This is a genomic window from Rhizobium beringeri, assembly GCF_004306515.1.
Lineage (GTDB): Bacteria > Pseudomonadota > Alphaproteobacteria > Rhizobiales > Rhizobiaceae > Rhizobium > Rhizobium beringeri.
Window position 1 is genome coordinate 4,206,820 of sequence record NZ_SILG01000001.1, and the last position, 57,671, is coordinate 4,264,490.

The 57,671-nt window shown below is 60.8% G+C and carries 48 protein-coding genes (2 of these 48 only partly in view); 14 read left to right on the forward strand and 34 right to left on the reverse strand.

The genetic code is table 11. The features are described 5' to 3' along the window. On the reverse strand, window positions 1-86 hold the beginning of the coding sequence (locus ELH03_RS20965) for a MarR family winged helix-turn-helix transcriptional regulator (protein WP_128402102.1). 442 nt of this gene lie to the left of the window's left edge; 86 of the gene's 528 nt are visible here — the first part of the coding sequence; the start codon lies at window positions 84-86; its stop codon lies off the left edge, out of view. A gap of 116 nt (window positions 87-202) precedes the next feature. Between ELH03_RS20965 and ELH03_RS20970 the strand changes: the two genes are divergently transcribed. After that, complete coding sequence (locus tag ELH03_RS20970; RefSeq protein ID WP_128402101.1) at window positions 203-1,741, forward strand: MDR family MFS transporter; 1,539 nt, start codon at window positions 203-205, stop codon at window positions 1,739-1,741. 387 nt (window positions 1,742-2,128) lie between these two features. Next, window positions 2,129-3,673, forward strand: coding sequence for a M48 family metalloprotease (locus tag ELH03_RS20975; RefSeq protein WP_128402100.1), 1,545 nt, complete (start codon window positions 2,129-2,131; stop codon window positions 3,671-3,673). Between the two features lie 152 nt (window positions 3,674-3,825). Here ELH03_RS20975 and ELH03_RS20980 read toward each other — a convergent pair whose 3' ends face one another. The 5 genes from ELH03_RS20980 to ELH03_RS21000 all read right to left on the reverse strand — a co-directional run bounded on the left by ELH03_RS20980 (window position 3,826) and on the right by ELH03_RS21000 (window position 10,244). After that, entirely contained in the window at window positions 3,826-4,689 is an 864-nt protein-coding gene (locus tag ELH03_RS20980) for an RNA polymerase factor sigma-32 (RefSeq protein ID WP_018244054.1), read from the reverse strand. A 376-nt stretch (window positions 4,690-5,065) separates the two neighbouring features. Next, window positions 5,066-5,638 carry a CarD family transcriptional regulator gene (locus ELH03_RS20985; RefSeq protein WP_003543775.1) on the reverse strand — a complete coding sequence of 191 codons (573 nt, stop codon included), beginning with the start codon at window positions 5,636-5,638 and terminating at the stop codon, window positions 5,066-5,068. A gap of 393 nt (window positions 5,639-6,031) precedes the next feature. Beyond that, window positions 6,032-6,370, reverse strand: a complete 339-nt coding sequence (fdxA, locus tag ELH03_RS20990) for a ferredoxin FdxA (protein WP_012759433.1) — start codon at window positions 6,368-6,370, stop codon at window positions 6,032-6,034. Between the two features lie 194 nt (window positions 6,371-6,564). After that, on the reverse strand, window positions 6,565-6,969 hold the full coding sequence (locus ELH03_RS20995; protein WP_128402099.1) for an RNA-binding S4 domain-containing protein: 405 nt from the start codon (window positions 6,967-6,969) through the stop codon (window positions 6,565-6,567). Between the two features lie 2 nt (window positions 6,970-6,971). Further along, on the reverse strand, window positions 6,972-10,244 hold the full coding sequence (locus ELH03_RS21000; RefSeq protein ID WP_128410288.1) for a helicase-related protein: 3,273 nt from the start codon (window positions 10,242-10,244) through the stop codon (window positions 6,972-6,974). Window positions 10,245-11,109: 865 nt separating this feature from the next. On the opposite strand from ELH03_RS21000, the gene ELH03_RS21005 reads away from it, so the two are divergent. From ELH03_RS21005 to ELH03_RS37495, 3 genes are all read left to right on the forward strand, one after another. Next, on the forward strand, window positions 11,110-11,265 hold the full coding sequence (locus ELH03_RS21005) for a DUF3309 family protein (RefSeq protein ID WP_071414346.1): 156 nt from the start codon (window positions 11,110-11,112) through the stop codon (window positions 11,263-11,265). A gap of 27 nt (window positions 11,266-11,292) precedes the next feature. Further along, window positions 11,293-11,550 (forward strand): YMGG-like glycine zipper-containing protein, encoded by a 258-nt coding sequence (locus ELH03_RS21010; protein WP_018244057.1) that lies wholly within the window; start codon window positions 11,293-11,295, stop codon window positions 11,548-11,550. Between the two features lie 194 nt (window positions 11,551-11,744). Continuing rightward, on the forward strand, window positions 11,745-11,918 hold the full coding sequence (locus ELH03_RS37495; RefSeq protein ID WP_164902029.1) for a hypothetical protein: 174 nt from the start codon (window positions 11,745-11,747) through the stop codon (window positions 11,916-11,918). A gap of 77 nt (window positions 11,919-11,995) precedes the next feature. Here ELH03_RS37495 and ELH03_RS21015 read toward each other — a convergent pair whose 3' ends face one another. Together ELH03_RS21015 and ELH03_RS21020 are read right to left on the reverse strand one after the other, a co-directional pair. After that, entirely contained in the window at window positions 11,996-12,721 is a 726-nt protein-coding gene (locus ELH03_RS21015) for a beta-ketoacyl-ACP reductase (protein ID WP_105007700.1), read from the reverse strand. Window positions 12,722-12,792: 71 nt separating this feature from the next. Then, window positions 12,793-13,974, reverse strand: coding sequence for an acetyl-CoA C-acetyltransferase (locus ELH03_RS21020; RefSeq protein WP_130766606.1), 1,182 nt, complete (start codon window positions 13,972-13,974; stop codon window positions 12,793-12,795). Between the two features lie 239 nt (window positions 13,975-14,213). Here ELH03_RS21020 and phaR point away from each other — a divergent pair, with 239 nt between their 5' ends. Continuing rightward, window positions 14,214-14,786: a polyhydroxyalkanoate synthesis repressor PhaR gene (gene phaR, locus ELH03_RS21025; protein ID WP_003543798.1), complete on the forward strand. Its 573-nt coding sequence runs from the start codon at window positions 14,214-14,216 to the stop codon at window positions 14,784-14,786. On the opposite strand, the gene ELH03_RS21030 is transcribed toward phaR, so the two are convergent. The 5 genes from ELH03_RS21030 to mtgA all read right to left on the reverse strand — a co-directional run bounded on the left by ELH03_RS21030 (window position 14,781) and on the right by mtgA (window position 18,113). Next, the gene (locus ELH03_RS21030; RefSeq protein ID WP_003543801.1) at window positions 14,781-15,188 is read right to left on the reverse strand and encodes a hypothetical protein; all 408 of its coding nucleotides are present in this window, start codon (window positions 15,186-15,188) and stop codon (window positions 14,781-14,783) included. The genes phaR and ELH03_RS21030 overlap by 6 nt on opposite strands. Before the next feature lie 251 nt (window positions 15,189-15,439). After that, window positions 15,440-15,625: a 50S ribosomal protein L32 gene (rpmF, locus tag ELH03_RS21035; protein WP_003543812.1), complete on the reverse strand. Its 186-nt coding sequence runs from the start codon at window positions 15,623-15,625 to the stop codon at window positions 15,440-15,442. A 155-nt stretch (window positions 15,626-15,780) separates the two neighbouring features. Continuing rightward, the gene (locus tag ELH03_RS21040) at window positions 15,781-16,428 is read right to left on the reverse strand and encodes a glutathione S-transferase family protein (protein ID WP_128400668.1); all 648 of its coding nucleotides are present in this window, start codon (window positions 16,426-16,428) and stop codon (window positions 15,781-15,783) included. A 13-nt stretch (window positions 16,429-16,441) separates the two neighbouring features. After that, window positions 16,442-17,164 (reverse strand): DUF1868 domain-containing protein, encoded by a 723-nt coding sequence (locus ELH03_RS21045; protein WP_128400667.1) that lies wholly within the window; start codon window positions 17,162-17,164, stop codon window positions 16,442-16,444. Between the two features lie 211 nt (window positions 17,165-17,375). Next, a complete protein-coding gene (gene mtgA, locus ELH03_RS21050) occupies window positions 17,376-18,113 on the reverse strand; it encodes a monofunctional biosynthetic peptidoglycan transglycosylase (RefSeq protein ID WP_128400666.1) in 738 nt (245 codons plus the stop codon). 135 nt (window positions 18,114-18,248) lie between these two features. Between mtgA and ELH03_RS21055 the strand changes: the two genes are divergently transcribed. Continuing rightward, window positions 18,249-19,163 (forward strand): polyprenyl synthetase family protein, encoded by a 915-nt coding sequence (locus tag ELH03_RS21055; RefSeq protein WP_128400665.1) that lies wholly within the window; start codon window positions 18,249-18,251, stop codon window positions 19,161-19,163. 12 nt (window positions 19,164-19,175) lie between these two features. On the opposite strand, the gene hisC is transcribed toward ELH03_RS21055, so the two are convergent. The 4 genes from hisC to ELH03_RS21075 form a co-directional block, all read right to left on the reverse strand. Beyond that, window positions 19,176-20,237, reverse strand: coding sequence for a histidinol-phosphate transaminase (gene hisC / locus ELH03_RS21060; RefSeq protein WP_128400664.1), 1,062 nt, complete (start codon window positions 20,235-20,237; stop codon window positions 19,176-19,178). 16 nt (window positions 20,238-20,253) lie between these two features. After that, window positions 20,254-21,504, reverse strand: a complete 1,251-nt coding sequence (gene ispG / locus ELH03_RS21065; RefSeq protein WP_128400663.1) for a flavodoxin-dependent (E)-4-hydroxy-3-methylbut-2-enyl-diphosphate synthase — start codon at window positions 21,502-21,504, stop codon at window positions 20,254-20,256. A gap of 199 nt (window positions 21,505-21,703) precedes the next feature. Next, a complete protein-coding gene (locus tag ELH03_RS21070) occupies window positions 21,704-22,894 on the reverse strand; it encodes an MFS transporter (protein WP_128400662.1) in 1,191 nt (396 codons plus the stop codon). A gap of 62 nt (window positions 22,895-22,956) precedes the next feature. Next, on the reverse strand, window positions 22,957-23,733 hold the full coding sequence (locus tag ELH03_RS21075) for a DeoR/GlpR family DNA-binding transcription regulator (RefSeq protein ID WP_128400661.1): 777 nt from the start codon (window positions 23,731-23,733) through the stop codon (window positions 22,957-22,959). Window positions 23,734-23,945: 212 nt separating this feature from the next. On the opposite strand from ELH03_RS21075, the gene ELH03_RS21080 reads away from it, so the two are divergent. From ELH03_RS21080 to ELH03_RS21095, 4 genes are all read left to right on the forward strand, one after another. After that, window positions 23,946-24,815 (forward strand): DMT family transporter, encoded by an 870-nt coding sequence (locus ELH03_RS21080; protein ID WP_128400660.1) that lies wholly within the window; start codon window positions 23,946-23,948, stop codon window positions 24,813-24,815. Window positions 24,816-24,965: 150 nt separating this feature from the next. Further along, on the forward strand, window positions 24,966-25,739 hold the full coding sequence (locus tag ELH03_RS21085; protein WP_027682415.1) for an amino acid ABC transporter substrate-binding protein: 774 nt from the start codon (window positions 24,966-24,968) through the stop codon (window positions 25,737-25,739). A gap of 202 nt (window positions 25,740-25,941) precedes the next feature. Next, complete coding sequence (locus ELH03_RS21090; RefSeq protein ID WP_128400659.1) at window positions 25,942-26,622, forward strand: amino acid ABC transporter permease; 681 nt, start codon at window positions 25,942-25,944, stop codon at window positions 26,620-26,622. Further along, complete coding sequence (locus ELH03_RS21095; RefSeq protein WP_128400658.1) at window positions 26,619-27,380, forward strand: amino acid ABC transporter ATP-binding protein; 762 nt, start codon at window positions 26,619-26,621, stop codon at window positions 27,378-27,380. The genes ELH03_RS21090 and ELH03_RS21095 overlap by 4 nt, the downstream gene beginning before the upstream one ends. Window positions 27,381-27,424: 44 nt before the next feature. Here ELH03_RS21095 and ELH03_RS21100 read toward each other — a convergent pair whose 3' ends face one another. From ELH03_RS21100 to ELH03_RS21110, 3 genes are all read right to left on the reverse strand, one after another. Beyond that, a complete protein-coding gene (locus tag ELH03_RS21100; RefSeq protein WP_128400657.1) occupies window positions 27,425-27,997 on the reverse strand; it encodes an NADPH-dependent FMN reductase in 573 nt (190 codons plus the stop codon). A gap of 198 nt (window positions 27,998-28,195) precedes the next feature. Next, window positions 28,196-31,660 (reverse strand): pyruvate carboxylase, encoded by a 3,465-nt coding sequence (pyc, locus tag ELH03_RS21105; RefSeq protein WP_128400656.1) that lies wholly within the window; start codon window positions 31,658-31,660, stop codon window positions 28,196-28,198. Window positions 31,661-31,877: 217 nt separating this feature from the next. Continuing rightward, on the reverse strand, window positions 31,878-32,633 hold the full coding sequence (locus tag ELH03_RS21110; RefSeq protein WP_128400655.1) for a helix-turn-helix transcriptional regulator: 756 nt from the start codon (window positions 32,631-32,633) through the stop codon (window positions 31,878-31,880). A 320-nt stretch (window positions 32,634-32,953) separates the two neighbouring features. Here ELH03_RS21110 and ELH03_RS21115 point away from each other — a divergent pair, with 320 nt between their 5' ends. After that, entirely contained in the window at window positions 32,954-34,717 is a 1,764-nt protein-coding gene (locus tag ELH03_RS21115; RefSeq protein WP_128400654.1) for a glucan ABC transporter ATP-binding protein/ permease, read from the forward strand. On the opposite strand, the gene ELH03_RS38780 is transcribed toward ELH03_RS21115, so the two are convergent. Further along, entirely contained in the window at window positions 34,620-35,075 is a 456-nt protein-coding gene (locus ELH03_RS38780) for a helix-turn-helix domain-containing protein (RefSeq protein WP_128400653.1), read from the reverse strand. The genes ELH03_RS21115 and ELH03_RS38780 overlap by 98 nt on opposite strands. 490 nt (window positions 35,076-35,565) lie before the next feature. On the opposite strand from ELH03_RS38780, the gene ELH03_RS21135 reads away from it, so the two are divergent. After that, window positions 35,566-35,919 carry a VOC family protein gene (locus tag ELH03_RS21135; protein WP_128400652.1) on the forward strand — a complete coding sequence of 118 codons (354 nt, stop codon included), beginning with the start codon at window positions 35,566-35,568 and terminating at the stop codon, window positions 35,917-35,919. Between the two features lie 49 nt (window positions 35,920-35,968). On the opposite strand, the gene ELH03_RS21140 is transcribed toward ELH03_RS21135, so the two are convergent. The 13 genes from ELH03_RS21140 to ELH03_RS21195 all read right to left on the reverse strand — a co-directional run bounded on the left by ELH03_RS21140 (window position 35,969) and on the right by ELH03_RS21195 (window position 57,117). Further along, complete coding sequence (locus ELH03_RS21140) at window positions 35,969-37,207, reverse strand: OpgC family protein (protein ID WP_128400651.1); 1,239 nt, start codon at window positions 37,205-37,207, stop codon at window positions 35,969-35,971. A 100-nt stretch (window positions 37,208-37,307) separates the two neighbouring features. After that, entirely contained in the window at window positions 37,308-45,827 is an 8,520-nt protein-coding gene (locus ELH03_RS21145) for a glycoside hydrolase family 94 protein (RefSeq protein WP_130806785.1), read from the reverse strand. Between the two features lie 567 nt (window positions 45,828-46,394). Continuing rightward, on the reverse strand, window positions 46,395-46,559 hold the full coding sequence (locus ELH03_RS37500; protein WP_018244083.1) for a hypothetical protein: 165 nt from the start codon (window positions 46,557-46,559) through the stop codon (window positions 46,395-46,397). Window positions 46,560-46,683: 124 nt separating this feature from the next. Continuing rightward, the gene (locus ELH03_RS21150) at window positions 46,684-46,872 is read right to left on the reverse strand and encodes a hypothetical protein (RefSeq protein ID WP_018071958.1); all 189 of its coding nucleotides are present in this window, start codon (window positions 46,870-46,872) and stop codon (window positions 46,684-46,686) included. A gap of 162 nt (window positions 46,873-47,034) precedes the next feature. Next, complete coding sequence (locus ELH03_RS21155) at window positions 47,035-47,784, reverse strand: ABC transporter ATP-binding protein (protein ID WP_026230975.1); 750 nt, start codon at window positions 47,782-47,784, stop codon at window positions 47,035-47,037. Beyond that, window positions 47,781-48,614, reverse strand: coding sequence for an ABC transporter ATP-binding protein (locus tag ELH03_RS21160; RefSeq protein ID WP_018448344.1), 834 nt, complete (start codon window positions 48,612-48,614; stop codon window positions 47,781-47,783). Before ELH03_RS21160 ends, ELH03_RS21155 begins: the two co-directional genes overlap by 4 nt. After that, the gene (locus tag ELH03_RS21165; protein WP_026230976.1) at window positions 48,611-49,546 is read right to left on the reverse strand and encodes an ABC transporter permease; all 936 of its coding nucleotides are present in this window, start codon (window positions 49,544-49,546) and stop codon (window positions 48,611-48,613) included. The genes ELH03_RS21160 and ELH03_RS21165 overlap by 4 nt, the downstream gene beginning before the upstream one ends. Further along, window positions 49,543-50,610, reverse strand: a complete 1,068-nt coding sequence (locus ELH03_RS21170; protein ID WP_018071954.1) for an ABC transporter permease — start codon at window positions 50,608-50,610, stop codon at window positions 49,543-49,545. The genes ELH03_RS21165 and ELH03_RS21170 overlap by 4 nt, the downstream gene beginning before the upstream one ends. Before the next feature lie 19 nt (window positions 50,611-50,629). Next, window positions 50,630-52,273, reverse strand: a complete 1,644-nt coding sequence (locus ELH03_RS21175; RefSeq protein ID WP_018448346.1) for an ABC transporter substrate-binding protein — start codon at window positions 52,271-52,273, stop codon at window positions 50,630-50,632. A gap of 37 nt (window positions 52,274-52,310) precedes the next feature. After that, a complete protein-coding gene (locus tag ELH03_RS21180; protein WP_018448347.1) occupies window positions 52,311-53,369 on the reverse strand; it encodes a dipeptidase in 1,059 nt (352 codons plus the stop codon). A gap of 147 nt (window positions 53,370-53,516) precedes the next feature. Further along, the gene (locus tag ELH03_RS21185; RefSeq protein WP_011653996.1) at window positions 53,517-54,542 is read right to left on the reverse strand and encodes an ABC transporter permease; all 1,026 of its coding nucleotides are present in this window, start codon (window positions 54,540-54,542) and stop codon (window positions 53,517-53,519) included. A 34-nt stretch (window positions 54,543-54,576) separates the two neighbouring features. Beyond that, window positions 54,577-56,118: a sugar ABC transporter ATP-binding protein gene (locus tag ELH03_RS21190; RefSeq protein WP_018448348.1), complete on the reverse strand. Its 1,542-nt coding sequence runs from the start codon at window positions 56,116-56,118 to the stop codon at window positions 54,577-54,579. A gap of 69 nt (window positions 56,119-56,187) precedes the next feature. Next, entirely contained in the window at window positions 56,188-57,117 is a 930-nt protein-coding gene (locus ELH03_RS21195; RefSeq protein WP_026230977.1) for a sugar ABC transporter substrate-binding protein, read from the reverse strand. A 373-nt stretch (window positions 57,118-57,490) separates the two neighbouring features. Here ELH03_RS21195 and ELH03_RS21200 point away from each other — a divergent pair, with 373 nt between their 5' ends. Next, a protein-coding gene (locus tag ELH03_RS21200) for a DUF1993 domain-containing protein (RefSeq protein WP_026230978.1) crosses the window boundary here: on the forward strand, window positions 57,491-57,671 show its 5' end (the start). It continues 317 nt past the right edge of the window; the window shows 181 of its 498 coding nt (coding positions 1-181); its start codon is at window positions 57,491-57,493; its stop codon lies off the right edge, out of view.

The window sequence follows — 57,671 nt, forward strand, 5'->3', positions numbered from 1 at the left end:
GCCATGCTCCGGCCGATACGTGGTACGTTTTCACGATCCGGCTCGGCCGGCTCCAAAGAAAGGGTCTTGGTCAGGACTTCGCTCATCGCAGGACCATAACAGAGCCGATACGAAATTTGAATATGCCGATGTCATTAATGTGCCATTGACAACTATATGCTGTTGGCACATAAAAGCACTTCAACCCGGAACGATGCCTCCCATGGACATGCAACTCGCGCCTGCGCCGCTCGTGACGGATCCTCGTCGCCGGCTTATCCTCTTCTTTTTCCTGATGACCGCCATGTTCATGGCGACGCTTGATAATCAGATCGTCTCCACGGCTCTGCCGACGATCGTCGGCGAATTCGGCCATCTCGAGCGCTTCGGCTGGATCGGCTCGGCTTATCTCCTGTCGCTGAGCGCCGTCATGCCGCTCTACGGCAAGCTCGGCGATTTGTTCGGCCGCAAATACGTGATGATGACGGCGATCATGATCTTCACCGTCGGCTCGGCGGTCTGCGGCCTTGCGGTCTCGATGAATACGCTGATCGCCGCCCGCGTCCTGCAGGGCCTTGGCGGCGGCGGCATTATGGTGTCGATCTTCGCCGTCAACGCCGATCTGTTCGAGCCGCGCGAGCGGGCTCGCTACCAAAGCTATTCCAGCCTCGTGCTGATGGCATCCGGCGCGATCGGCCCTGTGCTCGGCGGCACGATGAGCGATCTCTTCGGCTGGCGCTCGATCTTCCTCGTCAACGTGCCGATCGGCTTCATCGTGCTCACCGGCCTTGCCTTCATGCTGCCGTACCGCAAACCGCATCGCCGCCCCAAGATCGATTATGCCGGCGCGCTCCTTCTTGCCATGACGACGACAAGCATCGTGCTTGCCACCGACAGCAGCGAACTGTTCGGCGCATTGATCTCGCCGCAGAGCATCGGCATCGTCGCCTTCGGCGTCATCTGCGCCGTCACCTGGGTGTTCGTCGAGCGCCGCGCGCCGGAACCGATCGTTCCCCTGCAGCTGTTTCGCAATTCGACCTTCAGCCTGCTCCTGGTGATCTCGATCATGGGCGGCGCCATCGCCATCGGCATGGTCAATTATCTCGCCCTCTTCCTGCAGACCACGACCGGCCTTTCGCCGTCGGCCGCCGGCCTGCTCTTCATCCTCCTGACCGGCGGCCTCGTCTGCGGATCGCTGACAGCAGGCCGGATCATCTCGAAGACCGGGCGCTACAAGCCCTTCGCCATCGCAAGCCTCACCTGTAGCGCCACCGCCTTTGCCCTGATGTCGCAGATCCACGCCGGAACGCCAATCGTCTTCATCGGCGCGATCATGATGCTGCACGGCATCGGCATCGGCCTTGCCCAGCAGGTTCCCGTCATCGGCGTACAGAATGCAGCACCGGCCCGCGACGTCGGCGCCGCCACCGGCTCGGTGACGCTGTCGCGCATGGGCGGCGCCTCGATCGCTATCTCAATCTACGGCGCCATCATCGCCTCTGAGCTCGGCAAGGTCGGTGTCTCCATTCCCGGCGTCGCTGATATCGAGCAGCTGACGCCAAAAATGATGGCCGCCCTTCCCGAAGCAAGCCGCCAGGCCGTCGCCGATACCTATGCCGCCGCCTTCTCGCCGCTCTTCATGACCTCCTGCGCCATTGCGCTGATCGGCCTTGCGGCCGCCATCATGCTGAAGCCTGTGCAACTGCCCCGCGCCGGCGAAACAACGAGGCCGCAACCGGCGACGGCGGAGGCTGCCGAATAGTCGAATCGCCCCGCAGAAATGCTTTACCAAGGGGCGTCCTCTTACCAAGAACATATTTCTGATTGCAATTTTCACGCATGGCTGTCGCTATCGAGCTGGTTATTTCAATCGGCCCGTTCTTTTTCTGCGCCATCGACGAATCTCCGCTTTGTGACGGAACTTTCGCCATAATTTCATCCGAGCGAAGGGAAGCCTTAATGCCTGAGGCTTGCCAAAATGCAACGGCGCCACATTTAAGCAGAGTCTCGCTATGCAACCGATGCGTAAATCAGCTACAGCAAAGACTTGTATCGGCCGATTGTGCAGCGCGAGATCAGGGGTGCGCACCTGTTGAATTCCCTTTGCCATGGTCGGTCCGAATCTGCGGCAAACCGGCAAAACAGCGACATGATGCGGAGAAACAGACTGGACAGCTTGACGACGTGGAATTCGCCCGCGCTTTCCAGTGATGCCATATCCGCGCCGCGGCGCTTCGCGCGTCGCCTGATGTTGCTTTCGGCCGTCGCAATGACGCTGAATGGCTGCCAATCGCTGATCGACCAATCCTATCAGCCGAGTGTTTCGCCTTCTTCCAATCCACAGATCGTCGACGAGGTGCAGAAGAACGACCCGCGCGCGGCGATGGGCGCCCGTGAGCATCCGCGCATCGTGGCAAGCTACGGCGGCGAATACAAGGACGCCAAAACCGAGCGCCTCGTCGCCCGCATCGCAGGCGCACTCACGGCGGTGTCGGAAAATCCGAGCCAGTCCTACCGCATCACCATCCTGAATTCGCCGGCGATCAACGCCTTTGCGCTGCCGGGCGGTTATCTCTACGTCACCCGCGGCCTGCTCGCCCTCGCCAACGACGCCTCGGAAGTTGCCGCCGTGCTGTCGCACGAAATGGGCCATGTGACGGCAAACCACGGCATCGAGCGGCAGAAGCGCGAAGAGGCTGAGGTCATTGCCAGCCGCGTGGTCGCCGAAGTTCTTTCCAGCGACATCGCCGGCAAGCAGGCACTTGCCCGCGGCAAGCTGCGGCTCGCCGCCTTCTCCCGCCAGCAGGAGCTGCAGGCCGATGTCATCGGCGTGCGCATGCTCGGCGAAGCTGGCTATGACCCCTATGCCGCTGCCCGTTTCCTCGATTCCATGGCGGCTTACAGTCGCTTCATGTCGGTTGATCCCGAAGCCGACCAGAGCCTCGACTTCCTGTCGAGCCATCCGAATTCGGCACAGCGAATAGAGCTTGCCCGCACCCACGCCCGCGCCTTCGGCCAGGAAGGCTCGGTCGGCGACAAGGGCCGCGATTATTATCTCGACGGCATAGACGGACTGCTCTACGGCGACAGCCCGGAAGAAGGCTATGTGCGCGGCCAGACCTTCCTGCATGGCGGCCTCGGCATCCGCTTCGACGTGCCGCCGGATTTCCACATCGACAACAAGGTCGAGGCGGTGATGGCCACCGGCCCGAACGACATCGCCGTCCGCTTCGACGGCGTCGCCGACAATCAGAACCAGAGTCTCACCAACTATATCTCCAGCGGCTGGGTAACCGGCCTCGACCCGTCGACCATCCAACCGATCACCATCAACGGCATGGAAGCAGCCACCGCGCGCGCCAGCGCCGACCGTTGGGATTTCGACGTCACCGTGATCCGCAACAATTCGCAGATCTTCCGTTTCCTCACCGCCGTGCCGAAAGGCAGCGACGCCCTTGAGCCAACGGCCAATGTGCTACGCGCGAGTTTCCGGCGCATGACGCCGGCAGAGGCGGCCTCGCTGAAGCCGCTGCGCATCCGCGTCGTCACCGTCCGGCCGGGTGAGAACATCTCGACGCTCGCCGCCCGCATGATGGGCACAGACCGCAAGCTCGATCTCTTCAAGCTCATCAACGCCCTGCCCACGGGTGCAGCCGTTTCAACAGGCGATCGCGTCAAAATCATCGCCGAATAAAAAAGGCCCGGCTTACGCCGGGCCAGTCTGTGCTGCTGGAGGGGACAAGCATGTCGCGCAAAACTGTGCAGCGGTTTTGCGATAACGACATGCGTAAAACAAACACCTAAAGCGCGACCGGCGAATCTGAAAGATCGCGACGCGCTTTAGGTTCAGGCGTAGGCCGCCATATGCGGATCGGCGCTGACGAGGGCGCTGCGGAGTTTTTCCATCGCCCGGCTTTCGATCTGACGCACACGTTCCTTGGAAATGCCGAGATCGGCACCGAGTTCTTCAAGTGTCGCACCGTCTTCCGCCAGACGCCGGGCGCTAATGATCTTCATCTCGCGTTCGTTGAGATGTTTCAGCGCCGAGGCGAGCCAGACGCGGCGGCGCTCGCCGTCGATCATGTTGGAAACCTGCTCGTCCGGCAGGGGATCGTCGCTGACGAGGAAGTCCATCTTCTCCGCGCTCTCGGCATCGCCAGAAACCGAAGGCGCCTGCAGCGAAGCGTCGTTGCCGGAAAGCCTGGCATCCATCGTCTGCACATCGGCGAGGCTGACGCCGAGGGCCGCGGCGATTTCCTGATGAATGGATTGCAGCGTCAGCTGTGTGTCACCCTTGGCAAGCTTGGCGCGCAGACGACGCAGATTGAAGAACAGCGCTTTTTGCGCTGAACTCGTGCCACCACGCACGATCGACCAGTTGCGCAGGATATAATCCTGGATCGAAGCCCGGATCCACCAGCTTGCATAGGTCGAAAAGCGCACGTCGCGTTCCGGCTCGAAGCGGGCGGCGGCCTCCAGCAGGCCGACATACCCCTCCTGCACGAGATCGCTCATCGGCAGGCCGAAATTGCGGAACTTGCCGGCCATGGATATGACGAGGCGCATATGGGCCATGGCGATCTGGTTGCGCGCACCGCGGTCGTCGTGGTCCTTCCAACGGGTGGCAAGATCGTGCTCTTCCTGACGGGCGAGATAGGGGGCGGCCATCGCGATTTTGATCATGCGCCGATCTGCAGACATGTTCTTCATTTCGATCTCCCGAAGCAGGCCTCTCGCCCTGAAATGAACAATAAAACTCATATTCCGGAACATCGCTGTCCGGATTGAATGGGTTCCGAATGCATAAAAGCCTCTCCCCTGGACTTTTCAGGGGGAGGCCCTATTTCTCATCATGTGCCGGTAAGACGGCTGGGCTGGACCTGTTTCTTCACCTTGCCGGATGGGCAATATAGAAAAGGCATGATCCGCTCCTCATCGAACATTGACGGAATAGCAGTTCGCTCGTTGAGGCCATTGCCCGACGAGCAGTCCGCAATTACGTGTGATAACGCGGCAGTCGGGAAAAGGTTCCAATAAAAAAACCCGGCACGAAGGCCGGGTTTTTTGACAGAAAAACAGGGTCGCTTTATGCGGCTTCGTCCTGCGAATCATCTTCTTCAATCGCCTTGCCGCGCTTCGGACCCTTGTTGAGATTGGTCTCGACGAGACGGACGGCTTCGGTTTCCGACATTTTGTTGACAGCGGCGATTTCGCGCGCCATGCGGTCGAGCGCAGCCTCATAGAGCTGGCGCTCGGAATAGGACTGCTCGGGCTGGTTCTCGGCGCGATAGAGATCGCGCACGACTTCAGCGATGGAAATCAGGTCGCCGGAATTGATCTTGGCATCATATTCCTGGGCGCGGCGGGACCACATGGTGCGCTTGACACGCGCCTTGCCCTGCACGACCTTCAATGCACGCTCGACGAAATCCGTTTCCGAAAGCTTGCGCATACCGATGCTCATGGCCTTCGCAACCGGAACCTTCAGACGCATCTTGTCCTTCTCGAAATCGATAACGAAAAGTTCGAGCTTCATGCCGGCAACTTCTTGCTCTTCGATAGCGGTGATGGTACCGACGCCATGAGCGGGGTAGACGATCGATTCACCGGTCTTGAAGCCGTGACGTGCTGTAGAAGGCTTTTTCTGCTGAGTCGTCATTCTATTCAAAAACTCCCTGTTACGCTTCCGGCGGCGGCCGGAGCCGGGTCAGTCAGGCCCGGGTGAGACGGTAGTATCCGTCGGGTGACTTCACTCTGGTCCCATCGGGCAAAAGCAAAGACTTCTTGCGCGCGATCTTGGGACCCGGCGCTCAAAGCGTTGATATGTCACGGAAACCGCGTACGGATTGGTTTTGCTTTCGTGATGGTTTTGGGCATGCGTCATGCCACAAATGGAACAGTAACCGAAACCTATCATAAAAATATGAGGAAATCAATAATTTGCTTCGCTTGAGTCATGCGGGCAACACATGTCACCCATATGCCTTACGCAGCTTTTAAAACGTTTCGCCCCGCGGTCGCCCGAATCCGGCGACCGAATTTAGGCGCTGTCTCAATCGCCAGAACCAGGCTTCTCGGAGAAATACTTCTCGAATTTTCCGGTCTCGCCATCCATGTCCTTGGCCTCAGGCAACGGCTCCTTCTTGACCGTAATATTCGGCCAGATCGTCGCATATTCGGTGTTGATCTTCAGCCATTTGTCGAGGCCAGGCTCGGTATCGGGCTTGATCGCTTCGGCGGGACATTCCGGTTCGCAGACACCGCAATCGATGCATTCGTCAGGATGGATGACGAGGAAATTCTCGCCCTCATAGAAGCAGTCGACAGGGCAGACTTCCACGCAATCGGTGTATTTGCACTTGATGCAATTGTCGGTCACGACATAGGTCATGAAGAACTCCAGGATTTCCATGCGGATGGGGCCGGGCAACCTGGAACGTCGCGCCTATCCCCGTGCCGGAGGAAAAGCGTGAGCAGGCTTGGGAGGCAAGCACGCTTCCGGCAGGTTGTCAGTGACGTATCGGCTTTATCGCCGGATTTCAAGGATAAACGATCTGCAAAAGCCGCCGCCGCAGACAGAGTTTTCTAATCCTCGTCCGACATCAGCCTGTCGATTGCACGTCTTTCCTTTTTGGTCGGACGGCCGGTGCCGGTCGCCCGGATTGCCTGCTCGTAGGGCGTGAGACGTTTTGCCTCATCGGGCGGCGGGGATTGATCGTCGTAAAGCAGGCGCGCCTGCTCGTAAGGCCCCCGCCGCTCACCGGCAAGGCGCACGACGAGAACGACATCGCGCCGTTCCAGCGTCAGCTCGATAAGGTCGCCCGGCTTGATCATCTGGCTCGGATGGCTGCAGCGCTCGCCATTGATGCGCACATGGCCTGATTGGATATGGCTCTGCGCCACCGAGCGTGACTTCGCCATGCGCGCGAAGAACAGCCACTTGTCGATGCGCTGGCGCGAACCGCTTGTCGGCTGCGTCTCCCCGCTCATGACTACTTCTTCATCTGCTCCTTGAGGGCTGCGAGCTTGGCGAAAGGCGAATCCGGATCGATCGGCTTCTCCTTGCGCGGCGGCTTGGCCTCGAAGCGCAGCGGCTGCGAGCCGCCGCGATTGTTGTTGCGGTCGTTACGATCGTTGCGGTCACCGCGATCCTTGCGATCGCCACGGTCCTGCCGGTCGCCGCGCTGCTGGTCGCCCCGTGGTTGGTTGTTGCGATCGCCCCTTGCCTGCTGCGGCCGGCCGCCATCGCGACCAGCACCGTCCTTGCCGCGGTTCTGGCGATTGTTGTTGTCACGGCCGTCGCCACCGCGATTGCCCTCGCCACCTTCACCACCACCGGGCCGGCGATTGCGATCGCCACGTTCCTGGTTCTGACCGCGCTGCTCGCCCTGGCCGCCACGGCGTTCGCCATGCCCGCCGCGCGCCTGGCGCTGATTGTCGTTGCGGCCGCCGAGACGCCACAGAAGAACCGGCTTCGGTTCCACCGGCTCGCCGGCTTCCTCGGGAGCAGATACTGCTTCCCCAGCAGCAGGTGCTGCTTCCTCGGGAGCGGACACCGCTTCACCAGACGCTTCCACCGGAGCCGATGTCTCGATCGCTTCGACCGGAACGGGGGTTTGGACCGCTTCGGCTACGGGCGCGTCAGCAACCGCCGGAGCCGCCTCGGTTGCAGGCGCTTCGGCAGCAATCTCTTCCGCCGCACCGTCGGCATCGTCGTGGTCAGCCTTTTCGGCTGTCTCTTCCGCAGGCGTTTCCGCAGTGGCAGCAGGCACTGAGGCCGCATCCTGCGTCGCAAGATGTACTGATGCCTCTTCCGCCTTCACGGCATCGGCGCGATAGCCGAGACCCTTGAGGATTTCTTCCATGTCCTCGAGCGTCGCACCGAGGATCGACAGCATCGCCGTCGTCGTCGTAAAGCGGCGGCCGTCATAGGCGCCCTCCGGACGGTTGTTTTGACCGGGCTTCCATTGCAGCAGCGGCCGGATGATATCGGCAAGCCGTTCCAGAATGTCGATGCGCACAGCACGCTTGCCGAGGAAACGGAAGCCGGCGAGCTTGTAGAACATCCGCTCGAAGCTCGGATCGGTGACGACGGAGGTGCGGCCGGCGGCAAGCACCGGAATGAGATCGCCATAGCCCGCCTTGTCGAGACCGTCATTCTTCAGCGCCCAGAGCAGCGTGATGAGCTCGGCCGGGGCCGGCTTCAGAAGCGCCGGAACGAAGATATGATAGGCGCCGAAACGCACGCCGTAGCGGCGCATGGAGGCACGGGCCTCCTGGTCCAGCGACTTCACCTCCTCGGTCACGTCGCGACGGAAGAGCACTCCGAGATTCTCGACGAGCTGGAAGGCAAGCCCCTTGGCGAGGCCCTGCAGGTCCTCGGCGCGCGACAGATCATCGAGCGGCTTCAGCACCGTGCTGATATGATGATTGACGAAGCGCTCGATGCGGGCGGCGACGTGATCACGGGCATTGCCCGTCAGTTGTTCGTCGGCCAGCAGGATCACGCGCGGACGCATGATGTGATCGCTGCCCGAAAGCCGCGCCACCGGGTCGCCCAGCCAACGGATCAAACCATCCGAACCGATCACCAAATCGCTGTTGCCGGCGGCATGCATCCGGGCCGCGCGGGCTTCGAACTCGAGCCCGAGCGCCTTCTGCGACGCAGCCTGAACCGCCTTGGCATCCGGTCCGTCCGTTCCCGCCACCGGCGTGAAACGGAATCCGCTCAACTGCCCTACATGATGTCCTTCAACGAAGACATCGCCATTCACACTGATTTCAGCTTCCAGCATCGCATTCTCTCTCAGGCGCTTCATGAGCACAGATGTCCTGCGATCAACAAAGCGTTTCGTCAACCTTTCATGTAACGCGTCGGACAATCGATCTTCGATTTCCCGCGTCTTTTCCTGCCAGTGTGTCGGATCGGCAAGCCAACCGGGCCGATTCGAAACGTAGGTCCAGGTCCTTATCTGCGCGATTCGCGCCGAAAGCGTGTCAATTTCCCCATCTGTTCGATCGGAGCGATGAACCTGCTCCGCAAGAAACTGCTCATTCACCGTGCCATAGCGGACGAGATCGGAAAAGAGGGTCGCGATAAGATCGGCATGTTGTGCTGGGGTGATACGCCGATAGTCGGGAAGCGCGCAAGCCTCCCAGAGTTTTTCGACGCGCGCCGGCCTGTCGGCGAGATCGATGACCTCGGGATAGCGCGAAAGCTGTTCCAACGCCTGCTGGTCGACCGCAGGCAGCGCCCGCGTCAGCCCCGGTACGCGCGGTCCCACCTCAAGGCTGGCACGCAGCGATGCGATTGAGGAGAAGTCCATCTCCGTCGTCCGCCACTGCAAAACCTTGACGTTGTCGAACTCGTGCCCCTCGATGCGCTGCACCAGCTCATCGTCGAAGGGCGAGACCTGTCCGGTGACGCCGAAGGTCCCGTCTCGCACGTGCCGCCCGGCGCGCCCGGCGACCTGGCCGAGTTCGCCTGGATTGAGATTGCGGAACTGGTAACCGTCGAACTTCCGGTCCTGGGCAAAGGCAACGTGATCGACATCGAGGTTGAGGCCCATGCCGATCGCATCGGTCGCCACCAGATATTCGACGTCGCCTGCCTGATAGAGCGCCACCTGCGCATTGCGGGTACGCGGGCTGAGCGCGCCAAGCACGACCGCCGCGCCGCCGCGCTGCCGGCGGATGAGCTCGGCGATGGCATAGACCTCGTCGGCGGAGAAGGCGACGATGGCCGAACGCTGCGGCAGCCGGGTGATCTTCTTCTGCCCGGCATAGAAAAGATGCGAAAGCCGCGGCCGCTCGACGATATTGATGCCGGGCAGGAGCTGCAGCAGGATCGGCCGCATCGTCGCAGCACCGAGCAGCAGCGTTTCCTCGCGACCGCGAAGATGCAGGATGCGGTCGGTAAAGATATGGCCGCGCTCGAGATCGCCGGCGAGCTGCACCTCGTCAATCGCGACGAAGGCGGCCTTGGTCTCGCGCGGCATCGCTTCGACGGTGCAGACGGAAAAACGCGCATTGGGCGGCGAAATCTTTTCCTCGCCGGTGACCAGCGCCACATTCTGCGCGCCGACCTTCTCCACCACCCGCGTATAGACCTCGCGCGCCAGCAGCCGGAGCGGCAGGCCAATCACGCCCGTCCCGTGCGCGACCATGCGCTCGATGGCATAATGGGTCTTGCCGGTATTGGTCGGCCCGAGCACCGCGGTCACACCGCGCCCACTCAGAATCATCGGCTGCGAAGTCAGAGTCATGAGTCCATGCAAATGAGGCGGGTGGCCCCAGGAAAATCTCGGCTCCTCGATGGAAGCCAGAGAACACATGGACAGCTGCCGCCGCAAACGCAAGGGCAGATTTCAAAATGCCTCGGAGATTACGACCTTTGCGAGTCCCGTGGAACGCCCGAATTTCCGATTCGGAACAGCGTGAGAACGAATCAGCGACGAATCGGTGACTCCAGCTGATTCAGCTTTTGTTCACGGCTAAGTATTGATTTTGAATCACTTTTTCCCACTAGATGCTGAATCATGAGACTCTCTCTTGTTCGTATTTTCGCCATCGTGAGTGACCGATTCCCACCCGATCTTGAACAGGCGAAAATCCGCCCGAAATTAACCTCTCGACCAAAGCCGGAACGAATCGGACACGAATCGATGACTCCGCCGTTTTCGCCTTTCGTTCACGGCCACATCTGGTAGCGGCTTCGGGTCCGGGCGCTAGATGCGGATCGGCGGCAGGGGCCTTCGTTCCACCTCGTCGCGCCGGCATTAATCTTTCGGGAGCCGGATTCAGATCGCGTTAAACTGCGGCAGCCGATACGGGTGCCGAGCGCAGGCGCTGATCAAAGAGGGAACGAATCGCTGACGAATCGGCGACATCACGATTTTCCCGCTTTGTTCACCGCAACATATTGTATTTAAAAGGGTTTTTAACCATACGGGTGATTTCCCGGAATGGTCGAATTCGACCGATGCTGCCGACCGTTTGTGAAAGCGGCCATGCTCCTCAGAAAACCGCAAACAAGGTTTCGTCACATTTCGAGAGCTTAGCCGGGAACAAAAATCGCCAATAAGTGTTTCTGGTCCATTCGAATTGCAGATGAAATGAAGGGAACACACCATGCTCGGCACGATACTTCTTATTATCCTTATTCTGCTTCTGATCGGAGCCCTGCCGAATTGGGGTTACAGCCGTGGCTGGGGCTATGGACCTTCTGGCGGTTTGGGGCTAGTTCTCGTCATTATCATTATCCTTGTACTCATGGGCCGCGTCTAAAGGCCTACTAACCTGGGGAGTTACGACATGATGAAGAAGATTGTTCTTATTGGTGCGCTCGTCGGCGCTTTGGCATCCTGCACAGCGACCGAGCAAGGTACGGCGATCGGCGCCGGCACCGGTGCGGTGATCGGCGGTGTCGTCACCAACAGCTGGGGCGGCGCAGCCGTCGGCGCCGTTGCCGGCGGTTTGACCGGTGCCCTCATCGGCCATTCGGTCGAACGCCGCGGCTACTGCGTCTATCGCGACCGCTACGGCCGCCGCTACGAGGCTCGTTGCCGCTAATCGGCAAAAGCATATCGGACTCCCAACGGGCGCTTCGGCGCCCGTTTTCTTTGCCGGTCCCATCCGTCAACGAGACGTTGACACTCGGTTGTCAAAGTCAAATCTACCGCCGCCCCAACGGGCAGGCCCATATTTCCTTCACGAGCGCAACGAGCAGGCAGAGCCGCCCGGCGCAGCTGAAAGGAACACCTCCAATGACCCAGATTTTGCTTAATTCCCTCGTCGCCATTCTCATAGCCTCGGCTTTCCTGACGACCGCGATATCGGCCCTCAGCAGCAAAGATCGCTCGCTGCGCAAAGTGCCCGCCAAGATCGGACGGTCCAGGTTCGGACACAGCGACATCCCGAACGCCGACCACCGCTCCTGATCCAACAAATAAAATAAGCGAGGCGCGTCCTGCCAGACGCGCCTCGCTTTGAATCTGCGTATAATCCGTATTGTGGCCTAGGCGAAGTACTGTCCCCCATTGGCCGTCAGCGTCGAACCGGTGATGAAGCCGGCATCGTCGGAGACGAGGAAGGTGACGCAGCGCGCGATCTCTTCCGGTTCGCCGAGACGGCCGACGGGGATCTGCGGAATGATGCGTTCATTCAGCACCTTCTCCGGCACGGCAAGCACCATTTCCGTTCCGATATAACCGGGGCAAATGGCATTGACGGTGATGTTCTTGTTCGCCCCTTCCTGGGCCAGCGCCTTGGTGAAGCCGAGATCGCCCGCCTTGGCCGCCGAATAATTCACCTGGCCCATCTGGCCCTTCTGCCCGTTGATCGACGAAATATTGACGATACGGCCGAAGTTGCGGTCGCGCATACCGGTCCAGACCTGATGCGTCATGTTGAACAGGCCGGTGAGGTTGGTATTGATCACCTCGTGCCACTGCTGCTGCGTCATCTTGTGGAACATCGCGTCGCGGGTAATGCCGGCATTGTTGACGAGGATTTCGACAGGCCCGATCTCGTTTTCGATCCTGGCAATTCCCTCGCCGCAGGCGAGGTAATCCGAAACATCCCATTTGAACACTGGAACGCCGGTGACATCATGGAAGGCCTTGGCCTTCTCGTCGTTGCCGGCATAGCTGGCCGCGACCCTGTATCCGGCGTTTTTCAGTGCCATGGATATTGCCGCGCCGATGCCGCGTGTACCCCCGGTGACCACAGCCACTCTGCTCATGCTCCGCTCCCCTTTTGTTTTTTGCCCCGCCGCGTGGCGAGATTTTCAATCAATCATGGATTGCATGCTATTTAAAGCGCTTCAAAGCACATGGCCACACCCATGCCGCCCCCGATGCAAAGCGTGGCAAGACCCTTCTTGGCGCCGCGGCGCGTCATTTCGAACAGCAGCGTGTTGAGAACGCGCGCGCCGGAGGCGCCGATCGGATGGCCGATCGCGATCGCCCCGCCGTTGACGTTGACGATCGACGGATCCCATCCAAGATCCTTGGTGACGGCGCAGGCTTGCGCCGCGAAAGCCTCGTTGGCTTCGACGAGATCAAGATCGTTCACCGACCAGCCGGCCTTCTCGAGCGCCTTGCGCGAAGCCGGGATCGGTCCGGTGCCCATGATCTGCGGATCGACACCCGCCGTTGCCCAGGAAACGATGCGAGCGAGCGGCTGGATGCCGCGCCGGACTGCCTCCGCTTCGCTCATCAGCACCGCCACAGCGGCACCGTCGTTGAGGCCGGACGCATTCGCGGCCGTGACCGTGCCGTCCTTGTCGAAGGCCGGGCGCAATTTCCCCATCGCCTCCAGCGTGGCGCCGTGACGGATATATTCGTCAGCATCGACCGTAACGTCGCCCTTACGTGTCTTGATGACGTAGGGGATGATCTCGTCGACAAAGCGACCGGCCTTCTGCGCTGCCTCCGCCTTGTTCTGCGAACTGACGGCGAATTGATCCTGGTCGTCGCGCGAAAGCTGCCACTGGCGCGCAACATTCTCGGCGGTGATGCCCATGTGGTAGCCGTGGAAAGCGTCGGTCAAACCGTCCTTGATCATCGTGTCGATCATCTTCATGTCGCCCATCTTGACGCCGCCGCGCAGATGCGCGGCATGCGGGGCCATCGACATGGATTCTTGGCCGCCGGCAACGATGATCTTGGCGTCGCCGGTGGCGATCTGCTGCATGCCGAGCGCAACCGCGCGCAGGCCCGAGCCGCAAAGCTGATTGACGCCCCAGGCCGTCGCTTCCTTCGGAATGCCGGCCTTCATCGCCGCCTGGCGGGCCGGGTTCTGGCCCTCGCCGGCGGAAAGCACCTGGCCGAGGATCACCTCGTCCACCTCGCCGGCATCGACGCCGGCGCGCTCGAGCGCGCCCTTGACGACGGCCGCCCCGAGCTCATGCGCGAGAACCGTCGCGAAAGCGCCGTTGAAGGCGCCGACTGCTGTTCGCCCTGCGCTGGCGATGACGATGGATGGATTGCTCATGGGGACGCTCCTCGTTTTCGTCTCACTTACATAAGTGGAAACTGGCAAAGCTTGGAGCACAAGTCAAACGCGAAGACCGGCTGCCGTCATTTTTCGGCAGCAGCCCGCGAAAGCCTGATTCGTCTGCTCTGTGAAAGGTTTGCCGCATCGCACAAAGAGATTGTCACCAGCCTTCTTTTGCGTTTACAGTCTCAACTGGAGGAATATCCATAAATCAGACGGGGGTTCAGGAGACTGATATGGCGAAGCATGAGGGTCAGATCGTTATCAAGAAATACGCCAATCGCCGCCTATACAACACGGGCACCAGCACCTACGTGACACTGGAAGACCTGGCGGAGATGGTGAAGAAGGGTGAAGAATTTACCGTACAGGATGCAAAAAGCGGAGATGACATCACCCATTCGGTGCTGACCCAGATCATCTTCGAACAGGAATCGAAGACCGGAAATACGCTGCTCCCGATCTCCTTCCTGCGCCAGCTCATCACCTATTACGGCGATCAGATGCAGATGGTCGTGCCGAGCTTTCTCGAACATTCGATGCGCTCCTTCACCGAACAGCAGGCCCAGATGCGCGAGCAGGTGACCCGCGCTTTCGGCGAAACACCGCTCGGCAAGAACCTGCAGTTGCCGATGCAGATGGTCGAGGACCATGTTCGCCGCAACACCGAGCTGTTTCAGCAGGCGATGCAGATGTTCTCGCCCTTCATGACGCCGCCTGCCAAGGAAAGCCGCAAGGCCGAGGCCAAGGATATCGACGAGCTGAAGGAACAGCTCCGCGCCCTTCAGAACAAGCTCGACAACCTATAGTCCGATCGAGACATCCCGCCCGGCGCTTCGGATCGACACGGCAAAACCGCCGATGACATCGATCAGAGCGATCGTCATCAAAATGAAGAATACCTGCGTCGCAGCATCCCGGACGAGCAAAAACTCGACCAGGAAGGCGATGAAGACCAGCATCGACAACATGTGGTTGACGAGATTGCCGGGACCGGTTCTGGTCGCTTTGAGGATTTCGAAGAACAGCACGACAAGTGCGATGACGATGAAAAGATCGCCGAGCGCCATGCTCCAGATCGCGCCCGAGATCATCGACAACACGATGATATCATGCTGCAGTGCCGGAATACCGCCGTCGCCCATCAGGCCCAGCATCGCCAGATTGTAGAGAATAAACGGAATAATCATCAGGGGCATGGCGGCTATCATCGGCAATCTCCCAGCGCATCATGCTTTTCCGAAAATCGGATGCAATTTTCGGAAGGCATGATGCGTAGATTCAAAGTACTACAGCGTCCTTTGCGCGTCTGAAAAGACGCGCGGCGCTGTAGCGTGCAAGAAGAATACTGCCGCAAACCGTTGCCTGACGGCAAGTCATTGCAAATATTATATCGTCGAAATGCAAAAGGCCGGCGTGACGCCGGCCTTGAAACTTCGATCGGACAAGCCGGATCGATAAATTATGCGCTTTCCTTCGGCGTCAGAACCTGGCGGCCGCGATACATACCGGTCTTCAGGTCGATATGATGCGGGCGGCGCAGTTCGCCGGAGTTCTTGTCTTCGACGTAGGTCGGAGCCTTCAGTGCGTCTGCCGAACGGCGCATACCGCGCTTGGACGGGCTTGTTTTTCTCTTCGGTACAGCCATTTCTCTTACTCCACTTGCGGGCAAAACATTCCCACGGCCAGACTGGCGGCCGAAACGGACATGTCGCGATTTCGGAATTTGGCGCGCTTATACATGCAAGGGGTGACCTTGACCAGTCCCCATGCGTATTTTTTGCGACGCCGATGATTCCAGGCTCAGACTTCGTCTTCCGCCACGATCCAAGGCTCGGCGCGGGCCGCCTCTTCCCATTTCCGCCAAGCCGGATGCGCCTTCATGGTCTCCATGTAGGCCAGCGTATCGTTTCGGCTGACGAGATCATAAATGTCGAACCGGTTGACGACAGGCGCAAACATCGCATCCGCCCCGCTGAACGCGCCAAACAGAAACGGTCCGCCGGATTGCTGCAGGAGGTCGCGCCAGATCGTCTCGATACGGCTGATATCGGCGTCGACACCATCCGGCAACGCGATCTTGCCCTTCGGCCGGCGGATATTCATCGGGCAGGCGCTGCGGAGCGCCCGGAAGCTCGAGAGCATTTCCATCGAAACCGAACGGGCGAGCGCACGCTCGGCCCGACCCCTCGGCAGAAGGCCGGCGTCCGGATAAAGCTCGGCGACATATTCGATGATCGCCAGCGATTCCCAGATCTTCAATGCGCCGTGCTGCAGAAGCGGCACTCTCCCGGTCGGCGAAATCGCCTTGATATCGGGATTGCCGCCAGGATAGTCGAAGGGGATCAGGACTTCCTCGAAATCGACACCGGTGCCCGTCAGTGCCATCCAGGGCCGGAACGACCATGAAGAGTAGTTCTTGTTGGCAATGTACAGCGTCGGTTTGTCCATGGGCCTCTCCCGTTCAGGCTTCGAAATCGAAAATCAGCAATTCGTGGAAATGGTTCATGTCCTCGAACACGCAGAATGCCGGCGCGGTCAGCTCGAGAACAGGGGCCTTGCGGCGGATATCGTCGGCCACGTCATCGAGCATCACCTGCCAGCGCGGCAAGGCTTCGTCCTCCAGCCGTTCGATCGCATAGGCGAAGGTCATGTGGAACTTGTAATCCTCATGGCTCGGCTGGCGATAGCCCAGAAGATCGGCCAGCGCATCGCGCCAGGCGCGCATGACCCTGCGGTCGTTCTCCGTCGCCCCGTCGACGAGCAGGCCCGACGGGCGAGCGTCGACGATGGCGACCTTGAAGGGATCGAATATCGAGAAACCTTCGAGCCTGGCCGCCATCAGCGCGGTCATGTCGTCGATCGGCATATCGAGAGGGAGGTCGCCCGGCCAGCAATCCTGCCGGCGCCTGGTCTCGATGACACCTTCGAAAAGCGTCATGTGAATGCTTGATATCGGCGTGAAGAGGAACTGCGGGGCCTCGGGCATCGCCAGATATTTCTCACGCGCCTCGATCAGCGCCGTCAGCGTCTGCGAGCCCTTCTCGAGATGGCAGACGATGGTGTTGCCCGCTTCCGGCAGAAAGCCGCCGACCTTGCGATAGCGACTGCCGAGATGGGCAGGCGGGTTCGGATTGTGTGCCTTCGAATAGGAGAGAAGTTCGGGCGAAAACGTCGTGATGGTCATGGGCGACTCGGGGAGGGCTGGTTAGACTGCATTCGCCCATATGGCAGAACCAAGAATGTCAGATGACGCTTGCCGCTTCTAGAGCATGATGCCGAAAAGTGTGAGCGGTTTTCGGACGACATCATGCTCTAACTATATAATGTAGAACAGGATTCAGATTTCAGGCCGACCCCGGCCTAAAATCATCCTGTTCTAACGACAAGTTCTGATGTCAATCATAGATGCACTTGATGTAATCGCCCGAACCTTGCGCGCGTCTCTCGATGACGCCGGCGAGCCGGCGAAGGCCTCGTCCGGGCTTGCCGGCATTGCGGTCGATCGGGTTTGGCAGCGAAACGGCAAGCAGCGATGCCTGGCGCCGCGTCAGCTTCGAGGCCGGCACCTTGAAATGATGCTGGGCCGCCGCCTCGATGCCGTAGATGCCGGGACCCCATTCGGCAATATTGAGATAGATTTCCATCAGTCGCCGTTTCGACAGGACGAAATCCGTGGTCACCGCGAGCGGAAGTTCCAGCGCCTTGCGCACGAAGGAGCGGCTGTTCCAGAGGAAGAGGTTCTTCGCCGTCTGCATCGGGATGGTACTGCCGCCGCGTGTCGCCTGACCCTTCAGCGTATCCTCGACCAGCATGCGCATTTCCGCCCAGTCGACGCCGCCGTGAAAGCAATATTGCCCGTCCTCTGACATCATCACCGACTGCACCACAACCGGGGCGATGTCATCAAGCGACACCCATTGCCTGTCGTAACCACGCAGCAGCACGAGATCGCGCAGCATCAGCGTCGAGACGGGGTGAATGAAGGGCAGCAGATAGAAAAAGATCAGTGCATAGGGAAGGATCAGCATGATCAGCACGGCAAGAACAATGCGTTTCAACACACGCCGGTCTTCGAACCATCGCCGACGAGCCGGCATGTCGACGCTGTCCTCTCTCTCTGGCGCTATATCCAATGTCCCCAGTCCGATTTCGCTCCTGTGGTTCTCATAACGCCTGTGCAGAGCTTATGCCAGAGTGGGTGGCGAATCTTGCTGCCGCCATCGACAATTCCGTTGCAAGCCCGTGGGCGCTCATGCCAAACAGCGCCCATGGACGCGAACCGGGACACTTTCGAGACGAGGCTGAAGAACAACGCCCACGAGATCGAGGCGCTGCTCGACCTATTGCTTTCGCCGAGCACCCTTTCCGATGAAATCGCCAGGCCCGAGACGCTGCGCGATGCCATGCATTATGCCGTGCTGAACGGCGGCAAGCGGCTGCGCCCGTTTCTCGTCGTCGAAAGTGCAGCCCTTCTCGGCGGCGATCCAGAGGCAGCGCTTCGTGTCGGCGCCGCACTCGAATGCGTCCACTGCTATTCCCTCGTGCATGACGACCTGCCGGCCATGGACGATGACGACCTGCGCCGCGGCAAACCGACGGTACACATAAAGTTCGACGAGGCGACGGCGATCCTCGCAGGCGACAGCCTGCTGACCTACGCCTTCGACATCATCGCCGCGCCGGAAACCACCCTTCCCGATACCAGCAAGGCTTCGCTGGTGCTGGCCCTTGCCCGCGCAGCCGGTCTCGGCGGCATGGCCGGCGGCCAGGCGCTCGACCTCGCGGCAGAAAAGCAGGCCCCCGACGAGGCCGGCATCATCCGCCTGCAGGCGATGAAAACAGGCGCGCTGATCCGCTTCGCCTGTGAAGCCGGCGCCGTCATCTCGGCAAGCCCGCCGGAAGATCGCCGCCGCCTGCGCGCCTTCGGCGAAAAGATCGGTCTTGCCTTCCAGCTGGCCGATGACATTCTCGACCTGACCTCGGACACCGCGACCATGGGCAAGGCAACCGGCAAGGATGCGGCCCGCGGCAAGGGAACGCTTGTGGCCCTTCGCGGCATGGAATGGGCCGAAGCCCAGCTCCGTGAGCATGTCCGCGATGCCGAGGCGCTGCTTGCCCCCTACGGCCCTCGCGCCTCGATCCTCACCGCTGCGGCGCATTTCATCGCCGACCGGAAGAACTAGAGCCTTTCCTGGTCAGGCGGCTAATATCTCCTCGAGGGCGGAAATCAGACGCGCACACTCCTCATCCGTGCCGATGCTGATGCGCAGGAAGTCCGAGATACGCGGCTTGGCGAAATGCCGGACGAGAATGCCGCGCTCCCGCAGGGCGGCTTGAAGCGCTGCCCCGGAACGGCTTTCGTGCCTTGCGAAAACGAAATTCGCCTGCGACGGCAACACCTGGAAATCCAACGTTTCGAGTTTGGAGACGAGGCTTTCCCGGCTGGCGATGATTTTCCTCCGGCATGTCTCGAACCAAGCCTCGTCCTTGATCGCCGCCGTCGCGGCAAGCTGCGCCAGACGATCGAGCGGATAGGAATTGAAACTGTCCTTGACCCGCTCCAGCGCCTCGATCAGCGGCCGCTGGCCCAGCGCGAAACCGATGCGCAGACCTGCAAGCGAACGGGATTTCGACAGGGTCTGAATGACCAGCAGATTGGGATGCGTGGATATCAGCGGGATGGCGCTTTCACCGCCGAAATCGATATAGGCCTCGTCTATGACGACGACTGCATCCGGATGAGCGGCAAGAAGTGCCTTGATGCCGGCAAGCGGCAGGCCGATCCCGGTCGGCGCATTCGGATTGGGGATGATGATTGCGCCGCATGGCCTGTCGTAATCCGCCAGCCGGACCTGGAACCTGTCGTCAACCGGCACCTCGATCGCCCCGACGCCGTATAGCAGGCTATAGGTCGAATAGAAGGCATAGGTCACATCGGGATAGAGAAGCGGCTTCTCATGGTTCAGCAGCGCTTGGAATGTATGCGCCAGAACCTCGTCGGAACCGTTGCCGACGAATACTTCTTCCGCCGTCAGGCCGAAACGGGCCGCGATCGTCTCGCGCAATTCCGTGGCAGAGGGATCTGGATAGAGCCGCAGACGATCGTCCGCCGCTTCCCTGATCGCCTCAAGCGCCTTCGGAGACGGCCCGTAAGGGCTTTCGTTGGTATTGAGCTTGACCATGTTCGCGATACGGGGCTGCTCGCCCGCGACATAGGGCTGAAGCTTGCTGACGATTGGCGACCAATACTGGTTCATCCGAACTTGCGGGCGCTCATTCCGCCGCCGTCCGCTGGCCGAAACGTTTCTCGATATAGTCGACAACCAGCGCCTCGAAGTCGGCGGCGATATTAGGACCGCGCAGCGTCAGCGCCTTCCGCCCGTCGATGAAAACAGGCGCCGCCGGCGTCTCGCCGGTGCCGGGAAGCGAAATGCCGATATCGGCATGTTTGCTTTCGCCCGGCCCGTTGACGATGCAGCCCATGACGGCGACGTTCAGCGCCTCGACTCCGGGATATTTCTCGCGCCAGACCGGCATGTTCTTGCGGATGTCGTTCTGGATGTTCTGGGCAAGCTCCTGGAATACCGTCGATGTCGTGCGTCCACAGCCCGGACAGGCCGCAACGACGGGTATGAACTGGCGGAAGCCCATGACCTGCAGGATTTCCTGCGCCACCTGGACTTCGCGCGTGCGGTCGCCGTTCGGCTCGGGCGTCAGCGACACGCGGATCGTATCGCCGATGCCGTGCTGCAGCACGAAGCCCATCGCCGCCGACGAGGCGACGATGCCCTTGGTGCCCATGCCGGCTTCGGTCAGGCCGAGATGCAGCGCATGATTGGAGCGTTCGGCGAGCATGGAATTGACGGCGATCAGGTCCTGCACCTGACTGACCTTGGCCGACAGGATGATGCGGTTGCGCGGCAGGCCGATCTCTTCGGCAAGGGCTGCAGAAAGCAGCGCCGACTGCACGATCGCCTCGCGTGTCACCTGCCGGGCCGAAAGCGGCGATCCGGCTTCGGCATTCTGGTCCATCAGCGCCGTCAGCAGATCCTGGTCGAGCGAACCCCAATTGACGCCGATGCGCACCGGCTTGTCATAGCGGATCGCCATCTCGATGATCTCGGCGAACTGCTTGTCCTTCTTGTCCTTGAAGCCGACATTGCCGGGGTTGATGCGGTATTTCGCCAGCGCCGCGGCACAATCAGGATGATCGGCGAGCAGCTTGTGGCCGATATAATGAAAGTCGCCGATCAAAGGGACGTCCAGGCCGAGGCGCAGCAGCCGCTCGCGGATCCTCGGCACGGCGGCCGCACTCTCGTCGCGGTCGACGGTGATGCGCACCAGTTCCGAGCCCGCCCGGAACAGAGCGGCGACCTGCGCGACGGTCGAATCGACATCGGCCGTATCGGTGTTCGTCATGGATTGCACGACAACCGGCGCCCCGCCGCCAACGATAACACCGCCGACATCGACGGCAACGGAAGCGCGGCGCGGTTTCGGATCAAAATCGGCGGCTGACAACATGAAGAGTTCTTGCACCCCTAAAGCATGTCGCGCAAAAGTGTGCAGCGGTTTTGCGATAACGACATGCGAAAAATAAAAACCTAAAGCGCGAGGAGCAAATCTGAAAGATTGCGACGCGCTTTAGAAACAGTGCTTTTCAGGTGGATCAAGGCCGGCTGCTTGTCAACCGCCCCTGATATCACTTTTGTTGGGAGGCGGCTCAGTGACCGCCTCCGGAGGTCCCATCGGCATAGTGGGCTAGCTTGGAGAGCAGGAGAACGACGAGCAGCAGCACCGGCAGCGCCATGAAAACGACGGCAAAGCCGATATGCTCGGCGACGAAGCCGATCAACGATGGCGCAACCAGCATGCCGGAATAGCCCATGGTCGTGACCACCGAGATGGCGATGCCGGGCTTGAGGCCGGGTATGTTGCCCGCCGCCGAGAAGGCGATCGGCACCATGTTGGAAATGCCGATACCGCAAAAAGCAAAGCCCAGTATGGCAAGCTCGGCATTGGGCGCCAGGCCTGCAAGCAGCATGCCGACAATGGCAAACAGCGTGCATATGCGCAGCGTCTTGACGCCGCCCAGACGGTCGCGTACCAGGTCGCCGGCAAAGCGCATAATTGCCATGGTCGCCGAAAAGGCTGCGAAACCAAGGCCGGAAAGTGCCACGGATGCATCCATTTCCTGCCGGAGATAGAGCGCGCCCCAGTCCAGAACCGCGCCTTCCGGCACCATGCTGAACAGCGCCATCAGTCCGAGCAGCCACGGCAGCGGCACCATCGGCAACTTCGTCTTTTCCTTCTTGGTGTCGGGATGCGGCGGATCCGCAAGGATCATCGGCCAGGCGACGGCAACGAAGATTGCCGCCAGCACCGTCGCCAGTTGCGCATGGCCGAGCACGCCGAGTTTGGAGATCACGATGCCGCCGAGACCGGAGCCGATCAGTCCACCAAGGCTCCAGAAAGCGTGGCAGGACGACATGATGGCGCGGCGCATGGATTTCTCGACCGATACCGCATTAGCATTCATCGCCACATCCATTGCGCCGATGAAGCCACCGAACAGGAAGAGCGAGATTGCCCCGGTGAGCACATTTGGCGCGAGCGTCAATGCCAGCAGCAACGGCAGCACGCAGACAGCCAGTACCTGAACGACGATACGCGAGCCGTGTTTGGCGATCTGCGCACCGGCGATCGGCATCATGACCAGCGAGCCGACGCCGAAGACGAGGATCATCAGCCCAAGCTCGAACTTGGTCAGCGCCAGACGCTCAGCAAAATCCGGGATCTTCGGTGCCCAGCAGCCGACGACAAAACCGTTCATGAGAAAGAGCAGGGAAACCGCCGCTCTGCTTCTGGTAATGAAGCCGCTCCGGGCTCCCGGCGCACTTACATGACTATCCATTTCCGTCTTTCCTCATTGCCGGGCTTGCTTGGCCCGGTTTCCCTAAACTCTATGACGTCGCCTCAGTTCGTTTTCTCGGCGAGAACAGTCCTGCATCCGCGCTCGCGGTAACGGGCGAGAGTGGCCGGATCGGCATCGTGCTCGACGACCAGGCATTCGCAATGCGCAACCGGCAGGATGCTATGGGGGGCAGCGGTGCCGAATTTCTCCGAGGTTGCAGCCACCAACACCCTTTTGCTCCTGGATGTCGCAAACCGCTTGAACTCCGCATCCTCGAAGCCGAACACCGTGATGCCGGCCTCGACATCGACGCCGCAGGCGCCGAGAATGCAGAGATCGGGCGAAATCTGCTCCATGTCCCGCAAGGCCTTGGCGCCGAGCGCACCGCCCGTCTGCCGGTCCACCATTCCGCCGATCAGGATGACGTTGACGGCAGGCTTGTCGATCAGCGCCGCGGCAATCGCCGGCGCATTCGTCGCAGCCGTCAGTGCGAGTTCGGCCGGCAATGCGTTGGCAATCGCCAGATTGGTGCTGCCGGCATCGAAGAACACGGTCGAGCCGGCGGCAATCTGCTTTGCTGCAGCGCGCGCCAGCGCCTGTTTCCGGTCAGCGGCAAAGCCGATGCGCTGCGTCAGGCTTCCGTGCGCCGGCGAGACCGGCAATGCACCGCCATAGACCCGCTCGCAGAGCCCTGCCGCTGCCATCTCGCGCAGGTCCCGCCGCACCGTATCCTCGGAGACGCCGAATTCGAGCGCAAGCTCCGTCGCCAGCACGCGGCCATTCAGCCGCAGCCTCTCGGAAATCACGCCTTGGCGCTCTCTCAACAGAAAATCCTGCATGTTTCTACCGGGTCCGTAGCTTACAAATCAAAAACGTGCATAAACGCTTACGATCATGCAGGCAATATGCACGGTCACACGTTTTCTGACGTTTGGAAATAAAGCTCCACGACCGGAAGGAATAAGCCCTATTGACCGCTCCGAGAGGCGGGAATATCGATTAGTCATTCCCGATTCCCGCCGGCATATCCGCCACCTGGTGCGTTCTCCCCGTGAAAAACTCCGTCAGCCTGGGCATCCTGCTCACGACCGTCGCCTATATGGCGTTCACCTTCCATGACGCGATCATCAAGATCCTGGCTTCAAGCATTCCTGTCTGGCAGATCCTGTTTTTCCGCAGTCTCACCATCCTCGTCGGTTGTCTCGCCTATGGTCGCGGCAAGCTCGTCCGCCAGACGATGACGTCGCCGATCATCAAGCCGATGATCGCCCGCAGTATCCTTCTGCTCTGCGCCTGGCTTTCCTATTATTCCGCCGCAAGCCGCCTGCAGCTTGCCGAAGTGACCACGCTTTATTACGCCGCACCTGTCGTCGGCACCGTGCTGGCTTGGTTCATCCTGAAGGAGAAGGTCACACCGGCGCGTTGGTTGGCCGTCGGCGTCGGTTTCGTCGGCGTCCTCATCGCCTGCAATCCCGTCGGCCTCACCATCTCCTGGCCGGTCTATCTGGCGCTGCAGGCGGCCGTGCTCTGGGCCTCTGCCATGGTGCTGCTGCGCAAGACCTCGCTGCACGAGAAGACCATTATCCAGCTCACCGTTTCCAACGTCTTTTTTCTTGCGATGACCGGCGTTGCCGTGATCTGGACATGGCAGACGCCGGATATGACGCAGCTCGCGCTCCTCATTGCCACCGGCATCGTTGCCGGCTGCGCGCAGTTCGCCCTTTTCGAAGGGATGCGTCAGGCGCCCGTCTCCGTGCTTGCGCCATTCGAATATACATCTCTCGTCTGGGCCTTCCTCTTGGGCTATCTGATCTGGGCCGACATCCCCGCGCACAATGTGGTTGTCGGCGCGGCGATGATCCTCGGCGCGGGATTGATCATCGTCGTCAGCGAAAAACTGCGCCGCCGCATCACCGCCTGATGCCTGTTTCTGCAGGATTCATGGTTCGAGCGGCCGTTTGAGAAAAATATTTGCAGTTGCTGCTTTTATTCGCAGTTTTCTACGCTTCCGGTGCCGTAATTTTCTGCCAACTATCGCCATCCGAAACACCTCCCAAGGATGGATGAAACAATGAACTGGTTGAAAACCGTCGCCGCCGCTGCCCTCATTCAGGCTGCGGCCCTTCTGCCCGCCCATGCCGGTGAAAACCTCGCCGCCATCAAAACGGCCGGCGTCTTCAAGATCGGCACCGAAGGCACCTATGCGCCCTTCACCTATCATGACGAAAGCGGCAAGCTCGTCGGCTTCGACGTCGAGATCGGCGAAGCGATCGCCGCCAAGCTCGGCGTCAAGGCCGAGTTCGTCGAAGGCAAGTGGGACGGCCTCATCGCCGGTCTCGATGCAAAACGCTACGACACCGTCATCAACCAGGTCGGCATCACTGAAACCCGCAAGCAGAAATACGATTTCTCCGAACCCTATATCGCCTCCAAGGCCGTGCTGATCGCTCGCGACGGCGACGACAGCATCAAGTCCTTCGCCGACCTGAAGGGCAAGAAAGCCGCCCAGTCGCTGACCAGCAACTTCGGCAAACTCGCGACCGAAGCCGGTGCCGAACTCGTCGGTACCGACGGTTTCGATCAGTCGATCCAGCTGGTGCTGACCAAGCGCGCCGACGCCACGATCAACGACAGCCTCTCCTTCCTTGATTTCAAGAAGCACAAGCCGGACGCGCCGGTGAAGATCGTCGCCGAGCAGGAAAATGCCGATTACTCCGGCGTCATCATCCGCAAGAACGAGCCGGAGCTTCTCGCTGAAATCAACAAGGCGCTTGCCGACATCAAGGCCGATGGCACCTATAAGAAGATCGCCGACAAATATTTCGGCCAGGACGTTTCCAAGTAAGTTCAACTGAAGAAAAGTCCCCTCCCCACAAGGGGGGAGGGGATTAGCCGGCGGACCGCTCATCTCCAAATAATCGTTTCGGCCTGCCGCTCGGTCGCTATTTCGTGTGAGGCGGCACCTAGATAAGTCCCTCCCCCTTGTGGGAAGGGGTTGGGGAGGGGTATTTCGGGTATCACGACCCAACCGACGAGAGGGAATTCCCTTGGCGCACTGGCTCCAACTGATGGCGGAATCGCTGCCCTCGCTCCTGTGGGCGGGGCTGATCTTCACCATTCCACTGACCCTGCTATCCTTCGTCTTCGGCCTGGCCCTCGGGCTCGCCACCGCAATCGCCCGGCTTTTCGGGCCGATGCCGCTTTCGGCCATCGCGCGCTTCTATGTCTGGGTCATCCGCGGCACGCCGCTGCTCGTGCAGCTCTTCGTCATCTTCTACGGCCTGCCGAGCCTCGGCATCCTGCTCGATGCCTTTCCGGCCGCTCTCATCGGCTTCACGCTGAATATCGGCGCCTATAGCTCCGAGATCATCCGCGCGGTCATTTCCTCAGTACCGAAGGGCCAGTGGGAAGCCGCCTATTCGATCGGCATGAGCTGGCGCCAGGCGATGAGCCGCACCATCCTGCCGCAGGCCGCCCGCGTCGCCGTGCCGCCTTTGTCGAACACCTTCATCTCGCTGGTCAAGGACACCTCGCTTGCCGCCGCCATCACCGTGCCGGAGCTCTTCCAGGCGGCGCAGCGCATCGTCGCCACCACCTATGAGCCGCTGATCCTCTATATCGAGGCGGCGCTGATCTATCTCGTCCTGAGCTCTGTCCTCTCGCAGCTGCAAGCGCGGCTGGAACGCCGCTTCGCGCGTTACGGCGGCATGCTGGAGGCAAATGCATGATCGAGCTTTCCAACATCGAAAAGCGCTTCGGCGACGCCGTCATCCTCAAGGATATCAGCATCCGCATCCCCGAAGGCAGCGTCACCGCGCTGGTCGGGCCTTCGGGTGGCGGCAAGAGCACGCTGCTGCGCTGCATCAACCTGCTCGAAATTCCGACCGCCGGCTCCATCCGCCTCGGAGAGGAAACGCTGGCCTTTGCGCCGGGAAAACGAACGAGCTGGTCGGCGATCCAGAAGATCCGCCGCCAGACCGGCATGGTCTTCCAGAATTTCCAGCTCTTCCCGCATCAAACCGCGATCGAGAATGTCATGGAAGGCCTGGTAACCGTGCTGAGATGGCCGAGGGAAAAGGCCCGCGAGCGTGCGATGGAATTACTGACCAAGGTCGGCATGACCCACAAGGCCGACGCCTGGCCTTCAACACTATCGGGCGGCCAGCAGCAGCGCGTCGCAATCGCCCGCGCACTGGCGCCGTCGCCGCGCGTGCTTCTGTGTGACGAGCCGACATCCGCCCTCGATCCCGAGCTTTCGGCCGAAGTGGTCGATGTGCTGGGCCAACTTGCCAGCGAAGGCACGACGATGGTGATGGCGACCCACGATCTCCGGCTCGCCTCGAAGATCGCCAATGACGTGGTTTTCCTGGAAGCCGGGAGCGTCGTGGAAACGGGCAGCGCCAGAACAATCTTCAGTGCGCCGGAGCGCGAACGCACCAAACGTTTCATCTCGACGATCAACGCCGCCCATACTTACGATATCTGAGCCAATGCCGGGATGCGAACATCCCGGCATTGCTGGAACTCCAATCAGGAGGCCGTGACGACCGAGCGCGCCGCCTTGAGCGCATTGCCCCACCAGGTGAGCTGGTCGAGCTGGTTCTTCGCCGCTTCGTTGAGATGCGCGTAATCGCTGAGGCTCTTGCCTTCCTTGAGGACGCCGAGATATTCGCCAAGCGCGATATGCACGCCCGTTTTCACCGAAGCCGCACCCATTTCCACGAAGATCAGGCGAAGATGCTCGACCGCACGTGCGCCGCCGACGCCGCCGTAACCGACGAAACCGACCGGCTTGTGGATGAACTCGCCGAGGTCGATGGCGTTCTTCAGAACCGCCGTCGGAGCGTGATTGTACTCGGCAGCGGTGAAAATGAAGCCGTCGAATTCACGCAGCTTCTTTTTCCAGCGCTCTGCCGTTTCGCTTTCAGCGGTCGTGGCACGCTGCTCACCGAAAAAATGCATGGGGTAGTCGAGCAGGTCGAGAACCTGGACCTCGATGTCCTGGCGCTCGGCGGCGATAGCGGCAATCCACTTGGCCGGATGCTCGGCAAAACGGCCAATGCGCGTGCTCCCGACGATGACGGCAATCTTCAATTTGCTCATGGAGATGATTTCCTGATGGGTCTTGGGGGGCGGGTGGTAAGAGTGCAAGTCTATGAGAAAGCCTCCGCGCCGGGCAAGGCGCGAAGGCTGCGGACATTCGAAAAATCAGCTTTTTGACAGGTCGATCGTACACAATCGAGTGAATGGAGCCGGCTCGCAAAGTCGGCCGTTGGGCGTCTTTGCGAGGATGGCAGCCATTCAACCTGCGTAGACGACGAGCAGGTCCTTGGCGTCGATCTGGTCGCCGGCCCGCACCAGCACCTCGGAAATGGTGCCGTCCTTTTCCGCGTGCAGCGCCGTTTCCATCTTCATCGCCTCGATCGAGACGAGCACGTCGCCGGCATTAACGGCCTGGCCGGGTGAGACAAAGACACGGCTGATGACACCCGGCATCGGCGCGCCGACATGAACGGCATTGCCCGGCTCCGCCTTGCGACGGACGGCGGCACCCGTCGCCCCATGGGCCCGGTCCGGCACCTTGATGCGGCGCGGCTGGCCGTTGAGCTCGAAGAAGATGGTCACCATGCCCTGGCTGTCGGTGGCGCTCATCGCCTGATTGACGATGACGAGCGTCTTGCCGCGCTCGATATCGGCAAACAGTTCCTCGCCGTCCTTGAGACCGTAGAAATAGGCGGGCGTCGGCAGAACCGAGACCGGGCCGTAGGTATCGGAGGCGAGCGCGAAGTCGGTGAAGACCTTCGGATACATCAGGTAGGAAGCGAATTCGAAGTCGCTGATCTCGCGCTCGAGCTTCGTCTCGATGACTTTACGCTCCGCATCGAGATCGGCCTCCTTGAGCAGCGAGCCGGGACGCACGGTATAGGGCTTGTCGCCCTTCAGCGCCTTCTTCTGCAGCGCTTCGGGCCATCCTGATGGCGGCTGGCCGAGATCGCCCTTCAGCATCGAGACCACCGATTCCGGGAAGGAGACTTCCTTGTCAGGGCTGACGACGTCGGCAACCGTCAGGTCCTGGGACACCATCATCAGCGCCATGTCGCCGACGACCTTGGAAGACGGCGTCACCTTGACGATATCGCCGAACATCTGATTGGCGTCAGCATAGGCCTGCGCCACCTGATGCCAGCGGGTCTCGAGGCCGAGCGAGCGGGCCTGTTCCTTGAGGTTGGTGAACTGGCCGCCTGGCATTTCGTGCAGATAGACTTCGGATGCCGGACCCTTCAGATCGCTTTCGAAGGCGGCATACTGGTTACGCGCCGCTTCCCAATAGAAGGAGATGCGGCGGATCCATTCCGGATCGAGGCCCGGATCACGCTCTGTACCGCGCAACGCCTCGACGATCGAACCGAGACAGGGCTGCGAGGTATTGCCGGAAAGCGCATCCATGGCTGCATCGACGGCATCGACGCCGGCATCGACAGCGGCAAGAACGGTTGCGGCTGCAATACCCGATGTATCATGCGTGTGGAAATGGATCGGCAGGCTGGTCGCCTCGCGCAACGCCTTGAACAGAACCTTCGCAGCCGCAGGCTTGAGGAGGCCTGCCATATCCTTGAGCGCGATGATATGTGCGCCGGCCTTCTCGAGCTCAACCGCAAGGTCGGTATAGTATTTCAGATCGTATTTCGGACGGGCCGAGTTCAGGATATCGCCGGTATAGCAGATCGCCGCCTCGCAGAGCTTGTTCTCCTCGGCAATGGCATCCATCGAGACGCGCATGTTCTCGACCCAGTTCAGGCAATCGAACACGCGGAAGAGATCGATACCGCCCCTGGCCGCCTGGCGGACGAAATATTTGACGACATTGTCGGGATAATTGGTGTAGCCGACGCCGTTGGCGCCGCGCAGCAGCATCTGCAGCAGAAGGTTCGGCGCGCCCTCGCGGATCAGCGCCAGGCGCTCCCACGGGTCCTCGGTCAGAAAGCGCATGGAGACGTCGAAGGTCGCGCCGCCCCAGCATTCGAGCGACAAAAGGCCTGGCAGCGCATGCGCATAGGTGCCGGCAATGCGGGCGATATCGTAGGTGCGCATGCGGGTGGCGAGCAGTGACTGATGGCCATCGCGCATCGTCGTGTCGGTCAAAAGCACACGCTTTTCATTGCGCATCCATTCGCCGAATTTCTTCGGGCCGAGCGTGTCGAGCAGCTGCTTCGTACCGTCCTTGACCGTATTGCCATTGGCGTAGGGAACCACCGGCTCGGCCGCATTTTCCAGCGGCCTCGGCCTGTCCTTGGCTTCAGGGTGGCCATTGACGGTGACGTCGGCGAGATAGGTCAGGAGCTTCGTCGCGCGATCCTGGCGCTTCACCTGCTGGAAGAGTTCCGGCGTCGTGTCGATGAAGCGTGTCGTGTAGCTGTTATCCCGGAACTTCGGATGGCCGATGATCGCTTCGAGGAAGGTCAGGTTGGTGGCCACGCCGCGAATACGGAATTCGCGCAACGCCCGGTCCATGCGGGCGATCGCTTCGGACGGATTGGGCGCCCATGCCGTGACCTTGACGAGAAGCGGATCATAAAAGCGGGTGATGATGGCGCCCGAATAGGAGGTGCCGCCATCGAGGCGGATGCCGAAACCGGACGCTGAGCGATAGGCGGTGATGCGGCCGTAATCCGGAATGAAATTATGCTCCGGATCTTCCGTGGTGATGCGGCACTGCAGCGCATGGCCATTGAGGCGGATATCCTCCTGGCGCGGCACGCCCGATTCCGCCGTGCCGATCGCAAAGCCGTCGAGGATGTGGATCTGCGCCTTGACGATGTCGATGCCGGTGACGACTTCGGTCACCGTATGCTCGACCTGGATGCGCGGATTGACTTCGATGAAATAGAATTTCCCGGTATCGGCATCCATCAGATATTCGACGGTACCGGCGCCGATATAATTTGTCGCGGCTGCGATCTTCAACGAATAGGCGGCGAGTTCCTGGCGCTGCGCCTCCGAGAGATAGGGCGCCGGCGCGCGCTCGACGACCTTCTGGTTGCGGCGCTGGATCGAGCAGTCACGCTCGAAGAGATGCACGACATTGCCGTGCGTATCGCCGAGAACCTGGCTTTCGACATGGCGGGCGCGCTCGACGAGCTTTTCCAGATACACCTCGTCCTTGCCGAAGGCCGCCATCGCCTCGCGTTTGGCTTCCGTCACCTCGCGGGCAAGATCCTTTGGATCGCGGATCGCGCGCATGCCGCGCCCGCCGCCGCCCCAGGAAGCCTTCAGCATCACGGGGTAGCCGATTTCTTCCGCCATCTTCGCCACTTCGGCCATGTCCTCCGGCAGAGGCCCGGTGGCCGGCACCACAGGCACGCCGACCGAGATCGCCAGGTTGCGCGCCGCGACCTTGTTGCCGAGCTGGCGCATCGTATCGGCCTTCGGGCCGATGAAGATGATGCCGGCCTTGTTGCAGGCATCGACGAATTCGGGGCTTTCCGACAACAGGCCGTAGCCAGGATGGATGGCATCGGCGCCGGAGAGTTTCGCGACGCGGATCACCTCCTCGATCGACAGATAACTCTCGATCGGACCCATGTCCTTGGAAAGATGCGGGCCGCGACCGACCTGGTAGCTCTCGTCCGCCTTGAAGCGGTGTAGCGCCAGCTTGTCCTCTTCCGCCCAGATCGCCACGGTTTTTATTCCAAGCTCGTTGGCCGCGCGGAACACGCGAATGGCAATTTCGGAGCGATTGGCAACGAGAATCTTGGAAATGGGCAAAACGGTCTCCTCAGACGTTCAGGCGCGGGCAATGCTGCACCCGCGAAGAAAATTCTTAACTTCTTGTTACAGAAAGTTCAATTTCTCTTGCGACTGCGAAATGCAATTTCTCGCCATGCTGGAGCAACTCCAGGAAAAGTGCGAATCGGTTTTCCGTCTGGAGTTGCGTAAAAATGAAAACCAGATCGATTCCGCTTCGATGAGAAGCGGAATCGCTCTAACTTATCAGGCCGTGGCGGAAGGCAAGCGCCACCGCCTGCTGCCTGTTTTTCGCCTTCAGTTTGTCCTGCAGACCGTTCATATACCAATCGACCGTGTGGTTTGAGATCTTCAGCATCTTGCTGATCTCCATCGAGGTCATGCCTTCGGCGAGATAATGCAGGATTTCCATCTCGCGCCGCGTCAGCGGCGTGTCGGCCGGCAGGACGGTTTCCAGCGCCTGCGTCTCGCCTTTCAGATCGAGCAACCGCCAGAAGGCCTTGCGCGCCACCGCCTCCAACAATGCGATCTCCACCGGCGACAACTCGATCGGCTTGCCGGCGAGACTGAGGCTGGCGAGAGTGCCGTTGCGTCCGTGGATCGGAAAGATGTAGCCGTCCTCCAGTCCATGGCCGAAGGCATCGACCATCATCTGCTCCATACGGCGCTGATGCGCATCCTTGTGGAAGGCCGCCATCGCCTCCCGCCAGCGGAAAGGCCGCTGCGCGTGGGCGAGATAGCGCAGCATCGGATCGATCAGAGCATATTTTTTCGCGGCATATATCTGCGGCCATTGTTGCGGCCAGCGGCCGGCAAGCGCCGCAGCCCAGGGCTCTGGATTCTGCTGTACCGGATTCTGCGGCAAATGGCGCAGCAGGCCGTAATATTCGAAACCGCAACCGTGGAGGATCTGCTCCAGCTCGGTGACGACGGCTTTAGGATTTGAGCATTCTTCCAGAATTACAAGTAATTGAATTAACGAATTAATATTCACAAAAATGCCCCTTGCCCGGACCTGATGCCTGCATGAGGCCGTCGGCGGCTGGTCAAACTGGTCGCGAAACGGTCTTCTTCAATAAATGCAGTCTGTAATTTAATGCTGTGCTAAACATTTAATAAAATGCAAGCGCAAATTGTTGCGAGATATGGCCAGACGGCAATTTCGGCGTCATGGCCACGCGTCGCATCCTGCCATAATACGATCGCGGCAATCATCACATCGATCGAACCCTGAATACTCCGTTAATCGCCCGTTCAGGTAACCTTTTGTAGCATCGCATCATCCCGTTTTCGCAGATGCACAAGAGGTTCGACGTGACGCTATTCAAGGTCTATGCAAGGGCTCTGCGCTATCTTGGCGCCTACAAGCTGCGCGTATCCCTGGTCGTTGTCGCAAACATTGTTCTTGCGACGATCACCATCGCGGAGCCGATCCTGTTCGGTCGCATTATCGATGCGATTTCGGGCAAGGGTGAGGTCAAGCCCATCCTCTTCATGTGGGCGACTTTCGCCGTCTTCAACACCATTGCCTTCGTCCTGGTGGCCCGCGAGGCCGACAGGCTGGCCCATGGCCGGCGAGCGACGCTGTTGACGGAAGCCTTCGGCCGCATCATTTCCATGCCGCTCGGCTGGCACCATCAGCGCGGCACCTCCAACGCGCTGCATACATTGCTGCGCGCCTGCGAGACGCTGTTCGGCCTCTGGCTGGAATTCATGCGCAACCACCTGTCGACGGTCATCGCGCTTGCCCTTCTGATACCGACCGCAATGTCGATGGACCTGCGCCTTTCCGCCGTACTCATGGTGCTCGCCATCGCCTACTGGCTGATCGGCCGCGTCGTCATGAGCCGCACCAAGGACGGCCAGGCTTCGGTCGAGAACCATTATCACACCGTCTTCTCGCATGTCAGCGACTCGATCAGCAACGTTTCGGTCCTGCACAGCTATAACCGCATCGAGGCCGAGACCAGGGCGCTGAAATCCTTCGCCGACCGTCTGCTCGAAGCCCAGTATCCGGTGCTCGACTGGTGGGCGATCGCCAGCGCACTGAACCGCATGGCGTCGACCATTGCGATGATGGTGGTCCTGATCATCGGCACCATGCTCGTCCAGGCCGGCCAGCTGCGCGTCGGCGACGTCATCGCCTTCATCGGCTTCGCCAACCTTCTGATCGGCCGTCTCGACCTGATGCGCCAGTTCGCTACGCAGATTTTCGAGGCTCGTTCCAAGCTCGAGGAATTCTATGCGCTGGAAGACTCGGTGCGTGAACGTGAAGAGCCGGCCGGCAACGGCGAGATCAAGGACGTCAGGGGTGCGATCGAATTCCGAGACGTTTCCTTCGGCTTCGGCAACAGCTCGCAGGGCCTGCATAACGTCTCCTTCTCGGTGAAGGCAGGCCAGACGGTCGCGATCGTCGGCCCGACCGGCGCCGGCAAGACGACGCTCGTCAACCTGCTGCAGCGTGTCTACGATGCCCAGGGCGGCAAGATCCTCGTCGACGGCACCGATATCACCAAGGTGACCCGCAAGTCGCTGCGTCGCCACATCGCCACCGTCTTCCAGGATGCGGGCCTGCTGAACCGTTCGATCAGCGACAATATCCGCCTTGGTCGCGAAGGCGCCAGCGAAGAGGAAATGCGCCGTGCGGCCGAAGCCGCTGCCGCCGCCGACTTCATCGAGACCCGTGAGGATCGCTACGATACGCATGTCGGTGAACGCGGCAACAAGCTCTCCGGCGGCGAGCGCCAGCGCATCGCGATTGCCCGCGCCATTCTGAAGGACGCGCCGATCCTGGTGCTCGACGAGGCGACCTCGGCGCTCGACGTCGAAACCGAAGCCCGCGTCAAGGCCGCAATCGACAATCTGCGCCAGAACCGCACCACCTTCATCATCGCTCACCGCCTCTCGACGGTCCGCGAAGCCGATATGGTGCTCTTCCTGGATGACGGCCGCGTCGTCGAACAGGGCAGCTTCGACGAACTCAGCCACAGCAACGGCCGCTTCGCCGCTCTGCTGCGCGCCAGCGGCATCCTGACGGACGAAGAGGTCCGCAAGGCCCATACCACCGAAGCCGCCTGATCGGTTCGGGTTTCAAGATAAAGGCCGGAAGGGTAGCTCCTTCCGGCCTTTTTGTTTGCTCTGGGACCTGGCAGGCTTTTCTGGTCAGATTGAAGCATGCTGTTGGTCCAAACCGAGCCGGATGATCGAGGGCCGACGCCCGTCGTCGCCGACGGCGGCTCGGTCCAGAGATCCTGCAGCCGCATGCTCGAGATCGGCTCCCGTGCACAGTGAGTGGTATGCGGCCGACGGGAGCGGTCCCTCCTACCGGCTGCAGGCGCCGCGGCCAGACATAGCCCGTCTGTCGGCTGATGCCGTGGCGCTGGCAAAGCTCAGATACGTTCTCCCCCTCAAGCGCTGCCAGCCGGCAGAATTCCAAACGCTCGTCGACACCCGACCTCGACCGCTAGAGCCTTTCCTGGTCAGATTGAAACATTCTGTCGGCTCAAACGGAGTCGGATGCTCGACCGGCCGGCGCGCATCGTAGCCTGGCTCTATGGCCAAGCCGGCCGGTTGAGGCAAATCTGCAAGACCTAGAATCGCCGGAGGCACTCTATTGCTTTGCCTGGCGAAGCAGTGCGGCCGGTGGGCGGGCATCTTTCCACCAGGGAAGAGGCGGTCGGCTCGGGCGGAATGCTTCAATCTGACCAGGAAAGGCTCTTAAACATGCCGACCTCCCGATAAATCATCACGGAAGTGTCAGGCATATCTCCGAATATCTGTCAGTACGTATCAAGGCCGTGGGGAGATGCCCGGCATGGCCGAGGGGTATCCGACGCCGCAACCTCTCTCCGCAGGACTTGGACGATTGATCCCCTCGCTGATCTTCCCTAACCTCCGCCAGTCGAAGAGCAACGGGGAGCAAAGCCATGAAGGTCCTGCGCATCGTCGCCAATATTCAGGCACCGGATATCACTCTGGCCCGGCGCTTCTATCGGGATATCCTCGGTCTTGACGTCATCATGGATCACGGCTGGATCACGACGTTCGGCGCCCCGCGCTCGATGAACGTTCAGCTCAGCATCGCCAGTGAAGGCGGTTCCGGAACGGAGGTGCCTGCCCTCTCGATCGAGGTTGACGACCTCGATGCTGCTTTCGCGGCGATGTCGGCCTCAGGCTTCCCGATCGAGTACGGCCCGGCCGACGAGTCTTGGGGCGTCAGGCGCTTCTATGTGCGCGATCCATTCGGCAAGTTGGTGAACATCCTCGTTCATAAAAATTGAGCCGGCGGCCATCGGCCGCCAGCTCCTTCTTGTCGGGCAAATCCGAGCCCTATTTCCGATCGTTCTGGCGATAGGCATTTGCCGTCCCGCCAATGCGGACAGGAACGGGGATGGTGGCGGTATCGGCGACAAGTTTCCCCTTGAGCCTGCCCTGCTGGCGCTTGCGTTCGAGATAATAGGCATAGGCGAATTGTGTCGCGACCCCAGCGATCACGAAGAGCGGACCGACCAGTTGGTCCTTGTTGGTGATGTAGAGCACCACCTGGCCGATCATGGCGAGGATCGTGCCGGCAACAAAGATGTTCAGCGAGTGGCGGCCGAGGATCGTCAGCGGATGGTCCGCAGGACGGCGCAGGATACGCGAGAGTGCCGGGATGCTGATAACGAGATAGGTTAGCGCCAGCACATGCAGCAGCCGCGGCAGCGACAGGAAGGTCTTGTCGAAACCGGTGATGACAGGCGGCAGGCCAAGTGCTGCCAGCGAGTTGCCGAAAATCCAGAGATGGCCGGTCACCCAGATGAAGGACAGCATGACGTAACCGGCAGCGGCCGTCAGAAGCAGCGGATGCTGCGGGATCGTGCCACCGCGCTTGATATGCAGCATCGAGACGATGCCGATCGAAAACAGGAACTGCCAGGAGAGCGGATTGAGGAACCAGTAGCCCTCGATCAGCATGTTGTGCGGCGCCACTTCGTAGATGCCCGCAAGCAGCCAGACCGTGCCCGAGACGCCGAGCGCCAGCCACGGGCTGCGCGCATTCAAGAGCAGGATGATCGGCACCATCAGCATCAGCGCCCCGTACATCGGCAGGATATTGTTATAGCCGATCTGGTGGCCGAGCAGGAGCAGCGCCGGAATGCCTTCCTTCAGGTTCATCAGAACCGCCAGGATATTGATCTCGACCAGCAACCCCGGCCGATGAAACAGCCAGGCACCGCAGATGAAGAGCGCCAGCGTCATGAAGGTGGTGATCATATGGGCGAGATAGAGCGTGAAGGCGCGCTTTGCCGCCTTGATCGCCACCGTGAGCCGGTTGCCCGGCTGGAAGCGGCCTCCATAGGCAAGGCCGACGGCAATGCCGGAGATCAGCACGAAGGCCTCGGCGGCATCGGAGAAACCGAAATTCTTCGTCGTCACATACTCGAAGATCTGTCCGGGAACATGATTGATGAAGATCATGATCAGGGCCACGCCGCGCAAGACGTCGAGCCTCGTGTCACGCACTGGCGCAGCTGCGGATAGGGAGCTGCGCCCCGTGACGATAGCTTGGGTCGGCGTGCTTGCCATTGGTGTCTCCTTATTATCCGATTTGCAAACGCGACGACGGCCAAAAGGGTTCCCTTTTGGCCGTCGCGAATCGCCGTGTTTTTCAGCGTGGAGAACGCTGTTATCCGAGCGGATATCCCTCTTCGGGATCGGTGACTTCGCAGCCGTTGATCGACAGAGTGTAGCCGCTGTCATTGGACGCTTTTGAGACCGAAATGCGGTATTTGCCGCCGCCTTGCTCCACCTCTGCCGCAAAACCGTCCCATTCCGACGGGAGCGACGGACGCACATAGAGCCGGCCGTCCTTCAGCCGGATACCGAGGATGCCCTCGACGGCGGCGCGGTAGAGCCAACCGGCAGACCCGGTATACCAGGTCCAGCCGCCGCGCGACGTATAGGGCTCATGTCCGTAGACGTCGGCCGCCACGACATAGGGTTCGACGCGGTATTGCTCCGCTGAAACCTTGTCGAGCGCATGGGTGATCGGGTTGAGGATCTGGAAGCAGCGGAAGGCATCGTCGCCCCGCTTCAGCTCCGCCAGCGCCATCACCACCCAGGTCGCGGCATGGGTATATTGCCCACCGTTTTCGCGCACACCCGGCGGATAGGCCTTGATATAGCCGGGATCCTTGGCGGAGTTGGCGAAAGGCGGCGTGAACAGCCGGATGATGCGGGCATCCTCATCGACCAGCTGATTGAGCACCGCATCCATCGCCGTGACGGCACGGGCCGGATCGCCCTCGCCGGACAGAACGCTCCAGGACTGCGCGATCGAATCGATCTGGCACTCGAGGCTTTCCCTGGAGCCGAGCAGCGTACCGTCGTCGAACGTGCCGCGACGATAGTAGCCGCCATCCCAGGCCGCAGTTTCGAGCGCCGTCTTCAGCTCGGTGAGATGCGCAGACCAGCGCTCCGCACGGGCCGCATCGCCGCGCTCTTCGGCATAGGGAATGAAGGAGCGCAATGCCCCCGCCAGGAACCAGCCGAGCCAGACGCTGGTGCCGCGCCCGCCGATGCCGACGCGATTCATGCCGTCGTTCCAGTCGCCGCCAAGGAACAGCGGCAGGCCGTTAGCCCCCTTGCGAACAATGGCGAGATCGAGCGCCAACGCCGCGTGTTCGAAGACGCTCGCCTTGTCGTCGGAAATCTCCGGCTTGTAGAACGAGTCATGCTGGCCCTCGAGCAGTGCCGGCCCTTCCAGGAAGGCGATCTCCTCATCGAGCACGTTTTTGTCGCCGGTGACGCTGCAATAGTGATGGATCGCGTAAGCGAGCCAGACGACGTCGTCAGAGATCAACGTGCGCACGCCCGCACCCGTTCCCGGCAACCACCAATGTTGTACATCGCCTTCGCGGAATTGCCGCGAAGCGGCATTCAGGATCTGGCGGCGGGCAAGCGAGGGTTCGTGCAGCACGAAGGCCAGCGTGTCCTGCAGCTGGTCGCGGAAGCCAAAGGCGCCGCTTGCCTGGTAGAAGGCGGTGCGGGCCATGATGCGGCAGCCGAGGCTCTGATAGGGCAGCCAGGTGTTGACGAGATTGTTCATCCCGCGATCCGGAGTCGATATCTGCAGCCTGCCGGTGAAATCCCGCCAAAAGGCGCGGTTTGCCTCGACGGTCTCGTCGAACGAAGCCTTGCGGATATGGGCGATAACTGTGCGCGCTTCTTCTTCCGTCGGCGTATCGCCGAGGAAGAAGGTGAAGTCGCGCTCCTCGCCAGCGCCGAGCTCGATGTCGATTGCAAGCGCCGCGGCCGGATCACCATCGAGTTCCGTCGCGCCGGAAAGGGCAGCGGCGGAGGTGACGGTCTGCGGTGCCTGGATCGTCCCGGCCTTGCCGATGAATTCGCGCCGGCTTGCCGAGAAACTCGAAAGTGTCTCGCTCGCCGCGAAGAAGGCGGTGCGGTTGGAAAAATCGATGCTGTAGGGATTGGTGGCAAACAGCGCCCCCGTCTCCTCATCGTGGCTCGACAGGATGAAAGGCACCGTGCGTCCCGGATTGCTGCCGAGAATCCATTCGACATAACCGTAGAGACGCAGCTTGCGGCCGGTCGAACCGGTGTTGCGCAGCCGCAGGCGCTGCAGTTTCACCGGCTTTTCGCGGTCGATCGTCTGCGTCAGCTCGAGCGCGATATCGTGCTGAACGCTGGAGAAGACTGAATAACCGAGCCCGTGGCGGGCTTCGAAGCGGATGTCCGGCCGGCGGGAAAGCGCTGCGAACGGCGTCATGACAGCACCGCTGTCCAGATCGGTGAGATAGAACGCCTCGCCCGAACGGTTGACCACCGCATCGTTCGACCAGGAGGTCAGCTGATAGTCGCGCGAATTGACGCTCCAGGTGAAACCCGAGCCCTCGGCCGACACGTGGAAACCGAAGCTGTTGTTGGAAATGACGTTGATCCAGGGCTGCGGCGTCGCATGACCTCCAGGCAGCCGAACGACATATTCGCGTCCGTCGCGGGCAAAGCCGCCGATACCGTTCCAGAAGTCGAGATCGCCTTCCTCCTCGATGACGACGGCGGGCACGACAGGTGGCGGCACCGGCGCAATACGCTTGACGGGGGCCTTGTTGCGCTCGGCCCGTTCCATCTCCTGCAGTTCCTCCTTGGAGGGTGCAAACAGCGCGACGGCGCGGTTGATCTGGTCGACCACCTTGCCGTTCTTGGTGTGCAGCGTGACGCGGGAAGCCGCGATCAGCGCATGATAGGTGGCTTCCTCCATCAGGTCCTTGCGAACCGCAAAGATATGCTGGCGCAACCCGTCGGCCTGGCCCATGCGGCGCACGTTTTCGCACATGGCGTCGAGCGCATGCTGCATGTCCTGCGCATAGGACGAAGCGCGTTCATTCATGATGACGAGATCGGCGGTGACACCGCGCGAGCGCAGATATTCCTGCGCCAGCAGCGCCTCGCGGGCGATGTCGAGATCCATGTCGTCGTTGATGCGCAGCGTGAAGATCGGGAAGTCGCCGGAGATCGCCAGCGGCCAGAGCGCCGATTGCGACTGCAGGCCGGCTTCGACGGTCGCCTCGTCCTTGCGCAGTTGCATATCGGGATAGACGAGATAGCGCCCGAGATGCTGGAAGGCCGCCGCCTGCTGCGAGGTGACGCCGACATGGCGCATCTGCACCTGCGTGCGTGTCCAGGCCTGGACGAGCTCGTGGGTGAAGGCGTCGGGATGACGGTAGCGATTGACCGCCTTGTCGACTTCCTCGCGGCTCGGCGCCGCAATCGTCCAGAAGATCACGCTGACTTTCTTGCCGGCCGGTACGCGGACGGTGCGGCGCAGCGACATGACGGCATCGAGCATGAAGCCGTCGCTGCCGGAAAGCGTTGCACCCGGATCGAAGGCCGCCGCATCGGCAAGACTGCGGCCACGGCCGATGAACTTGCGCCGGTCGGTCTCGAATTCGGTATGGCGGGTGTCGCCGGCATTGTCGACGATCAGATGTGCGATGCTGATGTTCGGCTCGTTCGGGTCGCGCTTGTTGCGTTCGGCACGGATGACATCGCCGCGCTTGCCGATCTCGGTCTTGACGAACATGCGGGCGAATGCCGGATGTGCATTGTCGGTATCGTCGGAGGTGATCACCGGTTCGAGATAGGAGGTGACCTCGATGAAACGGTCTTCCGTGCCCATGTTGAGCAGCGTGACGCGACGGGCCTCGGCATCATGCTCGGTCGCGACGATGCATTCCACCTCGCTTGTGAGGTCGCCGACCATCTTGGTGAACTGCGCCTTCTCGTCGGCGAATTCGACCTTGATCTTTTCGCCTTCGACGCCCTTCGGCTCTGATGTCGCCGACCACCATTCATTGGTGGCGGTATCGCGCAGGAAGATGAAGCTGCCCCAGCGGTCTTCAGTCGGATCAGGCTTCCAGCGGGAAACGGAAAGATTGTTCCAGCGGGAATAACCGGCGCCCGTCGCCGTCAGCATCACCGAATAATGACCGTTCGACAGGAACACGAGTTCGCGGTCGCGGGAAGCTGGATCGCTGATCTTCCTGAGCTCGGGCCGCAGGAGATCATCCTGGATACTGGCCGGCGTGTCGGATTCATGCTTGCCGCTCATGACGGGAATGTCGCGCGGCGCCTTTTCCTGCAGCAGCAACTCCGCCGCCTCGATGACGGGATCGGCGTGGAAGAGCTCGCGCAGATGACCGTTGAAGGCGACGTTGGCGACCGCCGCGATCGACATGCCGTGGTGATGGGCATAATAATTGTAGACCACCGCGCATTTCTTGCCTTCCGGCACGCGCGTCGGCGTGAAGTCGACGGCGTCGTGGAAGCCGAACTTGCCGAGTGCGCCGAGCTTGCGCAGCTTCTGCAGGTTTTCCAGCGCGGCCGGCGGATCGTACTGGCTGGCAAGCAGCGAGGCATAGGGCGCGATGACGGCATTGTGGCCGAGGCCGCGCTTCAGGCCGAGCGTGGGCACGCCGAAATTCGTGTACTGATAATTGAGGTTATGGTCGCGGGCATTGAAGGCCGCTTCCGAAATGCCCCACGGAATACCGAGCTTGCGGGCGTAATTCATCTGCTCGACGACGACGAGATTGTTGGTCTGGTTGAGAATACCTCCGCCGCGCTCCTGCATGACGAGCGGCGGCATCAGATATTCGAACATCGAGCCGGACCAGGAAACCAGCGCACCGCGCGACCCTACAGGCACGACCTGGCGGCCGAGGCGGTACCAGTGTTCCGTCGGCAGGTCGCCCTTGGCGATGCCGAAGAGGCTGGTAAGACGGCATTCCGAGGCGAGAAGGTCATAGCAGGCCTGGTCGAGTTCACCGCTTTCAACACGATAGCCGATCGACAGCAGACGCCGCTCCGGCCGGAACAGGAAGCCGAAATCCATCGAGAAGGCGAGATCGCGCGCCTTGTCGCGCAGCGCCACCAGGCGCGGCCTCAGCGCATCGACTTTGGAAAGGTCGAAGGTGCTGTCGGAAATATGCGCCTCGCAGACCTTCACCAGGGATGCCGCCCATTGGGTGACCTCTTCGCTCTGCTTCGACTTGACCTCATGGTCGAGATTGGCAGCGAGCTTCTCGATGTCGCGCGCGAGAACCGCAAGGTTGATGATGCGGATCGAGGCGAATTCGTGCTCGCGTTTGACGGCGGCGAGTGCGTTCTGGAAGCCGACGATGCGCTCCTCCAGGCGCCGGCGCAGCGGGCGCACGGTCTTGCGGTCATCGGGCAGGTCCGCCAGCACTTCGCGGAGAATGCCGGCCGTGTCGCCGACGCCGTCGAGATTGCCCTGCATATGAGCGGACGGCGCCTCGGCCCAGTTGCGGCAGGCCGACGAAATGGCGATCAGATGGCCGGCGAGATTGCCGCTGTCGACAGCCGAGACGTAACGGGGCCCAAGCGTCTGCAGCGTATCGGTGTGATACCAGTTGAACAGATGGCCGCGGAATTTCTCCATTCTATCGATCGTCGCGATCGTCTGCTCCAGCCGCTCGAGCGTCTCCTCGAAGGAGAACCAGCCGAAATGCCGGCCGGAAACGACGGACAGCAGATAGACGCCGATATTGGTCGGCGAGGTGCGCGCCGCGACGATCACATGCGGCGTTTCCTGGATATTATCCGGCGGCAGATAGTTCTGCTCGGCCGTCGTGAAGGTCTCGAAATAACGCCAGGTGCGCCGGGCGATCTTGCGCAGTTCGCTCGACACGGAATCGGCGACCTCGAGCCGGTCCTCGGTCTCCGCCGACTGGCTGACATACCAGGCGACAACAGGCGACAGGATCCACAGCAGCGCGAAGGGAATGCCGACGAGGAAGGCGTTGTCGCCGGGAAGGGCTGCGAAACCGAGCGCCAGCAGCGCCAGCGCCGGTGCATGCCACATCGCCTTGTAATAGGAGATCAACGTGCCCTGGCCGCCGGCCTGAACGCTGGCGGCGGTCCGCCACTGCAGCATCAGCTTGCGGCTGACGAGCAGGCGGTAGAGCGAACGGCCGATCGCATCCGCCATCATGCAGGCGGAATCGGCGATGAAGACTATGCGCAGCGCAACCTGGGCATTGGCGGCCGTGATATCGGACCAGACCGTATAGAGATGGGCGCGGGCGATGATATCGCTGGTGCGCGGGATGATGCCGTTGATGAGCGACAGCGTCGGCGCGACGAAGAGGCAGAAGATCAGCAGAATCTGCCAGATGAGCGCGCCGAGCGGGCCCATGAAATACCAGCCGAGCACGGAGGCGAAGAACCAGGCGATCGGCGTCAGCGAGCGGCGCAGATTGTCGAACATCTTCCAGCGGCCGAGTGCCGTGACGCCGTATTTCGGATTGAACATGTAGGGGAGAAGCTGCCAGTCGCCGCGCGCCCAGCGATGCTGGCGCGAGGTTTCCACCTCGTAGCGGATCGGGAAATCCTCAACCAGTTCGAGATCGGTGACGAGCGCGCAACGCGCCATCGAGCCTTCGAGAAGATCGTGGCTGAGCACGGAGTTCTCGTCGATCCGGCCCTTCAACGACGCTTCGAAGGCATCGACATGGTAAAGGCCCTTGCCGGTGAAGGTGCCTTCGCCGGCGAGATCCTGATAGACGTCGGAAACGGTGAAGACGTAAGGATCGAGGCCGCGGTTGATCGAAAAGACGCGCTGGAAGACCGACGCGTCCTTGCCCGTCGTCAGCGACGGCGTGACACGCGGCTGCAGCACACCATAGCCGCTTTCGACACGGCCGGTTTTCGGATTGATGACCGGGCGGTTGATCGGATGATAGAGCTTGCCGACGAGCTTGGTGACGGCATCGCGCATCAGGCGCGTATCGGCATCGAGCGTCATGACATATTGCACGTTGGCCGGCACGGTATTGGCGCCCGGCAGGTAGGTCGTGTCGCGGTCGCCGCGCAGAAGCATGTTCAGCTCATGCAGCTTGCCGCGCTTGCGCTCCCATCCCATCCAGACGCCTTCCGAGGGATTGTAGAGGCGGCGGCGATGCAACAGATAGAAACGCGTCTTGCCGTCATAGGCATAGCGGGCGGAAAGATTGGCGATCTCGCGCCTGGCATAATCGAGAACCTCGAGATCGGCAGGCGTTTCCTCGGCCTCGCTGTCCGGCCAGTCGCTGAGCATCGCGAAATAGATCTCGCCACGCGGATTGGCGAGATAATGAACCTCGAGATTGCGCACGTGATCGTCGACGCTGTCGCGGTTCGAGATCAGGCAGGGCACGACGAGCAGCGTGCGCGCATCTTCCGGAATGCCTTCCTTGAATTCGTAGCCGACGAGGCGCGCCGGCGTCACGAAGAAGGATAGCAAGGTGTTGAAGAGACCTGTCGCCCCCTCCGACGCCGGCACTGAGAACATGATCAGCAGCAGGGCGATTTCAAACGCACCCATGCCGGCATTCGCCATGAACTTGCCGACGATCGCCATGGCGATGATGGTCAGCAGCATGACGGGCACGGCAATCGCCAGCCAGTTGAACCGGCGCACGGCGCGCACGAAATGCTGGATGACCGTCGGACGATAGTTCGCCCGCGCCTCGAGCTTCGGCCGCTGCGCGCCGGACAGGAAGCCGCCGACATTCGGTTCATGCGGCTGCGGCTCGTCGGAGGCCTTCGCGGCATCGGTCATGTCGAGCGCCAGCTGGGCGATTTGCATTTCCGTCAGCGGCGAGCGCTTGGCCAGCTTCTCGATCTGTTTGCGATATTTGTTGCGCGAGCCGGAATCGAGGATACCGTAATCCGAATGCTCCCAGAGCAGCTTGTCGACATGGCTGACCTGCTCCACCCAGACCGACCATTCGGCATCATCGATCTCGCGAAGGCTGCGGATGATGTTGCCCATCGTCACGTTGCCGGAAGAGAGTCGGCTGTGTTCGGCGGTCGTCGTCTCTTCGGTGTTGCGGCCGAGCTCTTCCAGCCGCGCATCCAGCCAGGTGATCGCCAGGCTCGACGTCTGTGACCCGTCGCGCAGGCGATAGAGGAACTGCGTCGAAAAGGTATTGTCCTCGGCAAGCGATTCCAGCGTCTTCAGATAGGCGGTCGCCCCGGCTGGGTCCGTCAGGCGCACCAATTCGTCGGCCGCCTCGTTGGCGCGGCGGCGCAGGCGGCGGCTGGCTTCGACACGGCTCGAAATGCGGCGAAGGTTTTCCACGAGCACATAACGCACGAGGGAGGGCAACGCCCAGAGTTCGCCGATCCTGAGCGTCTCGTTGGCCTGGAAGCCGTCGACCAGCGCCGTCAGACTTTCCTGCGAGATCGTGCTATGGGTATGAGCGACATAGAGCCAGGCAAGCACGAGGGTGCGCGGCACCTCGACGCCGCCGACGACCATGGTCGGCAATTCGCGATAGAAGCGGCGAGGGAAGTCGCGCCGCACCTCCTGGATCGCCTCTTCGACGATATAGTGATTGTCCAGCAGCCATTCTGCCGCCGGCGTGATCGTCTCGCCGGCTTCGACGTCGGTCGCCGTGGTCCGGTAGACGCGCAGGATTTCCTTCTCGTTTTCCTTATGGCGCGCGAAGAAATCGAAGGGGGCGAATGCCGGCAGCTTGTCGACGCCGTTGCGGGCGACTGCATCGCCCATCGCCTTGATGTCCTCGATGGAAAGATAGGTCGAGCGGATCGAATCGTTATGATCGATCTGCTTCGTCTCGGGTTCGCGCGAAAGGCTCGGAGAAAGATTGGAAATAGACATGGGTTCGGTTCTGGATCCAAACGAAGTTATGGCTGTTTTGCTCAGCCTTTTGCACTGCTTATCATGACTGCTACATGAACGGAGCCCTATTCTTCAAAGATCGATGAAGTGGGGTGAACGACACTTGGCAAGCGATGCAAACGGGCTAAGCCCCGGTTCAGGACGCGACCCGACGGGATCGAGACCATCGATACCCTCTCCGCGAAAGCCATGTCGAAAATTTGGACACTATCGGGATAATTCAAGTCAAGAGGCGTTCACCGCTCGCCCGGCGAGCTTATCTGGGCGGTGGGAATGACGAAAATGCCGGCACCTGGTCCCGGCGATCAACAGCTTCGATTTCAGAAAAAGGAAAGAAGACAATCGCCAGATCATGCGCCTGACGCGATTTGGGCGGCTTGCGCCCCGCGCATGAGCAAGTTCGCTGTGGCGCGCTTTGGATGGCGTGAAAAGAATAGAAGAATGATGATGAGGTTGGGAAAGCCGAGACAAATTAATGTTGCGGAATGCGATAAAGGCGGAAACCGCCGCAGCGCCGGCAGCTGCCGACGCTTAATCATCGCCGGATTACCCGACGACGCCGCAAACCATGGCCACGACGAACAGGAACGCCGCGGTGAAGATCGCTCCATGGAGTACCGTCTGAAGCCTGTGGCGCGTGGTGAGCGGCTTCTTGGTCGGTACGGAACCATACTGGTTCACGTGAGCATGCGAAATACCCAGATCTGCCATATGTCGCCTCCGTTCTCGTGCGGCCGGTTGTGCGGCTCGCGCTTATATTCTTATTTTCTCTATCAAGTAGGTAGAGATAAAATTCCGTCTAGAGCGAACGGAAGAGAAAATTCAACCAGCCCTTTTAGCAGAGCGTGCGCCATGCCCAGATCAACGAGCGCTCGACGGCACTCTCGTTCTCAGGCGGGTTGGAGGAAGCCTCGATCAGCCGACGGTCCTTTTCCGCGGGAAGGGATACCGAAATCTGTTCCCGGCGATCGGTTCTTACGGGTGGATCGAGGTAGCCCATGGTCATCCCACCGAGAAAGAACATGCTTCAACCTCCATCGATCACGAAAGCTAACAAACGTTAACAGGATCATGACAGAAGCAAGGCAGCTGTCAATAGTCTAGTCGAATGGTCGTCTTTTAGGGAAGCATTATCCTTAACAGCGCCGCCGATCTTTTCTTTTCAAAGGTTTGAAAAGATTGACCTTCAGGCTTTGACGAAACCCTTGCTCGCGATCATCAAATTTCTCGTATAGTCCTCGTGAACGACGCCTCCCGCCAGCTCTTGCGAGCTCAGCCGTTCGACGACGGCGCCGTTGCGCATCACGGCCAGCCGTTCACACATATGGGTGACGACACCGAGATCATGGCTCACCATCACGAAGGTGAGCTTGCGGTCGCGTCGGATCTGCTCCAGCAGGTTCAGCACCTCGGCCTGCACCGAGGCGTCAAGTGCCGATGTCGGCTCGTCGAGCAGCAGGATCGACGGTTCCACGATCAGCGCCCGGGCGATCGCCACGCGCTGGCGCTGGCCGCCGGAGAGCTGGTGCGGGTAGCGGAAACGGAAGCCATTGCCGAGGCCGACCTCGTCAAGCGCTCGGGCGATACGCTTCTCGCCGTCGGCGATGCCGTGGATTGCAAGCGGTTCGAGCAGAAGCCGGTCAATGGTCTGGCGCGGATGCAGCGAACCATAAGGATCCTGGAAGACCATCTGCACGCGCCGGTAGAAGACTTTGCTGCGCTTCGAGCCCTTCAGCGGCTCACCGTCGATATTGATCGCACCGCCGCTGACCGGCGCAAGTCCGGCAACGGCCCGCAGCAAGGTCGATTTTCCCGAGCCGGACTCACCGACAAGGCCAAAGGATTCGCCGCGTTCGACGGCGATGCTGACATCCTTCAGGGCATGAAAATGGTCGTAGACGACGCTGAGATTGTCGACTTGGAGAGCTGCGCTCATGCCGCCCACTCCGGCTTTCGGTCGAGCACCGGCAGCGGATGGCGGTTTGCACCGATCTCGGGCATGCAATTCAGCAGTCCCTGCGTATAGGGATGCTGCGCATGTTTGAGATCGGCCGCCGCCAGCTCCTCAACGATCTTTCCGGCATACATGACGATGACGCGGTCGCAGAAGGAGGAGACCAGCCTCAGATCATGGGAGACGAAGATCAGCCCCATGCCGCGCTCGGACACCAGCTTGTCCATGATCCTCAGCACGTCGAGCTGCACCGTCACGTCGAGCGCCGAGGTCGGCTCGTCGGCAATCAGCAGCTCAGGCCCGGCAATCAGCATCATGGCGATCATCGCCCGCTGCCCCATGCCGCCCGAAACCTCGTGCGGATGCAGGTCGAAGACGCGTTTCGGGTCGCGGATCTGCACCGCTTCCAGCATGGCGAGCGCGCGCTCGCGCGCCTCTGCCTTGCCGACCTTCTCATGCGTCCGCAGCGTCTCGCAGATCTGCCGTCCGATCGACATGACGGGATCGAGCGAATATTTCGGATCCTGCAGGATCATGGCGATGCGCTTGCCGCGCAGCCTGCGCCTTTCGCCGGCGGACGCATTGATCAGATCGATACCGTTGAAATTAAGCCTGTCGGCCGTGACGATGCCGTGTTTCGGCGTCAGGCCCATGATCGCCCGTCCGGTCTGCGACTTGCCGGAACCGGATTCGCCGACGATGCCGAGCCTTTCCTTGCCAAGCGTGAAGGAGACACCGCGCACGGCCTCGATCACCCCCGCGCGCGTGGGGTAGCTTACCTTGAGCTTGTCCACCGTCAGAAGTGTCGTCATTGGCCGCTCTCCTTCGGATCGAGCGCGTCGCGCAGGCCGTCGCCAAGGAGATTGAAGCCGAGGCTGACGATGAGGATGGCGATGCCGGGCATCGCTGCGACCCACCATTGATCGAGGATGAAGCGCCGTCCCGAGGCGATCATCGCACCCCATTCCGGCAGTGGCGGCTGTGCGCCGAGACCGAGGAAACCGAGACCGGCCGCCGTCAGGATGATGCCCGCCATGTCGAGCGTCACGCGCACGATCAGCGAGGAAATGCAGAGCGGCATGACATGGCGCACGACAATGCGAAGCGGCGAGGCTCCCATCAGCTTCACCGCCGAAATATAGTCGGAACGCCGCACCGCCAGCGTCTCGGCGCGCGCGATACGGGCATAGGGCGGCCAGGATGTGATGGCGATGGCGATGATCGCATTCTGGATGCCGGGACCGAGGGCTGCGACGAAGGCGAGCGCCAGCACCAGCTTGGGAAAGGCAAGGAAAATATCGGTGATGCGCATCAGCGTCGCATCCACCCAGCCTCCGGCATAACCGGAGACGGTGCCGACGATCAACCCGATCGGCGCCGAGATGACGGCGACGAGCGCAACGACAAGGAGCGTCAATCGCGATCCGTAGATCAGCCGGGAATAGATATCACGGCCCTGGTCATCCGAACCGAGCCAGAATTCCCCCGTGCCGGGCGGCAGCAGGCGGGCATTGCGCAGATCGCCGATCACCGGATTATGCGTTGCGAGCACATCGGCAAAGGCGGCGATGAAAAGCAGCGCCACGATGATCAGCAGACCAACGACGGCAAGTCGGTTTGCCGTGAACTGCCGCCAGGTAACATAGGTGCGGCCGAGGCGGGCCTGTAGGCGCGATTGCGGCCGGTCGGAGAGCAGCCATTCGCGGCGGCTCATCGGTTGGGATGGGCTGGCGGTCACCGTCATCGGTTTCGCGTCCTCGGGTCGAGCGTCCGGTAGAGAAGATCGGACAGAAGGTTGATGCCGATGAAGACCGTACCGATGACAATCGTGCCGCCGAGCACGGCATTCATGTCGGCATTCTGCAGCGAATTGGTGATGTAGAGCCCGATGCCCGGCCAGGAAAAGACAGTCTCGGTCAGCACCGATCCTTCCAGCAGGCCGGCATAGGAAAGCGCAATGACGGTAACGAGCGGCACGGCGGCATTGCGCAGCGCATGGCCCCAGATCACCCGCGTTTCCGAAAGCCCCTTGGCGCGCACGGCGACGATATATTCCTGGGAAAGCTCGTTCAGCATGAAGCTGCGCGTCATCCGGCTGATATAGGCAAGCGAGAAGTAGCCGAGCAGCGAAGCGGGCAGGATGATGTGGCGGAACACGTCGTAGAAGACATCCCATTGCCCCTGCCAGGCACTGTCCAGCAGATAGAAGCCGGTGATCGGCGTGAACGTATATTCGAAGACGATGTCGATGCGGCCGGGAAAGGCCACCCAGCGCAGTTGCGCATAGAAGATGACGAGCGAGATCAGCGCCAGCCAGAAGATCGGCACCGAATAACCGATCAGACCGATGACGCGCACCACCTGGTCGACGATGCTGCCGCGACGCACCGCGGCGAGAACACCGAGCGGCACGCCGACGAAAGCGCCAATCAGCGTTCCGAGCGTCGCAAGCTCGACCGTCGCCGGAAATGCACGGCGAATATCGACCATGACGGGATTGGTCGTCAGGACCGAATTACCGAAATCGCCGGACAGGATGCCTTTGATATAGATGAAGAACTGCTGATAGAGCGGCAGGTTGAAGCCCATCTCCTGGCGTACGCGCTCGACGACATGGTTGGGCGCGCGATCGCCGAGGATGGCGAGCACGGGATCGATCGGCACGACGCGGCCGATGAAAAAGGTGACGGCCAGCAGGCCGAAATAGGTGGTGACGGCGGCAAACAGGAACCGCCCTGCCGCCTTTGCAAAGGCGACGGCACGGCCCTTCCGGGGCCGCGCCTCCTGCGTTGTTTCGACGGTGCTCAAGTCACTCAATCCTGCCGGACTATTCCTTGGCGATCGGACCGACGAAATTGGTGTCGAAGCTCGGACCCAGCTTGAAGTCCTTCACGCTCTTGCGGTAGCCGGCCACCTCGGTCTGCTGGAAGATGAAGACAAAGGGGCTGTTTGCCAGGTACTTCTTCTGGATGTCCTGATATATGGCGGCGCGCTTGGCGGCGTCGCGTTCCAGAAGTGCGGCCTTGGCTTGCTTGTCGAGCTCCGGCGCTTCCCAGGTGTTGCGCCATGCGAGCGTCTTCACCGTGCCGGCATCGGAATTGTCGGGATTGCCGGTAAAGGTATCGGCATTGGAATTCGGATCGAAATAGTCCGAACCCCACTGGCCGATATACATGTCGTGGGTGCGGGCGCGGTACTTGGTCAGCGTCTGCTTGCCGTCGCCGGGGATGATTTCCATCTTGACGCCGGCTTGCGCCAGCGTCTGCTGCATGGATTCGGCAATACCCGTCACCGGCTGATTGTTGCGCACATCCATGGTGATCGAGAAACCGTCGGGTACGCCGGCCTTGGCGAGCAGTTCCTTGGCCTTGGCGACATCAAGCTTGTAGGGATTCTCATCGAGCGCGCCGAGCTGGCCCTTCGGCAGGAAGGTCTGGTGGATCTCGCCGATACCCTTGATCAAGGTTGCGCCGATCGCATCGTAATCGACTAGATACTTGAAGGCTTCCTGGACTTCCGGCTTTTTCAGGTTCTCGTTCTTGTTGTTCAGGCTGACATAATAAATCGTGCCCTTCGGCGCACTCGTTGTCGCGAGATCGGCATTCTTCGAAACAGCGTCGATGTCGCCGGGCTCGAGGTTGCGGGCGATATCGATGTCGCCGGCTTCGAGCGCCAGCCGCTGGGCCGAGCTTTCCTTCATGTAGCGATAGATGACGCGGTTGAGCTTCGCCTTGTCGCCATAATAATTGTCGTTGCGCTCCAGCACGACAACTTCGTTGGCGCGCCATTCGCGCAACTTATAGGCGCCGGAGCCGGCATAGCCGGTCTTCAGCCACTCATTGCCGAAATCATTGTCGTATTTGTGCTCAGCATCCGGCGTCACCGCCTTCACATGCTCTAGCACCAGCTTCTTGTCGACGACGGAAGCGACGGTTGCCGTCAGGCAGTTGAGCACGAAGCTCGGCGCGTAGGCCTTGTCGACCGTGAAGACGAAGGTATTGGCATCGGCCGCCTTAGCCTTTTCCGTGACGTTGTCGCCGGTCAGGCCGAACTGGGTGAGGATGAAGGCCGGGCTCTTGTCGAGCTTGACGGCGCGCTCGAACGACCAGGCGACGTCTTCGGCGGTGACCGGGTTGCCGGAGGCAAATTTCAGGCCTGACTTCAGCTTGAACGTATAGGTGAGGCCATCATCGGAAACGCTCCAGCTCTCGGCGAGATCGCCCTTCACCTTCGACGTATCGTCCATGTCGAGACGAACAAGCAGGCTGTAGCTGTTGGTGGTGATTTCAGCCGTCGAAAGCTCAAAAGCCTCGCCCGGATCCATCGTGATGATGTCGTCGATGGCGAATCCTTCGACCAGCGTGTCCTTCGGCGTCTCGGCGAAGGCGGAGGGTGCCGCCATCATCAGGAGCGAAAGAGCGGCTCCCGCGGAAAGCAGGCGAAAATTGCGGCTGAGTTTGGTCATCATCATGGTCTGTTCCCCTGTTTTTTGATTGGATACGAAAGGCTTAGGCGTGGTCCTCCCGCCAAGCCTGGGCCAGAATGCGAAGCCAGTTTTCGCGGGCAAGTTTTGCCAGGTCGGTGTCAGCATAGCCAACCTCTCCGAGAGCGGCAATCAGCTTCTGATTGCCGGCTGCATCACCGATTTCCTCAGGAATGGTGGCCCCGTCGAAGTCCGATCCGAGCGCCACGCAGTCGATGCCGATGCGGTTCACGAGATAGTCGATGTGGCGGATCATGTCGGCAAGCGGCGTATCGCTGTCCGATCGGCCGTCGGCACGCAGCATGGCGGTGGCATAATTGATGCCGACGAGCCCGCGGCTTTCGCGGATCGCATCGAGCTGCCTGTCCGTCAGATTACGCGCGACCGGCGTCAGCGCGTGAGCATTGGAATGAGTGGCGACCAGCGGCTGGTCCGTCGTCTTCGCCACGTCCCAGAAACCCTTCTCGGTGATATGGGCCAAGTCGATCAGGACGCCGAGGCGATTGCATTCCCTGACCAACGCGAAGCCGGCATCGGTCAGGCCGGGCGCAGTGTCGGGCGACATCGGGAAGGCGAAGGGCACGCCGTGACCGAAGACGTTGTGCCGGCTCCAGACCGGCCCGAGCGAGCGCAGCCCCGCCGCGTAGAATACCTCTAGCGCCGAGAGATCGGCGCCGATCGCCTCGCAGCCTTCCATATGCATGACGGCGGCAAAAATGTTATCCGCCATGGCGCCGCGAATATCCTTCACCGTCCGGCAGAGCCGCCAGGCGCCCGCCTGATCAAGCCGCAGCGCGATCGCGGCCATTTCATTAGCAATGGCGAGAGAAGGCAGCGGATCAAGAGGTGCCGCCATCGGCGTGATATAGCGGCCGTTGGTATCGGGATCGGCGAAGACGAGATCGCCCGAGGGAATGTAGATGGCGCAGAGACCGCCCGAAAGACCGCCCTCTCTGGCGCGACGCGCATCGATATGGCCGACCGTCGTGCCGTCTGCGAATTCCGCGATCGGGTCGCTGCCGTCTTTTGAATGTGTCCAGAGTCGAAGGAGAACGTCGTTGTGACCGTCAAATACGAATTGCATCTGTCTTCCTGCGCTGCCCGAGCGGGCGAATGAAGCGGCAGAATAGAAAAGCTGACAGAATTCGCCACTTCTTTTTTTAGAAATCCGTCGGCGCTGAAAAAGAAACGGGAGCCGAAGCTCCCGCAAAAAACCATCACATGCCAGAGATCAGTGCTTGCGGCGCTTCTTCTGTCTGTAGACATCGATGACAACAGCCGCGACGATGATGAGGCCCTTGACGATCTCCTGGTAATAGGCGTCGATCCTGAGGAACGTGAAACCGGAGGTCATGACGCCGAGAATGATGGTGCCGATGACTGTGCCGGTGATGCGCCCGACGCCGCCGGTGAGCGAGGTGCCGCCGATGACGGTCGCGGCGATCGCGTCGAGTTCATATCCGACACCCATGCTGGCCTGTGCGGTTTCCGCACGGGCCGCCGTGACGATGCCGGCAAGGCCGGCAAGCAATCCGGCAATCACATAGACCTTGACGAGATGCGCCTCGATGTTGATGCCGGAAACGCGCGCGGCCTGCGGGTTCGCGCCGATGGCATAAGTGAATTTTCCATAACGCGTATAGCGTAGCGCAATGTGAAAGATCAGTGCCACGACCAGGAAGACGACAACCGGCCAGGCTTTCGTTCCGATGAAATGAAACTGCTCGGTGATACCGGAAACCGGCTGTCCCTTCGTATACCACTTCGCCACGCCTCTGGCCGAAACGAACATACCAAGCGTTGCAATGAACGGCGGGATCTTCGTGTAGGCGATGAGCGCGCCGTTCGCGAGGCCGGCGGCGGCCCCGATCAGCAGACCAACGACGATGGGCACGAAAGCCGGCAGGTCGGTCAGCGAGGGAAAGACGGCCCGTCCCCAGGTCGAGGACTGGGCGAAGCTTGTTGCGATCATCGCCGTCATGCCGACGACCGAACCCGACGAAAGGTCGATGCCGCCGGTGATGATGACCTGCGTAACGCCGACGGCGATGATGCCGATGACGGAGACCTGCAGGATCATGATCGTCAGACGCTGCGAATTCATCAGGAAGCTTTGGCCGATGAACATCCAGCCGAGCACTTCGTAGATGAGCGCGATACCGACGAGCACGAGGAAAATGCTGAGTTCCGTCGGTATGCGCCGCCGCCTTTGCCGGGTTGCGAGCGGAGCCGCGCCCTCTGCTGCCTTGGTAGTCATGTCAAACCTCCCTTGGGTGATCGCCGTCAACGCATCACTGCGCAGCCAGCTCCATCACCTTGATCTGCGTTGCTTCATCGCGATTGAGGAAACCGGTCACGCGTCCCTCGTGCATGACCATGATGCGGTCGCTCATCCCGAGAACCTCGGGCATCTCGGACGAGATCATCACCACCGCCACACCGTCTCGCGCCATCTCCGTGACCAGCCGGTGGATTTCCGCCTTGGCGCCGACATCGATGCCACGCGTCGGCTCGTCGAGGATGAGGATGCGCGGATTGGTGAGCAGCCAGCGCCCGATCAGCACCTTCTGCTGATTGCCGCCCGAAAGATTTTCCACCCGCTCGTAAAGATTGGGCGTTTTCACGCGCAGCTTTTTTGCCATGTCTTCGCAGGTTGCCTCGACTGCGCCCTGCTGCACGAAGCCGCCCTTGACGTATCTGTCCTGCAAAACGGCGATCTGCATGTTCTCGAGAATATCGAGGATCAGCAGGCAGCCGGTATCCTTCCGGTCTTCGGTCAGGAACGCCATCCGATTGCGGATGGCCTCGGTCGGCGAAGAAATGGCCACCGGCTTGCCGTAGAGCTCGATCGAGCCGGAACTTGCCGGCGTCACGCCAAACAGTGTTTCGGCGACGTTCGACCGGCCGGAACCGACGAGGCCGGCCACGCCGAGGATTTCGCCGGCCCTGACCTCGAAGGAGACGTTCTTGAAGACGCCGTTGAGGCACAGATCCTTGACGGAAAGCACGACCTCGCCGATCGGCACCTCTTCCTTGGGAAACATCTGGGTGATCTCGCGCCCGACCATCATGCGGATGATGTCGTCGCGGGTGACGTCGGTCGAGGCATGCGTGCCGATATATCGGCCGTCACGGAAGACGGAGAACTCGTCGGCGATCTCGAAAAGCTCATTCATCTTGTGGGTGATGTAGACGATGCCGATACCCTGGGCCTTGAGGTCGCGGATAATACGGAAAAGATGCTCGACCTCGCGCTCCGTCAGCGCCGAAGTCGGCTCGTCCATGATCAGCACGTCGGAATTATAGGAAACTGCCTTGGCGATCTCGACCATCTGCCGGTTGGCGACCGACAGGAACCGGACCTCGATATCGGGATCGATGGCAATATTGAGCCGGGTAAACAGTTCCTCGGTCATGCGGTGCATCACGCCGTGATCGATGAAACCGAGGCGGTTCTTCGGTTCGCGGCGAATCCAGATATTTTCTGCGACCGTCATGAACGGCATCAGGTTCAGCTCCTGATGGATCATGGCAATGCCGTTCTCCAGTGCGTCGAGCGGAGATTTCAGCTGGATCTCGATCCCCTTCAGGCGAATATCGCCCTTATCAGGCGTGTAGATGCCGGCGAGGATCTTCATCAACGTCGATTTGCCGGCGCCGTTTTCGCCCATCAGCGCATGCACGGAGGCGCGCTTCAGCCGGAACTGCACGTCGTCAAGTGCGACGACGCCAGGAAATTCCTTGCGGACACCCTCGGCGCTCAAGAGATATTCCGCATTCGGAACTGCACCGCTCGCGCGCACGGCGGCCATGGTTGTCGGGCTGACGGCCATATCATCTCCTCCGGATACGGGTAGGCGAAAAGGATGCGGGCAAAGCCCGCATCCTGTCTGGCATTCGTCTCAGTTCTTGGTGACGAAGTCCTTGACGTTGGCAGGCGTCACGAGCTGGAAGGGAATGTAGACCTTCTTTTCGATCTTTTCGCCCTTGGCGAGCTTGAGCGCTGCATCGAGCGAGCCCTTGCCCTGGCCGGCGGCATCCTGGAACACCGTGACGTCGAGATCACCCGCCTGCATGGCGGCAAGCGCGTCCTGCGTGGCGTCGACGCCGCCGACGACAACCTTGGTCATATCCTTGCCGGCTGCCTTCAGCGCCTGGATGGCGCCGATCGCCATTTCGTCGTTGTTGGAGATCACGGCGTCGAATTCGATGCCGCTGGAGAGCCAGTTGGTCATCAGGTCGGCGCCCTGGGTACGGTCCCAGTTCGCCGTCTGCTCTTCGACGATCTCCAGACCCTTGCATTCATCCGTCTTGATGACGTCATGAACGTCCTGGGTCCGCATGCGCGCAGCCTGGTTGGAGAGCTCGCCCATGATGACGACGGCCTTGCCCTTGCCGCCGAGAATACGGCAGATCTCCTTGGTTTCCAGCGTGCCGGATTCCTGCTCGTTGGAAGCGACGAAGGCCTGCTTCTCCGGCAGCGTGTCGACGTTGACCGGCTGACGGTTGACGTAAACCAGCGGAATGCCGGCATCGGCCGCAAGCTTCGACATTGCCGTGGTCGCATCGGTGTCGACAGGGTTGACGATGATTGCATCGACCTTGGAGGCGATGAAATTCTGGATCTGGCTCTGCTGCTTGGAAACGTCGTTCTGTGCGTCTTCGACCTGCAGCGTCACACCGCTGAGTGTTTTTGCGTAATCGGTCATGCCGTTGCGCAGAACCGTCAGGAAATTGTCGTCGAACTTCGCCATCGAGACGCCGACCGTTTCCGCGTGAGCCGCCGTCGACATGACGAGCGCCATCGCAGTGCCTAGGATAAACTTTTTCATTTTACTTCCTCCACAAAGCGGTGCCCGGCTGCACCCTCCTCACGCCGGAGCTCCAGGCATTTGCTCTGAAGCCGCAATTCCCCGCGCCACCTCTCCCGCGGCGCTTTACAAAACGGAACAAACAAACCGTCAAATCCGTTCTGCGGAATATTCATTCCATTTTCTGGGAACGGCGTCAAGTATCTTTAGCGGCGGCAAGATATGGATGAGAGCGCAATGCCATGCGGACTTCAGGACCAACGCCCGCAGTGTCGGTGTTGTGAAAGACGAAACGAGCATCCATCTATGCAGGGTCGAAGACAGGCTCACGGCCGCAGACGCCTTCGACCTCTCGCCGCGACCCAATCATTTGAAGATTTTGGAGACAGGACAGATGTCCATTTCGATGTATCGCCTTACCGTTCCGATGTTCCAGCGCGGCCTCGCCAGCCTGAAAACCTACCTCGACAAGGCCGAAGCCTATGCGAAGGAAAAGAATATTGATCCTACCATATTGGTCGCCGCTCGCCTTGCGCCCGACATGCTGCCGCTCTCCGGCCAGTATCAGCGCGCCA

Bases quoted from the DNA above. Each gene is read 5' to 3' on its own strand.
- ELH03_RS20970 (WP_128402101.1), top strand. From the start codon at position 203: ATGGACATGCAACTCGCGCCTGCGCCGCTCGTGACGGATCCTCGTCGC.
- ELH03_RS20975 (WP_128402100.1), top strand. From the start codon at position 2,129: ATGATGCGGAGAAACAGACTGGACAGCTTGACGACGTGGAATTCGCCC.
- ELH03_RS20980 (WP_018244054.1), bottom strand. From the start codon at position 4,689: ATGAAGAACATGTCTGCAGATCGGCGCATGATCAAAATCGCGATGGCC.
- ELH03_RS20985 (WP_003543775.1), bottom strand. From the start codon at position 5,638: ATGACGACTCAGCAGAAAAAGCCTTCTACAGCACGTCACGGCTTCAAG.
- fdxA (WP_012759433.1), bottom strand. From the start codon at position 6,370: ATGACCTATGTCGTGACCGACAATTGCATCAAGTGCAAATACACCGAT.
- ELH03_RS20995 (WP_128402099.1), bottom strand. From the start codon at position 6,969: ATGAGCGGGGAGACGCAGCCGACAAGCGGTTCGCGCCAGCGCATCGAC.
- ELH03_RS21000 (WP_128410288.1), bottom strand. From the start codon at position 10,244: ATGACTCTGACTTCGCAGCCGATGATTCTGAGTGGGCGCGGTGTGACC.
- ELH03_RS21005 (WP_071414346.1), top strand. From the start codon at position 11,110: ATGCTCGGCACGATACTTCTTATTATCCTTATTCTGCTTCTGATCGGA.
- ELH03_RS21010 (WP_018244057.1), top strand. From the start codon at position 11,293: ATGATGAAGAAGATTGTTCTTATTGGTGCGCTCGTCGGCGCTTTGGCA.
- ELH03_RS37495 (WP_164902029.1), top strand. From the start codon at position 11,745: ATGACCCAGATTTTGCTTAATTCCCTCGTCGCCATTCTCATAGCCTCG.
- ELH03_RS21015 (WP_105007700.1), bottom strand. From the start codon at position 12,721: ATGAGCAGAGTGGCTGTGGTCACCGGGGGTACACGCGGCATCGGCGCG.
- ELH03_RS21020 (WP_130766606.1), bottom strand. From the start codon at position 13,974: ATGAGCAATCCATCCATCGTCATCGCCAGCGCAGGGCGAACAGCAGTC.
- phaR (WP_003543798.1), top strand. From the start codon at position 14,214: ATGGCGAAGCATGAGGGTCAGATCGTTATCAAGAAATACGCCAATCGC.
- ELH03_RS21030 (WP_003543801.1), bottom strand. From the start codon at position 15,188: ATGATAGCCGCCATGCCCCTGATGATTATTCCGTTTATTCTCTACAAT.
- rpmF (WP_003543812.1), bottom strand. From the start codon at position 15,625: ATGGCTGTACCGAAGAGAAAAACAAGCCCGTCCAAGCGCGGTATGCGC.
- ELH03_RS21040 (WP_128400668.1), bottom strand. From the start codon at position 16,428: ATGGACAAACCGACGCTGTACATTGCCAACAAGAACTACTCTTCATGG.
- ELH03_RS21045 (WP_128400667.1), bottom strand. From the start codon at position 17,164: ATGACCATCACGACGTTTTCGCCCGAACTTCTCTCCTATTCGAAGGCA.
- ELH03_RS21055 (WP_128400665.1), top strand. From the start codon at position 18,249: ATGGACGCGAACCGGGACACTTTCGAGACGAGGCTGAAGAACAACGCC.
- hisC (WP_128400664.1), bottom strand. From the start codon at position 20,237: ATGAACCAGTATTGGTCGCCAATCGTCAGCAAGCTTCAGCCCTATGTC.
- ispG (WP_128400663.1), bottom strand. From the start codon at position 21,504: ATGTTGTCAGCCGCCGATTTTGATCCGAAACCGCGCCGCGCTTCCGTT.
- ELH03_RS21070 (WP_128400662.1), bottom strand. From the start codon at position 22,894: ATGGATAGTCATGTAAGTGCGCCGGGAGCCCGGAGCGGCTTCATTACC.
- ELH03_RS21075 (WP_128400661.1), bottom strand. From the start codon at position 23,733: ATGCAGGATTTTCTGTTGAGAGAGCGCCAAGGCGTGATTTCCGAGAGG.
- ELH03_RS21085 (WP_027682415.1), top strand. From the start codon at position 24,966: ATGAACTGGTTGAAAACCGTCGCCGCCGCTGCCCTCATTCAGGCTGCG.
- ELH03_RS21095 (WP_128400658.1), top strand. From the start codon at position 26,619: ATGATCGAGCTTTCCAACATCGAAAAGCGCTTCGGCGACGCCGTCATC.
- ELH03_RS21100 (WP_128400657.1), bottom strand. From the start codon at position 27,997: ATGAGCAAATTGAAGATTGCCGTCATCGTCGGGAGCACGCGCATTGGC.
- ELH03_RS21135 (WP_128400652.1), top strand. From the start codon at position 35,566: ATGAAGGTCCTGCGCATCGTCGCCAATATTCAGGCACCGGATATCACT.
- ELH03_RS21140 (WP_128400651.1), bottom strand. From the start codon at position 37,207: ATGGCAAGCACGCCGACCCAAGCTATCGTCACGGGGCGCAGCTCCCTA.
- ELH03_RS21145 (WP_130806785.1), bottom strand. From the start codon at position 45,827: ATGTCTATTTCCAATCTTTCTCCGAGCCTTTCGCGCGAACCCGAGACG.
- ELH03_RS37500 (WP_018244083.1), bottom strand. From the start codon at position 46,559: ATGGCAGATCTGGGTATTTCGCATGCTCACGTGAACCAGTATGGTTCC.
- ELH03_RS21150 (WP_018071958.1), bottom strand. From the start codon at position 46,872: ATGTTCTTTCTCGGTGGGATGACCATGGGCTACCTCGATCCACCCGTA.
- ELH03_RS21155 (WP_026230975.1), bottom strand. From the start codon at position 47,784: ATGAGCGCAGCTCTCCAAGTCGACAATCTCAGCGTCGTCTACGACCAT.
- ELH03_RS21160 (WP_018448344.1), bottom strand. From the start codon at position 48,614: ATGACGACACTTCTGACGGTGGACAAGCTCAAGGTAAGCTACCCCACG.
- ELH03_RS21165 (WP_026230976.1), bottom strand. From the start codon at position 49,546: ATGACGGTGACCGCCAGCCCATCCCAACCGATGAGCCGCCGCGAATGG.
- ELH03_RS21175 (WP_018448346.1), bottom strand. From the start codon at position 52,273: ATGATGATGACCAAACTCAGCCGCAATTTTCGCCTGCTTTCCGCGGGA.
- ELH03_RS21180 (WP_018448347.1), bottom strand. From the start codon at position 53,369: ATGCAATTCGTATTTGACGGTCACAACGACGTTCTCCTTCGACTCTGG.
- ELH03_RS21185 (WP_011653996.1), bottom strand. From the start codon at position 54,542: ATGACTACCAAGGCAGCAGAGGGCGCGGCTCCGCTCGCAACCCGGCAA.
- ELH03_RS21190 (WP_018448348.1), bottom strand. From the start codon at position 56,118: ATGGCCGTCAGCCCGACAACCATGGCCGCCGTGCGCGCGAGCGGTGCA.
- ELH03_RS21195 (WP_026230977.1), bottom strand. From the start codon at position 57,117: ATGAAAAAGTTTATCCTAGGCACTGCGATGGCGCTCGTCATGTCGACG.